39 protein-coding genes, 3 tRNA genes and 3 riboswitches (2 of these 45 cut by a window edge) are annotated in these 57671 nt (G+C 58.1%); of the genes, 14 read left to right on the top strand and 28 right to left on the bottom strand.

Annotated features, from left to right (window positions below; all coding sequences use genetic code 11):
- The 4 genes from ACP3RB_RS07210 to ACP3RB_RS07225 form a co-directional block, all read left to right on the top strand.
- Positions 1–180: the final stretch of a heme ABC transporter ATP-binding protein gene (locus tag ACP3RB_RS07210; protein ID WP_426698911.1), read on the top strand. Its footprint begins 591 nt before the window's first position; the window shows 180 of its 771 coding nt (coding positions 592–771); its start codon lies off the left edge, out of view; the stop codon is at positions 178–180.
- A gap of 240 nt (positions 181–420) precedes the next feature.
- Positions 421–2982 (top strand): HAD-IC family P-type ATPase, encoded by a 2562-nt coding sequence (locus ACP3RB_RS07215; RefSeq protein WP_426698912.1) that lies wholly within the window; start codon positions 421–423, stop codon positions 2980–2982.
- Positions 2983–3553: 571 nt separating this feature from the next.
- Positions 3554–5644: a glucose PTS transporter subunit IIA gene (locus ACP3RB_RS07220; protein WP_426698913.1), complete on the top strand. Its 2091-nt coding sequence runs from the start codon at positions 3554–3556 to the stop codon at positions 5642–5644.
- A gap of 180 nt (positions 5645–5824) precedes the next feature.
- Complete coding sequence (locus ACP3RB_RS07225; RefSeq protein WP_426698914.1) at positions 5825–6859, top strand: dihydrodipicolinate synthase; 1035 nt, start codon at positions 5825–5827, stop codon at positions 6857–6859.
- A gap of 230 nt (positions 6860–7089) precedes the next feature.
- Here the strand turns inward: ACP3RB_RS07225 and ACP3RB_RS07230 are convergent, their stop codons facing one another.
- The 11 genes from ACP3RB_RS07230 to ACP3RB_RS07280 all read right to left on the bottom strand — a co-directional run bounded on the left by ACP3RB_RS07230 (position 7090) and on the right by ACP3RB_RS07280 (position 26758).
- Entirely contained in the window at positions 7090–8793 is a 1704-nt protein-coding gene (locus ACP3RB_RS07230) for an ABC transporter family substrate-binding protein (RefSeq protein WP_060823969.1), read from the bottom strand.
- Between the two features lie 255 nt (positions 8794–9048).
- Positions 9049–10749, bottom strand: a complete 1701-nt coding sequence (locus ACP3RB_RS07235; protein WP_303979597.1) for an ABC transporter family substrate-binding protein — start codon at positions 10747–10749, stop codon at positions 9049–9051.
- Between the two features lie 332 nt (positions 10750–11081).
- Entirely contained in the window at positions 11082–12791 is a 1710-nt protein-coding gene (locus ACP3RB_RS07240; protein ID WP_315428266.1) for an ABC transporter family substrate-binding protein, read from the bottom strand.
- 443 nt (positions 12792–13234) lie between these two features.
- On the bottom strand, positions 13235–14935 hold the full coding sequence (locus ACP3RB_RS07245; RefSeq protein ID WP_426698915.1) for an ABC transporter family substrate-binding protein: 1701 nt from the start codon (positions 14933–14935) through the stop codon (positions 13235–13237).
- 437 nt (positions 14936–15372) lie between these two features.
- Positions 15373–17106, bottom strand: a complete 1734-nt coding sequence (locus tag ACP3RB_RS07250; RefSeq protein ID WP_426698916.1) for an ABC transporter family substrate-binding protein — start codon at positions 17104–17106, stop codon at positions 15373–15375.
- A gap of 368 nt (positions 17107–17474) precedes the next feature.
- Positions 17475–19172, bottom strand: a complete 1698-nt coding sequence (locus ACP3RB_RS07255; RefSeq protein ID WP_426698917.1) for an ABC transporter family substrate-binding protein — start codon at positions 19170–19172, stop codon at positions 17475–17477.
- A gap of 429 nt (positions 19173–19601) precedes the next feature.
- Positions 19602–21695, bottom strand: a complete 2094-nt coding sequence (locus ACP3RB_RS07260; RefSeq protein ID WP_303979609.1) for an ABC transporter ATP-binding protein — start codon at positions 21693–21695, stop codon at positions 19602–19604.
- Positions 21695–22696, bottom strand: a complete 1002-nt coding sequence (locus ACP3RB_RS07265; RefSeq protein WP_424827106.1) for an ABC transporter permease — start codon at positions 22694–22696, stop codon at positions 21695–21697. The genes ACP3RB_RS07260 and ACP3RB_RS07265 overlap by 1 nt, the downstream gene beginning before the upstream one ends.
- Entirely contained in the window at positions 22693–23688 is a 996-nt protein-coding gene (locus ACP3RB_RS07270) for an ABC transporter permease (RefSeq protein ID WP_070629231.1), read from the bottom strand. The genes ACP3RB_RS07265 and ACP3RB_RS07270 overlap by 4 nt, the downstream gene beginning before the upstream one ends.
- A gap of 526 nt (positions 23689–24214) precedes the next feature.
- The gene (locus tag ACP3RB_RS07275) at positions 24215–25957 is read right to left on the bottom strand and encodes an MDR family MFS transporter (RefSeq protein WP_311448506.1); all 1743 of its coding nucleotides are present in this window, start codon (positions 25955–25957) and stop codon (positions 24215–24217) included.
- A 129-nt stretch (positions 25958–26086) separates the two neighbouring features.
- Positions 26087–26758, bottom strand: a complete 672-nt coding sequence (locus tag ACP3RB_RS07280) for a TetR/AcrR family transcriptional regulator (protein WP_298458669.1) — start codon at positions 26756–26758, stop codon at positions 26087–26089.
- Positions 26759–26872: 114 nt separating this feature from the next.
- On the opposite strand from ACP3RB_RS07280, the gene cls reads away from it, so the two are divergent.
- Positions 26873–28351, top strand: a complete 1479-nt coding sequence (gene cls, locus ACP3RB_RS07285; protein ID WP_311448505.1) for a cardiolipin synthase — start codon at positions 26873–26875, stop codon at positions 28349–28351.
- A gap of 291 nt (positions 28352–28642) precedes the next feature.
- Here the strand turns inward: cls and ACP3RB_RS07290 are convergent, their stop codons facing one another.
- Positions 28643–29839, bottom strand: a complete 1197-nt coding sequence (locus ACP3RB_RS07290) for an RNase H family protein (protein ID WP_311446645.1) — start codon at positions 29837–29839, stop codon at positions 28643–28645.
- A gap of 317 nt (positions 29840–30156) precedes the next feature.
- On the opposite strand from ACP3RB_RS07290, the gene ACP3RB_RS07295 reads away from it, so the two are divergent.
- Positions 30157–30435 carry a putative quinol monooxygenase gene (locus ACP3RB_RS07295; RefSeq protein WP_311448504.1) on the top strand — a complete coding sequence of 93 codons (279 nt, stop codon included), beginning with the start codon at positions 30157–30159 and terminating at the stop codon, positions 30433–30435.
- Positions 30436–30552: 117 nt separating this feature from the next.
- Here the strand turns inward: ACP3RB_RS07295 and ACP3RB_RS07300 are convergent, their stop codons facing one another.
- Both ACP3RB_RS07300 and ilvD read right to left on the bottom strand, forming a co-directional pair.
- The gene (locus ACP3RB_RS07300) at positions 30553–31587 is read right to left on the bottom strand and encodes a 2-oxoglutarate dehydrogenase (protein WP_311448503.1); all 1035 of its coding nucleotides are present in this window, start codon (positions 31585–31587) and stop codon (positions 30553–30555) included.
- Positions 31588–31837: 250 nt separating this feature from the next.
- Positions 31838–33682, bottom strand: coding sequence for a dihydroxy-acid dehydratase (gene ilvD / locus ACP3RB_RS07305; protein WP_311448502.1), 1845 nt, complete (start codon positions 33680–33682; stop codon positions 31838–31840).
- A 415-nt stretch (positions 33683–34097) separates the two neighbouring features.
- Here ilvD and ACP3RB_RS07310 point away from each other — a divergent pair, with 415 nt between their 5' ends.
- A complete protein-coding gene (locus tag ACP3RB_RS07310; protein WP_426698918.1) occupies positions 34098–35936 on the top strand; it encodes an alpha,alpha-phosphotrehalase in 1839 nt (612 codons plus the stop codon).
- Between the two features lie 156 nt (positions 35937–36092).
- On the opposite strand, the gene ACP3RB_RS07315 is transcribed toward ACP3RB_RS07310, so the two are convergent.
- The 7 genes from ACP3RB_RS07315 to ACP3RB_RS07345 all read right to left on the bottom strand — a co-directional run bounded on the left by ACP3RB_RS07315 (position 36093) and on the right by ACP3RB_RS07345 (position 40022).
- On the bottom strand, positions 36093–37058 hold the full coding sequence (locus ACP3RB_RS07315) for an ABC transporter substrate-binding protein (RefSeq protein WP_311448500.1): 966 nt from the start codon (positions 37056–37058) through the stop codon (positions 36093–36095).
- A gap of 5 nt (positions 37059–37063) precedes the next feature.
- Entirely contained in the window at positions 37064–37762 is a 699-nt protein-coding gene (locus ACP3RB_RS07320) for an ABC transporter permease (RefSeq protein ID WP_311448499.1), read from the bottom strand.
- A 3-nt stretch (positions 37763–37765) separates the two neighbouring features.
- Positions 37766–38530 carry an ABC transporter permease gene (locus tag ACP3RB_RS07325; RefSeq protein WP_311448498.1) on the bottom strand — a complete coding sequence of 255 codons (765 nt, stop codon included), beginning with the start codon at positions 38528–38530 and terminating at the stop codon, positions 37766–37768.
- A complete protein-coding gene (locus ACP3RB_RS07330) occupies positions 38527–39489 on the bottom strand; it encodes an ABC transporter ATP-binding protein (RefSeq protein ID WP_311448497.1) in 963 nt (320 codons plus the stop codon). The genes ACP3RB_RS07325 and ACP3RB_RS07330 overlap by 4 nt, the downstream gene beginning before the upstream one ends.
- A 172-nt stretch (positions 39490–39661) precedes the next feature.
- A tRNA-Phe gene (locus ACP3RB_RS07335) sits at positions 39662–39734 on the bottom strand.
- Between the two features lie 73 nt (positions 39735–39807).
- Positions 39808–39881 (bottom strand) — tRNA-Asp (locus ACP3RB_RS07340).
- 68 nt (positions 39882–39949) lie between these two features.
- A tRNA-Glu gene (locus ACP3RB_RS07345) sits at positions 39950–40022 on the bottom strand.
- A gap of 949 nt (positions 40023–40971) precedes the next feature.
- On the opposite strand from ACP3RB_RS07345, the gene ACP3RB_RS07350 reads away from it, so the two are divergent.
- Positions 40972–41553 (top strand): hypothetical protein, encoded by a 582-nt coding sequence (locus tag ACP3RB_RS07350; RefSeq protein WP_060823986.1) that lies wholly within the window; start codon positions 40972–40974, stop codon positions 41551–41553.
- A 361-nt stretch (positions 41554–41914) separates the two neighbouring features.
- Here the strand turns inward: ACP3RB_RS07350 and ACP3RB_RS07355 are convergent, their stop codons facing one another.
- The 5 genes from ACP3RB_RS07355 to ACP3RB_RS07375 form a co-directional block, all read right to left on the bottom strand.
- Positions 41915–43318 (bottom strand): FAD-dependent oxidoreductase, encoded by a 1404-nt coding sequence (locus tag ACP3RB_RS07355; RefSeq protein ID WP_426698919.1) that lies wholly within the window; start codon positions 43316–43318, stop codon positions 41915–41917.
- Positions 43319–43733: 415 nt separating this feature from the next.
- Entirely contained in the window at positions 43734–44108 is a 375-nt protein-coding gene (locus ACP3RB_RS07360) for a DUF2218 domain-containing protein (RefSeq protein ID WP_426698920.1), read from the bottom strand.
- A gap of 161 nt (positions 44109–44269) precedes the next feature.
- Positions 44270–44719 carry a hypothetical protein gene (locus tag ACP3RB_RS07365; protein WP_278860145.1) on the bottom strand — a complete coding sequence of 150 codons (450 nt, stop codon included), beginning with the start codon at positions 44717–44719 and terminating at the stop codon, positions 44270–44272.
- Positions 44716–45465, bottom strand: a complete 750-nt coding sequence (locus ACP3RB_RS07370; protein WP_311452393.1) for an ABC transporter ATP-binding protein — start codon at positions 45463–45465, stop codon at positions 44716–44718. The genes ACP3RB_RS07365 and ACP3RB_RS07370 overlap by 4 nt, the downstream gene beginning before the upstream one ends.
- Positions 45466–45471: 6 nt before the next feature.
- Entirely contained in the window at positions 45472–47442 is a 1971-nt protein-coding gene (locus ACP3RB_RS07375; protein ID WP_426698921.1) for a hypothetical protein, read from the bottom strand.
- Positions 47443–47789: 347 nt separating this feature from the next.
- On the opposite strand from ACP3RB_RS07375, the gene ACP3RB_RS07380 reads away from it, so the two are divergent.
- Entirely contained in the window at positions 47790–49256 is a 1467-nt protein-coding gene (locus ACP3RB_RS07380) for an NCS2 family permease (protein WP_426698922.1), read from the top strand.
- Positions 49257–49557: 301 nt separating this feature from the next.
- Positions 49558–51006: an NCS2 family permease gene (locus ACP3RB_RS07385; protein ID WP_426698923.1), complete on the top strand. Its 1449-nt coding sequence runs from the start codon at positions 49558–49560 to the stop codon at positions 51004–51006.
- Between the two features lie 156 nt (positions 51007–51162).
- Here the strand turns inward: ACP3RB_RS07385 and ACP3RB_RS07390 are convergent, their stop codons facing one another.
- Both ACP3RB_RS07390 and ACP3RB_RS07395 read right to left on the bottom strand, forming a co-directional pair.
- Complete coding sequence (locus ACP3RB_RS07390; RefSeq protein ID WP_426698924.1) at positions 51163–51606, bottom strand: YchJ family protein; 444 nt, start codon at positions 51604–51606, stop codon at positions 51163–51165.
- A gap of 198 nt (positions 51607–51804) precedes the next feature.
- A complete protein-coding gene (locus ACP3RB_RS07395; protein ID WP_426698925.1) occupies positions 51805–53232 on the bottom strand; it encodes an LLM class flavin-dependent oxidoreductase in 1428 nt (475 codons plus the stop codon).
- A 113-nt stretch (positions 53233–53345) separates the two neighbouring features.
- Positions 53346–53454: riboswitch (SAM riboswitch) on the bottom strand.
- A 176-nt stretch (positions 53455–53630) separates the two neighbouring features.
- Positions 53631–53728: riboswitch (SAM riboswitch) on the top strand.
- Between the two features lie 4 nt (positions 53729–53732).
- Here ACP3RB_RS07395 and ACP3RB_RS07400 point away from each other — a divergent pair.
- From ACP3RB_RS07400 to ACP3RB_RS07415, 4 genes are all read left to right on the top strand, one after another.
- Positions 53733–54569, top strand: a complete 837-nt coding sequence (locus ACP3RB_RS07400) for an ABC transporter ATP-binding protein (protein ID WP_314682130.1) — start codon at positions 53733–53735, stop codon at positions 54567–54569.
- Between the two features lie 64 nt (positions 54570–54633).
- Positions 54634–55698 (top strand): aliphatic sulfonate ABC transporter substrate-binding protein, encoded by a 1065-nt coding sequence (locus ACP3RB_RS07405; RefSeq protein ID WP_304191154.1) that lies wholly within the window; start codon positions 54634–54636, stop codon positions 55696–55698.
- Complete coding sequence (locus ACP3RB_RS07410; protein ID WP_314682137.1) at positions 55698–56540, top strand: ABC transporter permease; 843 nt, start codon at positions 55698–55700, stop codon at positions 56538–56540. Before ACP3RB_RS07405 ends, ACP3RB_RS07410 begins: the two co-directional genes overlap by 1 nt.
- Positions 56541–56816: 276 nt before the next feature.
- Positions 56817–56951: riboswitch (SAM riboswitch) on the top strand.
- Positions 56952–56955: 4 nt separating this feature from the next.
- Positions 56956–57671, top strand: the 5' end (the start) of a protein-coding gene (locus ACP3RB_RS07415; RefSeq protein WP_426698926.1) for an AMP-binding protein. Its footprint extends 1408 nt past the window's final position; only the first 716 of its 2124 coding nucleotides appear in the window; the start codon lies at positions 56956–56958; its stop codon lies off the right edge, out of view.

Raw genomic sequence — 57671 nt, forward strand, 5'->3', positions numbered from 1 at the left:
CTGGATGTGGCGGCTGCGTATTCTGACCGTATGGTGTTGTTGCGTGGTGGTGAGGTGGTTGCTTCGGGCGCCCCTGAGCAGGTGTGTTCGGCGGAGTTGTTGTCTGAGGTGTATCAGCATCCGATTGAGGTGTTGAGGCATCCGGTGACGAATCGTTTGTTGATTCTGCCCGAGCGCTAACTCTGCTAGCGCACTGATTTTACGGGGCGTTAGCGAACTGTCCCGCATACACTTTCTACCTCAAAATATGCCATTATTCGCATATATAAAATCTCCGCTCTGGAATGACTGAAATATCAGCTCATTCCAGGGCGGAGATTATCTTTATCCCCTTCTACACGGATACACTGAAAGGTAGTGTCCGCAATACTGAACTCTATTCAGTTCAGTATTCCATCCATTCGAGAAAGAGACCCCTGCATGGATCCTCAGCAGAAAACGGCAGCGTCTGCCGTTGCCGGCTACATTCCCGAATATTCTGAAACACCGCACAGCGGATCTTTCGATATTGCCCAGCACGGTTTGAGCAGCAATGATGTTGCTCGCCTGACTGCTGAGGGTAAGGTCAATACCCAGAACAATAAGTCTTCTCGCACGTTGTGGAGCATTATGCGTGCGCACCTGTTCACGGTCTTCAACTTTGTGTTGGGTGCCTGTGGCGCTGTGGTGATTATGTACCAGCGTTGGGCTGATTTGCTCTTCCTGGGAGCCGTGATTGCTAACGTGGTGATTGGTTTTGTGCAGGAGTACAAGGCGAAGCTTGAGCTGGACCGCATCTCCCTGCTGGACCGCTCCCCCGCTACTGCCGTGCGTGACGGTAAGAGCGTTGAGGTTCCGATGGAGCAGCTGGTTGAGGGTGACGTTGTCATTCTCAAGCGCGGCGATCAGGTTCCCGCGGACGCTATTGTGCTCACCTCCGATTCTTTGGAGCTGGATGAGTCCCTGCTGACCGGTGAGAACGACCCGATTGCTAAGCGCCCCGGCGATATGGTGTTGTCGGCGTCGAGTGTGCTGGGTGGTACCGGCCGCGTCCTGCTGTCTCATGTGGGTGCGAATTCTCGTGCAAGCAAGATTTCTGATGAGGCGCGCCAGTTCTCGCGTATTCAGTCTGAGCTGCGTGATGCGCTGAACCGTGTGGTCCGCTGGATTACGGTGGGTCTTGCGGTCATTATTCCTGTGGTGTCGTGGGGTCAGATTCAGGCGGCTGGTGGCCTGGAGACCGTGCAGCAGAACCACCTGTGGGAGCAGGTTTCTATTGCTGTGGTGTCCTCGGTTGCTTCGATGATTCCGCAGGGTCTGGCGCTGATGACTACCCTGGCGTTTGCGGCGGCGGCTGTGGCGCTGGGTCGTAAGCACAACATCCTGGTGCAGGAGCAGCCTGCGGTTGAGGTTCTGGCTCGTGTGGATGTGGTCTGCTTCGATAAGACCGGCACCCTGACTGAAGGTGGCGTAATTTTTGATTCGGTGCGCCCGCTGGACACCGTTGCTGAGGCCGAGGGCCCCGATGCTGACTCTGCCGAGCATACTTCCTGGCGTGCTTCTCTGCCTGCCGGCTGGGATGAGGCACTGGCGTGGTTTGGTCACGATGAGAACGCGAACCCGACCGCTGCGGCTCTGACCGGTGGTTTCCCGGATAATTCCTCGGCGTCGGTGAGCGGTATTGTGCCGTTCTCCTCGGCTCTGCGTTTTAGCGCGATTGAGTTTAAGGATTCGGGTGCGTGGCTTCTGGGTGCCCCGGAGGCGCTTCTCGCCAAGGGTACCGCCGAGCGTGAGCGTGCCGCTGAGCTGGCGGCGCTGGGTCTGCGCACGATGGTTTTGGCGCATGCTTCTGCGGTGGTTCGTAATGAGAAGGATGAGCCGGTCCAGAAGATCCCGTCGGATGCTACCCCGGTTCTGTTCGTGATTTTCCGTGAGAATGTGCGTGCGGATGCGCCTCAGATTGTGGAGTATTTCCACCGTCAGGGCGTGACTTTGAAGGTCTTCTCGGGTGATAACCCGTTCACTGTGGCTGCGGCTGCGAAGACTGCGGGTATGGATACTTCTGCGGGCGCGGTTGATGCGTCGACTCTGCCTGAGGACGGTCCGGAGCTCGCTGAGGCTGCGGCTACTCACAATATTTTCGGTCGTGTGTCGCCCGAGCAGAAGAAGAACATGGTGATTGCTCTGAAGGAGCGCGGCCATGTGGTGGCGATGACCGGTGACGGCATTAATGACGCTCTGGCGCTCAAGCATGCAAGCTTGGGCATTGCGATGGGTAACGCTGCTCCGGCGACGAAGGCTGTTTCTCGCCTGGTTCTGCTGGATGGTAAGTTCTCGTCTCTGCCGGCTGCGCTGGAGCAGGGCCGTCAGGTCATTACGAACATTGAGATGGTGGCGAACCTGTTCTTGACGAAGACTGGTTTCGCGATTCTTCTGGGTGTTCTGTTCAGTCTTTTTGGTTTGACCTTTCCGTTCTTGCCGCGTCAGTACTCGACTGCGGACTTCTTGATTGTGGGTGCGTCGTCCTTCGCGTTGACCCTGTTGCCGAATTCGCGCCGTTACGTGCCGGGCTTCTTGCGCCGCGTGCTGAATTACACGGTTCCGAACTCGATTATTGTGGTTGCGATGCTGTTGGCGGTGACGTTCACGGCTCGCGGCATGGGCGTTGAGGATATCCGTCAGATTCAGACGGCTTCGTTCATTACTTTGGTGATGATGGGTCTGTGGAATTTGGCTGCGGTGGCTCGTCCGTTCAACCGTGCTCGTGTTCTGCTGTTTGGTGCGTTGCTGGCGGTGTTCTTCGCGGCGCTGTTCGTGCCGGTTCTGGTGGAGTACCACCAGTTCGTTACTGTGCTTCCGCACCTGCTGTGGACGGCTCTGGGTGCTGGTGCTCTGGGTGCCGCGCTGATTGAGGTGAATGCGCATCGTAACCGCCGCTGGCAGAAGCGTCATTACCCTGAGCTGGAGGTTGCTCCGCTGAATTTCTTCCCGGCTAAGAAGTAGTTAGTCGGAGGGTAGCTGCTTCGGTAGCGTGTGGGCCCCGTATCCTGTGGATGCGGGGCCCTTTCGCGTCTTCGGAAGGCGCCCCGTCCGGTGCGTGTCAGGGTGTTTCAGGGCGTGTCGGAGCGTACCGGGGTACGCCGAAGTCCTACCGGGAGGCTCCCTACACGCGGTGCCTGGGAGCGTGTCTCAGCTACCACTTGAGTGAAACTTTTAACAGCTTCTGATAGCCTCCTGTTCACACCTTGCTCTTAACCTGGGAAAACCCTTAGAGTTACAGGGAACTATTTGAGAAGGGAAACCTTCTTCAGGGTTGTTACTGGTTTGGCAGGCAAGACCTGAGTTACTCAACACCGTATGGGACGGCAGTATGTACCTGCCGAGAATCCCCTCTATTTGCTGTACCGAAGCTCCATAGTGGGCACGAGTGTAGTGCTTCCGGTGGTCGAGAGACTCGGGTCTTTTGTGTTTTTCTGGACGCGTTTTCCGGGGCTTTTCGGCTACCGCAGCGTCAGGTAGGCACAGCCTCCGGCAACAACCGTATAGACATTGACCGCATATCTAAGGAAGTATCGTGAATAACCGCGAACTTGGCGAGAAGATTCTTGACGGCCTGGGTGGCCCCGAGAACATCGCGCACATTACTCACTGTGCAACCCGCCTTCGTGTCACTCCTGTGTCCAACGATGCAGTGCAGAACAAGAAGATTGAGGCTCTGCCCGGCGTTCTCTCTGTGATTGAGCAGTCCGGCCAGACTCAGGTGGTGCTGGGCGAGCGCGTTGAGGCTGTGTACAACGAGATCAACGCTCTGCCTTCTATGTCCGGACACGCTGAGGGTGACACCAAGGTTGAGGCTGAGGGTAAGAAGTCCGGCTGGCTTACCAACGTCTTCGACGTTCTGTCTGACTCCTTCCGTCCTCTGCTGTGGGCGCTTCTGGGTACCTCGATGATTCTGACCCTGATTGTGTTCCTGCAGCAGCTGGGCTTCTTCGGCCAGTACACTGACTTGACCGGTCAGAGCGTGAACATCGACATCATTAACGGTGCTCGTGTGGCTGACCCGGAGGCAGCTAAGGCGCTGAACACCCAGTGGATGCAGCAGTTCGCTTTCTGGTACATCCTGAAGGCTGCTTCACTGTCGGTTCTGAACTTCATGCCCATCATGCTGGGCGCTACCGCTGCTAAGCGTCTGGGCGCGAACATGTGGGTTGGTGCGGCTATCCCCGCTGCGCTGATGACCGGTACCTTCACCGATCTGACCGCTCTGGCTGACCCCGCCACCAAGATTCTGAATGTTCCGTTCTTCGGTCTGGATCTGCCGCTGTACGCATTCAGCTACACCGGCCAGGTCTTCCCCCCGCTGCTGGCTGTTGCTCTGCTGGCTCCGTTTGAGCGCTTCCTGAAGAAGGTTATTCCTTCGATGCTGCAGATGGTGTTCGTGCCGATGATTTCGGTCATCGTTCTGGTTCCGGTGACCGCGTTCCTGGTTGGCCCCATCGGTATCGGTGTTGCTATGGGCATCTCTGACTTCCTGAAGATGGTTAACGACCAGGCTCCGGCTCTGGTTGGTGCTCTGATTGCTGGCCTGTACCTGTTCATGGTTCCGCTGGGTCTGCACTGGCCGCTGAACGCTGTCATGATTAACAACCTGCAGACCATGGGTACTGACTTCATTCAGTCCCCGATGGGTGCTTACAACTTCGCTGTGTTCGGTGTTGTGACCGGTGTGGCTATTAAGGCTAAGCACGACCGCGAGCTGCGCCAGACCGCTGTTGGTGCGTCGATGTCCGGTCTGCTCGGTGGTATTTCTGAGCCGTCCCTGTACGGTGTTGTGCTGCGTTACAAGCGCGTGATTCCGATTATTCTGGTTCCCGCTGTTATTGGTGGCGCTACCATTTCCTTCCTGGGCGTTAAGTCCTACGCGTTCGCGTTCACTTCGCTGCTGTCGATTCCGGCTATGCAGCCTTCCTACCTGTACGTGATTGGTCTGGCTATTGCGTTCTTCGGCGCTATGACCGGTATTCTGCTGTTCGGTTACGAGTCGAAGGCTGATGCTGCGAAGCATGCTGCTCAGCGCGCGGCTGAGGCTACTGAGGAGTCCGCTCCCAAGGCTGAGGCTGTTGCTGCTAAGGCTGCTCCGGCTGCTGCCGCTACTGCGACCACCACCGCCGCTGCTGAGTCTACTGAGGCTGCTGCTTCCGCTGGTGAGGTCATTGAGCTGCACTCCCCGATCGAGGGTACTGCCGTGGCTCTGTCTGATGTTCCGGACCCGATTTTCGCTGCAGGTAAGCTGGGCGAGGGTGTGGCTATTGAGCCGACCGGTACCACTGTGGTTGCTCCCGCTGCCGGTAAGGTTGCTGCAACCTATCCCTCGGGCCACGCTGTTGGTCTGAAGCTGGAGAACGGTATTGAGTTGCTGATTCACGTTGGTCTGGATACCGTGAACCTGGATGGTAAGGGCTTCAGCGTGAAGGTTGCTAAGGGCGACGTTGTTGCTGCTGGCGACGCTCTGATTGAGTTCGATCCTGAGGTTATCAAGGAGGCGGGTTACCCGCTGATTACCCCGGTTATCGTGACCAACACCCGCAAGTTTGCTGAGGTTAAGGGTCTGCCGGGCGTTGCTCACCAGAACCTGAGCACTGTCCTGAAGGTGACCACTAAGTAGTTTGCTTTCTAGGCTCTAAGGGGCCCCACCATTGTGGTGGGGCCCCTTTCCTTATGCGCTGTTCTCTTTTGTGCTGATTCTTTGGGCAGGGTTTGCTTGAGCGTATCCACTAGCCGGGGGGTATTTCTGCTAATGTGATAATAAGCTCAACAAGGAAGTTCTCAAGTGATAGGGAGTACAATGATGTCCTCTGATGCCAGGATGATGTCTTCTGATACTAGTGTGTGGGAAGAGCAGCAAGAAGAGCTACGCGCTCTTTCTCCTGTTCGGCGGCTGATGCGCCGGCTCAATCTTGAGGCGCTCGTCTACGAGTCCGCGCCGTTCCCGGTTCTGTTGCGTAAGCTCTCCGCCCTGATTCCAGCGTGCCTTCTGTGGTGGGTTATCTACGAGCCGCACCGGTTTGCTTCCTCCACCCACCTCCCCGAAGGAACCCACGCCATTACACTGCTCCCCGGAGCGTGGGGTGACCCCGCTACGGGGGCTTATGGGGGTCTTCCTGAGTTGCCGGGGGTCCTCTTGCGCTGGGTGCTGTGCATCGCGGCAATGGTGGCTGTCGTTCACCTCTGCGGCGTCAAGGCGAAGGGCCAGAGCTTCACGATTCCTCACGATGCGCGTTCACGGTTGATTGCGCTCATGCAAACTCTCGGTATTTTCGGTGCCTTTGCGCTGGTCGTCTGGATCGAGTACATGATGACTCCGCTGACCCTCATGTTTGAAACCGTGTACGCGGGCCCAACCGCAGCCTATAGCGGCGACGGCATGATTCCCCTGCACCTGTTCCTGTCCTCGTCGTTGAGCGCTATTTTCTTGGGCTATTTTTGCGTGAACATTCTTGCCTCGCTGAATATCCCCGGGTACCTGGGCATCCCCGCAATTATTTATGTGGGGGCGCTTCCTTGGGCTCAGGCGGAGCGGCACCAGTTCACGTTGGCACTGGCGTGGGTTATTGCGGTGACGCTGGTGAGTTGGCTCGTGCGCGGCATGTGGGGTACCGTGCTGGCCTGCGTGGGCTATTCTCTGTGGATTGTGTTGGTGGCGACCGGCGGCGATCCTTTTGATTTGTCCGCCAATATGAGCCGTGTGCTCGTGATTTTGGGTTTCCCGCTGGCTTTTATCGTCGCTGGAGGCGGCATTTACCGTATCTTCTACCTGCGGCAGAACCCGAACCTGTTGAGGTACCTGCAGGAGCGCGCCCTGTACCTGGGTGAGTGGTAGCAGGGGCGAATGGTAGCAGTCGGTCACGGCGGTGCTCCCCTCCCCCACAGTTTTTGTAATTACATATCCTTTAGAGGACACAGAACCTTAGAGGGAACAGCAACTTAGAGGGCACAAAAATTTAGAGGACACAGCAAAATCCCGGGCACTCTCGTATGAGAGTACCCGGGATTTTATTGTCCTATAGGACGGCTAAAGCATTACCGAAAGCGGTATTACTTTCGCCTACTCTATTCCTGCCAGCCAACGTTGACCCAGTAGTCAGCGCTGGTGTAGCTCTGCTTGAACAGGGACGGACCGTAGTTCGCGACCTTTGCCTTCACAGCGGCGTACATCGGGCCGTTTGCGTAGGGCAGGTACACTGCGACCTTCTCGTAGTAGAGCTTCTCCGCCTCGTTAGCGATCTTGATGCGCTCGTCTTCCTTCTCGGTGTTCTGCAGCTTCTCGATGAGCTTATCAACTTCGGGGTCACCGACTCCGAACACCTCGGTGGTGAAGAAGTAGGGTGCCGAGGAAGCCAGGTCGGGCAGAACGCCCCAACCGGTGAAGATTGCTTCGTAGCTCTTCTGGCCGAGCACGGAGTTGGAGTTCGACTGCGGCTGGTTGTCAGCGCTCAGGCGGATACCTGCGGACTTCAGCTGCTGCTCCAGAATCTGGTAGACCGCCTGGTAGACAGCCTCGGAACCGAAGGAGGTCAGGGCGAAGCCAGCAACCTTGCCGTCCTTAGCGTAGTAGTCGCCGGACTTGGAGTAGCCTGCGGCCTCCAGAATCTTGCCAGCTGCCTGTGCACCGGTGTCACCAGCGTAGTTGTTCTGGTAACCCTTCTGGAACGGCATTGCGATGATGGAGCCGGGCAGCGGCTCGGTCCAGCCGAGCTGCGAGAAGTATGCCTTAGCGATCTGCTCGCGGTCCACAGAAGCAAGGATTGCGCGGCGCAGTGCCAGGTCCTCGATGCGCTTGGGGTTCAGCTGAATGATGTTAACGTTGGTGTTCTGGCTCTGGCGAATCTCGGTGCCTGCCTGGCCCTTCACAGCGTTGTAGCTGGTTGCACCCACAAAGGTGAAGGCATCCAGTTCGCCGTTCTTGAAGCTTGCACGGATTGCTTCGGAGTCCATCTGACGCCAGATGATGCGGTCCAGCACCGGCTTCTCGCCCCACCACTTGTCGTTCTTGACCAGGGTGAGAACCTTCTGGGAGGAGTTCCACTCGCCAACCTTGAAGGGACCTGCCCAGTACTGGTCGAGGGGCTTGTCAACGAAGCCTTCGTTGAAGAGGTTGACGTCTTCCAGTGCGGGGTGGATTGCGAAGGCGCACAGACCTTCGGAGGGGTAATACGGAGCCTTCATGGTGACCTTGACGTGGAAGTTGTCGCCGTCCACAGCCTCGATGCTCTCAACCTGCTGCCACATGGTGTTGTCGGTGATGTGGTAGGGGTTGTCGGTGGTTGCGCGGTAGACCTTCCACACGGCGCGAACAGCGTTCACGTCCATGGGGGTGCCGTCATTGAAGGCAGCCTTGGGGTTGATCTTGAAGGTCGCGGTCTGCACGCCATCGACGGTCTCGGTCTTGTGCTCGGTGCAGAACTCGGGGTTGAGGGTACCTTCGCCTTCGGGGCTCATGGTGTAGAAACCCATGACTGCGGGGATGTTGCAGGGTGCCAGTGCGTCCAGGTTGCTGGAGGTGTAGCCGCTCTGGGTCTGCAGGTTGAAGTTCGGGCCCAGGGCGGTAGCCGCGAGGGTCAGGGTGCCGCCCTGCTTGAGGGAGGAACGGTCCTGCTTGTTGACCTGAAGGTTCTTCAGAATATCTTCAGCATTGTTAGCGGCGCTACCGCCAACCTTTTCCTTCGAGCTGCCGCAGGCAGCCAGCAGACCAACGGTGCCGAGGGCAACGGTGCCGGTCAGGAGGGTACGGCGAGAGACAGACATGCTCTTCATGGAATTTCTCCTAGAGTATTCGCAGTGTTGTGGAGGCAGTACGCGAACGGTGCGTAGTCAGCGCTCCAACCCGGCGGGAGGACAGTCTCTGCCGGGGTGGGCAGAATGCCCACATTTGTTTTTAAGTATATCCTTGCTGCTCTCTAGGGCATGGAAAAGCGGCGTGCTACAGAAGGTTTTAATCCTTTTGTAACACGCCGCAGTAGCGCTTTTGCCCTTATGGGGCGTGTGAGCTGTGCTCAGCGCTTAAGATTTTTACTTTTCCCAACCGACGTTGATCCATACGTTCGGGTTGTAGTAGGGCAGGCCGAAGAGCATGGGGCCGTAGTTCGCCAGACCCTTACGGCATGCCTTGAAGTTGGGACCGTTGTTGGTCGGGACGTAGATTGCGACCTCGTCCAGGTGGCGCTTCTCCAGCTCGTTCATGATCTTGAGCTGTTCCTTCGGGTCCTCGGTGGACATCATGGTTGCTGCCAGCGAGTCCAGTTCCTTACCGTGACCGTTGTTGGTCTCGGAGATGTAGAAGTAGTTCGCTGCATCCACCGGGGAGGTGGTGATGCCGTAGCCGCCGCTCTTGATGGTGAAGTTCTTCGCGGAGATGATGCTTGCCATTTCGGATGCACCGTGGTTGTCGATACTCAGCTCGATACCGATTTCCTTCATCTGCTGGGTGAGGAACTGTGCGGTGGAGCTGACGACCGGGTCGGTACCGAAGGTGGTCACCGGGTAGGAAGCCTTAACGCCGTCCTTCTCGTAGTAGTCGCCGTTCTTGGTGTAGCCTGCATCTTCGAGGATCTTGGTGGCGACGTCCTTGCCGAGCTTGGTCGGGTAGTTGTCCTGGTAGCCTTCCTGCATGGGCAGCATGCACATGGAGCCGGGCAGGTTTTCCTTCCAGCCGAGCTTCTCGTAGCGCAGCTTGAGCAGCTGGTCACGGTTCAGGGCTGCAACGAACGCGCGGCGTACGGGCAGGGGCATCTTTTCGGGGTTGATTTCGTAGTTGCCCACGGCCAGTGCGCTACCCTTGCGGATGTCGACGTTGGCGACGGTGGAGAGCTCGTTGTAGGAGCTGAGGGTGCTTGCGTCAGCGTAGTCGATTTCGTTGTTCTTGAATGCTGCCTGCTCTGCCTGGGAGCTCATTTCACGCCAGGTGATGCGCTCGAGCAGAGGCTTGGTGCCCCACCACTTCTCGTTGCGGACAACGGTGAGGACCTTGCCGGAGGCATCCCATTCGCTGACCTTGAAGGGTCCTGCCCAGTACTTGTCCAGGGGCTTGCCGTTCATGCCGTCGTTGAAGAATGCGACGTCGACGAATGCCGGGTGCAGGAAGGAGGTGAAGCTACCTTCGATGGGGTACCAGGGCTTGGACATCGTGACCTTCACGTGGCGGGTATCGCCGTCCACTGCCTCGACGCTTGCGACCTGTTCCCAGATGGGTGAAGGGGTAATCTGGTAGTCCGAACCGGATGCCGCGGCAGTGTAGATGGTCTGGTAGCTCTTGACGGCGTTCACATCGATGGGAGTGCCGTCGTTGAAGACTGCCTTCGGGTTGATCTTGAAGGTGACGGTCTGCACGCCGTCAACGGTCTGCGCCTTGTATTCGGTGACGTAGTCCTCGTTCATGTGGCCTTCGCCGCGGAAGTCAGCGTAGTAGCCGCCGGTGAATGAGGAGTTAATTGCCGCCTGAATGTTCAGGTTACCTGCGGTGTAGCCGTTGGTGTTGAGGATGTTGAAGTTCGGGCCGATGCCGTCTGCGCTCAGTCGCAGCTCGCCGCCGTCCTTGAGGGCGGAGCGGTCCTTCTCGTTGTAGGAGACTGCCTTGGACAGGTCGTCACCAGCGGAGAGAGCGCTGTTCTCGTTCTTGGAGGAGTTACCGCCGCAGGCTGCGAGCAGGCCGACGGTGCCCAGGGCGACGGTGCCGGTGAGCAGGGTACGACGGTTGAGAGTGAAAGTGGTCATTAGTTTTCCTCAGTTAGGTGGGATGCTGCTTTGCTGTACGCGGGGGAACACAACCCGCACACCTTTGTGACAGCACGCACATTTTGCATTGGCAATAGTATACACACATTTCCCACGCACTATGACCCAGTTCACCGTTTCAGGGAAAATATTTCAGTTAATTCCCGAAACCACCCCGTCACAGAACCATCCACCAAAAACACAGAAAAGTCCCACGGCACCCCGCCTCTGAGGCGGAATACCGCGGGACTTTACCCTTCCGGAGCCTTATACCGGCGCCTCCGAAAATTCAGAAACTACCGAATGGGAATCCAGAAAATTAACCTGTGGCTTTAGTTCTGCCAACCCACATTGACCCAGCGCTTGGGGTCGGTGTAGCTGGTTGCGAAGAGGGAAGGACCGTAGTTAGCCAGCTTCTCCTTCACAGCTACGTAGCTGGGGCCGTTAGCGTAGGGGAAGTAAATAGCGACCTTCTCCATGTGCTGCTTCTCAGCCTCAGCAGCCATCTTCAGCTGCTCCTCGTGGGATTCCTTCTCGTAAATGGACGCAATGTACTTATCCAGTTCAGGATCGCCCACACCCTCGTTGATTTCGCTGGTGTAGAAGTACTGAACACTGTCGGCGGGGTCAGCACCAATGCCCCAACCGGAGAAGGCGCAGTCGTACTGCTTGGAGCCCATCACGGAGTTGAACTGGGACTGCGGCTGGTTGTCCTGCTCGAGCTTAATACCTGCTGCCTTGAGCTGCTGCTCGAGGTTCTGGAACTGAGCCAGGGAGGTTGCATCCGAACCGAAGTAGGTGATGGAGAAGCCTGCAGTCTTGCCGTCCTTGGCGTAGTAGTCGCCGGACTTGGAGTAGCCCGCTGCTTCCAGGATCTTTGCAGCAGCCTCGGCGCCGGGGTTAGAGGGCATAGCGTCCTGGTAGCCCTTCTGGAAGGGCATAGCAATCAGGGAGCCGGTCAGGGGCTCTTCCCAGTTGATCTGGCCGAACTTGACCTTAGCCAGCTGGGAGCGGTCAACCGCGGCGAAGACTGCACGGCGCAGGGCGGTGTCGGTCACGCGGGTCGGGTTGAACTGCAGGTTAATCACGCCAACGCTCTGGCCGGAGCGAATCTGAACACCGGGCTGACCCTTGACAGCGTTGTAGGTTGCCAGGCCAGCAAAGCCGATGCTGTCCAGCTCGCCATTCTTGAACGCTGCACGCTCTGCTTCGTCGCCCATTTCGCGCCAGATGATGCGGTCCAGCAGCGGCTTCTCGCCCCACCACTTGTCGTTGGGCACGAGGGTGAGGGTCTTAGCCGAAGAGTTCCACTCGCCGATCTTGAAGGGGCCGGACCAGTACTGATCCATAGGCTTGTTCACGAAGCCGTTGTTGAAGAGCTCCTTGTCGGTCAGTGCGGGGTGCACACCGAGCAGGCCGAGGGTCTCCGCGGGGTAGATCGGCTTGGTCATCACGATCTTGACGCGAGTCTTGTCGCCATCCACGGGGTCAATGGATGCTACCTGCTGCCAGAAGGGAGCGGCGATAACGTTATAGCCATCATCGGGGCTGCGGTAGACGGTCCACGCGGCGCGGATTGCCTCAATGTCAACCGGGGTGCCGTCATTGAAGACAGCCTTAGAGTTGAGCTTGAAGGTAATGGTCTGAACGCCGTCAACAGTCTCAGCCTTGTAGTCGCTGACGTAGTCGCCATTGAGGCTGTATTCGCCAGCGGGGCTCAGGGAGGTGAAGCCGATAGCGGAGGGGATGTTGCAGGCGCCACCGAAAGCGGTGAGATTCTCGGTGGTGTAGCCGCTCTGGGTCAGAATGTTGAAGTTCGGGCCGATTGCGGAGACACTAGCACGGAACTCGCCACCCTGCTTGAGGGAGGAGCGGTCCTGCTTGTTAATTTCGAGGTTCTTGACGATTTCCTCGGTGCTTGATGCGGCCTTGCCGCTAATCTTCTTGTCCGAGCCGCCGCCGCAGGCAGCAAGCAGGCCGACGGTACCCAGGGCAACGGTGCCGGTCAGCAGGGTACGGCGGTTAATACGTAGATGAGTCATGTGTTCTCCTCATACCGGAGGGCTTGGGTGCGTATCGCGTGGCGCACGGTGTTGTGCACCAACTTATCCAGTGGCAACGAAGCCCCTGCCGACAACCCTTGTGAGAGCCCCCACATTTTTCGTGATTGAAACACAGTATACCCCCAAAAGAAGCGATGCAGACCACAGTCCAGACTCTGGAAGAACTATACACCGTCTAAAAATCACAGGTTCAGCACCTAAACCCGCATCATCACGCGGAAGCTGCGTGTGAAAACTAAAAAATGAAATATTATGTCGCATTGGCGTGCGAGCGCGTCACATCCGATGCTTTGAGAATCGTTACAGGTTAAAAGCACGCTGACGGGCAGCTAAGGCACACTGCTGTCTCTAAAAGAAAAAAGTTCCCCACCCCCATACGACACTGCGAAAACGTATAGGGGCGGGGAACTTAAAACTGCGGCTTATGCCATCCAGCCAACCGAAGACCAGTCGTAGCTCTTGAAGAGGAACGCACCGTAGTTGGCGAGCTTCGGGCGGCATGCCTTGAAGTCCGGGCCATTGAGGAAGGGAATGAAGAGACAGACCTCGCTCATGTGCTTCTTCTCAATTTCGTTGCACTTCTCGGCGCGCTTAGCGTCGTCGAGGATGGTGACCATCTCGTCGATCATAGCGTCAATTTCGGGGGTGCCGACGCCGTTCCAGTTCTTGGAGTGGTAGAAGTACTCGGCAGCGCTGGTCGGCTCGGAGGTCACACCGAAGCCCGAAATGCTCACGTCGTACTCTCGGTTACCAACAACCTTCGAGAATTCGGACTGCGCACGCGAGTCGAGCTCGAAGTTAATGCCGATTTCCTTCATGCTCTGAATGAAGGTCTGTGCCTGGCCCTTGGTGGTGGCGTCATCACCGAAGGTGGTCAGCTTCAGGGTGATGGTCTTGCCGTCCTTCGCGTAGAAGTCGCCAGACTTGGTGTAGCCTGCCTTCTCCAGGACCTTGCGCGCTTCCTCCGGGTTACGTGCCGGGTAGTTGTCACGGTAGTACTGGGAGGAGCTCAACAGCAGCATCGAGCCGGGAACTTCTTCTTCGTAGGGCAGACCCTGGAAGCGAATCTTTGCCAGAGCACCACGGTCGATACCCAGGAAGATTGCCTTACGCACGGCAGCATCGGTAATGTGCTCTGCGTTCAGGTTCATGCCGCCGGCGAAGAGGCGGCGACCGCGGCGAATCTCGGAATTCGCAACATCCTTCATCTCGTTGTAGGCACTGAGGGTACGTGCTTCCACTGCGTCCAGCTCGCCGTTCTTGTATGCGGCGCGAGCTGCAGGGTCTGCCATTTCACGCACGACGATGCGGTCCAGCTTGGGCTTGTCACCCCACCACTTGTCGTTGGGCACAGCAGTGAAGGTCTTCTCGGAGGAGTTCCAGCCGTTGGGTGCCAGGGTGAAGGGGCCGCAACCGAGCTCGGGGTGGGGGTTGTCCACGAAACCTTCATTGAAGAGGTTTATGTCAAGCATTGCCGGGTGCAGGATTCCGCCGAAGAGCAGACCCTTGACGGGGTTGTGTGCGGTCTTGAAGACAACGCGTGCGTGGTAGCGGTCGCCGTCGATAGCTTCAACGCTTTCGATGAACTCGTAGATACCTGCAGCGGCAATCTTGTACGCGCCCTCGGGGTCACGCTGAATCTGCCAGGTTGCCTTGAGGGCGTCGATGTCGATGGGGGTGCCGTCATTGAAGACTCCCTTAGGGTTCAGGCGTACTTCGGCGGTGATCTTGCCGTCTACTTCCTTAGCTTCGAAGCCGAGGCAGTAGTTGGGGTCGAGCTCATCTTCGCCCTTGTAGGTGCTGCGCCAGATGCCGGCACCGGCGATAATGCCCATAGTTTCGGAGACGGAGACGCTGGAGCCGTTCTGGGAGAAACGGTTGAAGTCCGGGCCAAGGGAGTAGGTGCTCAGGTTTAGGGTACCGCCCTGCTTGAGCTTCGAGGGGTCCTGCTCGTTGATTTCATAGAACGGGGTTTCGCTTGCCTTGTGCTCGGTCTTGGAGGATGAGGAGCCACAAGCGCTCAGTACGCCGGCAGCAGCGACGGCGGTTGCGCCGCCGAACAGTACGCGGCGGCTCATGATCGGGTTGAATCCGGAGAGGGAGGGGATGGGGTGAGGGCTCATGATGGGCTCCTTGTGGGTGTGGACTGCGCTGATGCAGTGTTTGCAGTGTAGAGTGGGTGGCTCGCATGCTCTGGAGGCGGGGTTTCCGTCTACAGGAGCACCTGCCATCTGCGGTGATGGGCGGGCAGGTCAAGCCATGCAAAATAATGTGACCTAAAGCTATGTTCTAAGCCACATTTAATATTTTTAGTAGTGTACACCACACACATCACTACAAGTGCGCAACACGATAAATATTTCTTAATTATTACGACAGAACCTAAGGCATCGGGCCTAAATACATATCGACATCCCCCACATCCCGTCGCGCAGCGTCCCTCCCCCGCCTCCCACAACCCCGCTTCTCACAACCCCGCTTCCCAAAATAGCTAACGGGCACAGCAAAGCGGGCCGAACGCGCACATACGCATTCGACCCGCTCACACAACAGGCGTCTTTTAGGAGTTCATCCAGCCCACAGCAGTCCAGTCCATCGACTTGTACAGGCGCGGACCGTAGTTAGCCAGAGTCTTCTTGACCATCACAAAGTCAGGACCGTTCGTAATGGTGCCCAGGAAGGCGAACTCCGCCATGTGCTTCTTCTCAATCTCGTTGCAGGCAAGGTTACGTTCCTTGTCATCTTCCATGAGAGTCATGGCATCAATCAGGGCGTCAATTTCCTTGCTGCCGATACCTTCGTTGTTCTCGGAGTAGTAGAACTGCTTGGTACCCGCGGTTGCATCCGGCGTAGAGACAGAATAACCACTGAAGGAAATATCGTAGTCCCAGTTACCCAAAATGGTGGCGAACTCACTATCGGCGTGCTGATCGATCCGGATTTCAATGCCGACATCCTTCATCTGCTGAGTGAAGGTCTGAGCCTTACCCTTGTTGGTCGGATCGTCACCGAAGACCACCACAGCGCAGCCAGCCTTCGTACCATCCTTCTCGTAGTAGTCGCCATTCTTGGTGTAGCCGGCGGCCTCCAGAATCTTCTGCGCCTCCGAAACATTATTATTCGGGGTCGGGTAAGAATCCTGATAGTAGGGCGAGAAGGGCATGTGAATCATCGAACCGGGGATAGTCTCCTCGTAGGGCAGACCCTGGAACTGAATCTTTGCGAGTGCTTCACGGTTGGTGCCAACGAAGATTGCCTTACGCAGGGCAGCATCCTTCACGCGGCGGGGATTGATATCCAGACCGCCAGCGTAGAGGCGGGTACCCTTACGCAATTCGGTACCGGCAATGTTCTTCACCTCGGCATAGGTGGAGGAGGTGCTTGCACCGATAGCGTCGATTTCATCATTCTTGAACGCGGCACGTGCAGCGCTGGACTCCATCTGGGTAAAGACGATCTTGTCCAGCAGGGGCTTGGCACCCCACCACTTGTCGTTGGGCACGACACTGAAGGTCTTTGCGGTGGAGTCCCAACCCTTATCCGCCAGAGTAAAGGGGCCAGCCCAGTACTCGGGGTGAGGCGCATCCACAAAGCCATTATTGAAGAGCTCGACATCTTCCAGGGCGGGGTGCAGAATCTCGGAGAAGAGGCTCTGTAGCGGGTAGTAGGGCTTGGAGAAAGTGACGATTGCACTGTAGTCATCGTCGCCCTTTTCTACAGATTCAACGAATTCGTAGATGCCGCTGGTGACAATGTTGTAGCCATTATCCAGGCTCTTGAAGATGTTCCAGGTAGACTGAAGAGCCTTGTAGGTGATGGGGGTGCCATCGTTGAAGACAGCCTTGGGGTTGAGCTTGACGGCAACCTGAATCTTGTCGTCCTTCTTGCTGTGCTCGAAGGAGACACCGAAGTTGGTGTTCAGCTTGTAGGTACCGTCAAAGTCGAGGTTCCACAGGCCAGCCTGGCTGATGGTGCTCATAACGTTGACGTTATCGGTGGTGTTACCGCTCTGGGTGTAGTAGTTGAAGTTCGGGCCGATGGATCCGGCGGGCAGGCGCAGGGTGCCGCCCTTCTTCAGGCTGTTTACATCCTGAGCGTTGATGTTGTAGAGGTCTTCGATATTGGCACCGGCGCCGGCTGCTTTGGTCTTTTCAGAGCTTGCGCTGCCGTTGCCGCAGGCGCTGAGCAGACCTACAGCTCCCAGAGCCGCGGTGCCGCCAATGAGGGCGCGGCGGCTGAAGCTGTTCTTGGTCGCTTCGTGGCTACTCGCGGTGTATGCGGTGTTGGCGGTCATGGGAGTGGTTTCCTTCTGTCTTGTGCGGGCGGGTGTATCCCGTATCCCCAAAGTAATGATTATTTATGCAGAGCACTGCATAACTTTGTATGACTCCACTGTAGCGCGCCTCCGGAACAAAAACCAAGCATTTTCACAATATTTCTTAATATTTATCGTGTTTTTTGAATATTCATACTATGTATACGCTGTTTTTGTGCGAATTTTTCAGATTTTGCCGGATAGCTATACCACCGCTCCCCTACATCGGTATACAAAAGCACCCAAAGCCCCCCCTCCAGAAATACAAAAAGTGTCCACCCGGATGATCCGGGTGGACACTTTCAATAGCTCCAGGCTATTCACCTAGTAGGTGAAGGGAAGAGGACTTACTTAGCCCAACCGACCTTCTCCCAGTGAATACCATTGCCCTGGTAGAGGGAAACGCCGTAGTTGCGCAGACCCTTCTTGACGAACTTGTACTCGGGACCATTGAAGAGCGGAACCAGCACAGCAATCTCAGAGAGGTGCTTCTTCTCAATCTCGTTACATGCCAGGTTGCGTTCCTTGTCGTCAGCAATGAGCTTCATCTTCTCGATCATCTCATTGATTTCGTCGGTGCCAGCGTCCTCGGGCTTCTCACGCAGGTAGAACTGCTGGGTAGCCTGGGTAGCATCCGGGTCGCTCAGAGCGTAGCCCGATGCAGTTGCGTCGTAGTCCTTAGCCTGCATTGCCTTACCGAATTCGCTTGCAGCACGGGATTCGAGCTCAACATTAATGCCGACAGCCTTGAGCTGCTGAACAACGGTCTGAGCAACAGCCTTGGAGGTGGGGTCCTCGCCGAAGACGGAGTACTTGAAGGCAGCCTGTTTGCCGTCCTTCTCGTAGAACTCGCCGTTCTTGGTGTAGCCTGCCTCTTCCAGAATCTTCGATGCAGCAGCTGCATCGTTGTTCGGGGTCGGGTAGACATCCTGGTAGTACTCGGAGAAGGGCATGTGAATCATCGAACCGGGCTGCTTCTCTTCGTAATCCAGACCCTGGAAACGAACCTTGGCAATTGCCTCACGGTTCATGCCAGCGACCACAGCGCGGCGCAGAGCAACGTCCTGCATGCGGGCGGGGTTCATGACCATGCCGCCGGAGAAGAGGCGAACACCGCGACGCATCTCGGTGTTAGCAATTTCCTTCAGCTCCTTGTAGCTTGCAGCAGCGGTAGCGGGAGCAGCGTCGATTTCATCGTTCTTGAATGCTGCGCGCTCAGCAGCAGCATCCATCTGGCGGAAGACAATGCGCTCCAGAACAGGCTTCTCGCCCCACCACTTGTCATTGCGGGTCAGGGTCAGGGTCTTCTCGGAGGAGTTCCAGCCGCCCTCAGCTACGGTGAACGGACCAGCAGCGTATTCGGGGTGCGGGTTGTCCACGAAGCCTTCGTTGAAGAGGTTCTTATCCAGCAGAGCCGGGTGCAGAATTTCACCGAAGAGGATGTTCAGGGGGTAGTAGGGCTTTGCGAAAGTGACCTTGACCTTGAAGTCATCACCGTCGCGCTCAACGGAGCCAACGCTGCTGTAGATACCGCTGGTCTCAATCTTGTAGTCGCCATCGACGCTCTTGAGGATGTTCCAGGTAGCCTGCAGCGCCTTGCAATCGATGGGGGTACCGTCGTTGAACTTAGCCTGGGGGTTCAGCTCAATGGAGACAACGGGCAGACCGTTTTCCTCAGCGATTTCGAAGCTCTTTGCAAAATCGGTAGACAGGGTGCGCTTACCCTTGGGGTCTGCCTGCCAGATGCCGCTGTAGTACATGGGGCTCAGAGCAGCCTGGGTGTAGGAGGTAACACCGGTGCCGAAGAGGTTGAAGCCCGGACCCAGTGCAGTCACAGACAGGCGCAGGGTACCGCCCTGCTTCAGGTCCGAAACAGCGGTCTCAGCGATGTCGTACAGTTCCTTGGAATCGGTACCTGCGGTTGCGCCCTTGGTGGTCGCCTTGGAGTCCTTGGACGAGCCGCACGCAGCCAGTACGCCCACGGTACCCAGTGCTGCAGCGCCACCGAGAACGGTACGACGGTTCAGGATGAAATTCTTCTCCATGAGAGTGTCCTCTTATACGTTTGACCCTCAATAATCCCGCAGGAAAGCGTCAAGGATTCCCTGCTCATGCGCCGCAATAGGGTGCGGTGAGCGATGAATTAGTGCCGGTCTATGAATGTGTTCCTTGAGGTACGCCCCTAGCGGCGCACCCACAGGCTTAATTATGGCTTACAGCCAGCAGGAAAGCTCTTCCATAAATATTCATATCTTGAATGGTGAGAAAGGTTACGCCTAGTCAGTGCAGTTTTTCCTGTTTTCTTGGTGGTTTCAGTGCCTAGCGCCACATTTTGCGGCTCGCACCGTCTCACTAGGTGACAATCTCGAACAACGTACAGCCCACCAATACCGGGCATAAAAAACCCGAGGGGCGAATATTCAACGAATATTCGCCCCTCGGCACACATGCGACTTATTCAGCCGACTCTAGAGCTACACCGTAGCGGCCTCAGCCTCAGGGTAGTAGCAAGCATAACCGTGATCCTCACCCTCAACGTGGGTCAGTTCCGGCATCTCCTCCAGGCAACGACGCTTCTTGTCTTCAGGCAGCAGCTTGAAGACCGGGCAACGGCTCGAGAAGCCACAGCCCTTAGGCGCGTTCACCGGAGTGGGTAGATCGCCCTCAAGCATGATGCGGTGGCGCTTAGCCTCAACCTCGGGATCCGGAACCGGAATCGCCGAGAGCAGTGCACGGGTGTACGGGTGAATCGGGTTGTCGAACACCTGGTCGACGTCACCAATCTCAACAATACGACCCAGGTACATCACTGCAACGCGGTCGGATGCGTGGCGAATCACCGCGAGGTCGTGAGCAACCATCAGGTAGCTCAGGCCCAGGTTTGCACGCAGCTCTTCCAGCAGGTTGATCACGCCAGCCTGGACGGACACGTCCAGTGCGGACACCGGCTCATCCAGAACCACGAGCTTGGGGTTCACAGCAAGCGCACGAGCAATACCGATACGCTGACGCTGACCGCCAGAGAACTGGTTCGGGAAGCGGTTCACGTGGTCAGGCTGCAGACCCACAATGTGCATCAGTTCGATAACGCGCTTCTTGATGTCTGCCTTGTTCATGCCCTGGTTTTCCAGGGGCTCAGCAAGCACCTCGTAAACGGTGAAGCGCGGATCCAGAGCACCGGTGGGGTCCTGGAACACCATCTGCTGGTTCTTACGCAGCTCAAGAATCTCACCTGCGGACTTGCCGTCCTTGGTGGAGGTTCCGTTAATCAGAATCTCACCGTCGGTGTTCTTGTTGAACTCCATGATTTCCAGCAGGGTGGTGGTCTTACCACAACCAGACTCACCCACGATGGAGAAGCACTCGCCCTCGCGAATGTCGAAAGACAGGCCGTTCACAGCCTTCACAGTGCCCACGCGGCGCTTAATCAGCGCACCCTTCATGAGCGGGAAGTGCTTCTTGACGTTGCGGACCTCCAGGACGGGGGCACGCTCCTCACGCGGGATACCGTCGTACTTCGATACCGGGGGTTCCGGAACCGGGTACAGCTCGTCAGCGGTCTTACCGACCAGCTCCTGAGAGATGGTGCAGGAGGAGTAGTGACCCTCGCCAACGCCTTCCAGCAGCTGCAGATCGGGCTCGCCGTTGGAGTCCTGGCAGCACTGGCCACCGCTCTTAGCGATGGGGCAACGCGGGCGGAAGGAGCACGCGGTCACCGGGTTGATCAGGTTCGGAGGGGTACCCTCAATCGGAACCAGGGAGACCTTCTCGGAACGGTCCACACGCGGGACCGCACCCAGCAGACCGATGGTATACGGGTGGGAGGGATGCTTGTACAGGTCCTCTGCCTTCGCAATCTCCACCGGCTTACCGGCGTACATCACCAGAATGTCGTCAGCCATACCAGCCACAACACCAAGGTCGTGGGTAATCATAATGGTCGCAGCGCCGGTCTCTTCCTGAGCCTTCTGCATAACCTCCAGCACCTGCGCCTGAATGGTCACATCCAGTGCGGTGGTGGGCTCATCAGCGATGAGCACGCGGGGGTCATTCGCAATCGCCATAGCGATCATGATGCGCTGACGCATACCACCGGAGAACTCGTGCGGGAAGGAACGCAGGCGGTCAGCCGGCGAGGGAATACCCACCATACGCATCAGTTCGATGGAACGGTCCTTGATAGCCTGCTTGCTCATGCCCTTGTTGTGGACCTTGAGCACCTCAGCAATCTGATCACCAATGGTGTACACGGGGGTCAGGGAGGACAGCGGATCCTGGAAGATCATGGAGATCTCCTTGCCGCGGTATGCGCACATTTCCTTATCGCTCAAGCCCAGCAGCTCAGTGCCGTTGTACTTGACCGAACCGGTGATGTCAGCAGTAGTCGGGTGCAGACCCATAATCGCCATGGAGGCAACGGACTTACCGGAACCGGACTCACCCACAATACCCAGGGTCTTACCGGGGTACAGGTCAAAGTTCACACCGCGAACAGCATGCACGATGCCATTCTCAGTGTTGAAGCGGACGTTGAGGTCCTTAACGCTCAGAACGGGAGAGGTACTCATTAGTTCTTCGCCTCCTTTGCAGCGGCAGCGGGTGCCTCTGCCTTCTCGTTCTTCTTGGACTTCTTGATCTTACCGACAGACATGGAGGTCGGGTCGAATGCGTCACGCAGACCGTCGTTCATGAGGGCCAGCGGACCAACCAGCAGGAAGAAGAACAGAACCGGGAACCAGAACATGTGCGGCAGGGTGTTAATCTGCTGCGAAGCATCCGAAATCAGCGAGCCCAGCGAGTAGTTGGGGTACTTAATACCGATGCCGATGAAGGAGTAGGCAACCTCAGAGAGCACAGCGCTCATGATGCCGCTGGTGAAGTTCAGAACCAGCAGGGAGCCGATGTTCGGAACCAGGTGGCGCATCACAATCTTGAAGGGGTGCACACCCATGTAGCGTGCAGCCTTCACGAAGTCGCGGTTGATGAGGGACTGCGCCATTGCACGAATAACACGGGCGCTACCCATCCAGCCGAAGGTAATCAGCACTGCAGAGAGCAGGATCCAGGTGGGGACGCTCTTCTGAATCTGCTTACCAACCTGACCGTTAATCAGAATTGCCAGAATCAGCAGCGAAGGAACCATAATCAGGGTCTCGAGGATGAACAGCATGATCTTGTCGATCCAGCCGCCAAAGTACGCCATCACACAGCCGTAGACTGCGGAGATGAACACGGTGACCAAACCAACGATCACACCAATTTCGAGAGAGGTCCAGACGGCCTCAACCATCATGGCGAACACATCGTTACCCGCAATGGTGGTACCGAACCAGTGCTCGGCCGAGGGGCCTTCACCCAGCGCCATGTAGTCAATGTCGTTGGGCTTGTACTTGGTCAGATACTTACCGAACAGGCCGAACAGACCCATGCCGATGAACACGGACAGGCCGAAGACTGCAGCCTTGTTACGCAGGAAGCGGCGCAGAATAATAACGCTCTTGTTGATGACCTTGAAGTCACCGTTCTCCTGTACCACCGGTACGGAGGAAGTTGCAGTTACCTGGCTCATGAGATCCTCACTCGGGGGTCGACGATGGTGGTAGCGATATCAGCGATGATCGCACCGACAGCAAACAGTGCAGAACCGTACGCGAGGGTCACGGTCGCAGCGTTCACGTCCTGCGAGGAAATGGAGTCAATCGACCACTTACCGATACCGGGCCATGCAAAGACGGTCTCGGCGAAGAATGCACCCGCAAAAATCAGCGGAATCTGGTACGCGATGGACTGTGCCACGGGGATGAAGGAGACGCGCAGTGCGTGGCGAGTAATCGCCTGGTTGCGGGTCAGGCCCTTAGCACGAGCGGTACGCACGAAGTCAGCGTTCACGTTATCGAGCAGGTACTGACGCTGTGCAATCTGGTAACCAGCCCAACCGAAGATGGTCATACAGAAGGTCGGCACGATGTAGTGCGCCGCCATATCGATGGTGATTTCCCAGAATCCGGTCAGACCCGGAGTCGAAATACCGGTCACAAAGAAGATCTTCTCTCCACCATTAGCAACGGCGATGTTGTTGATAGTGGTCGCGCCCTGCTGCACCACGAAGTACGCAACGGGGGCGGGGATGATGTAGACCAGGTAGGAGTAACCGGTGATAACACGGTCAGAGAACTTGTACTGGCGAGCAGCCGAGTACACACCCAGGGCAATACCAATCACAATCGAGAGAATGGTAGCCACCAGCAGCAGGCGGGTAGAAACCCACACGCGCTGGCCAAATTCCTGGTTAATGTACGCGCCGTTGGGGCTACGGCCCCAATCGAACTTGGTGACCACATTGGTCAGCCACTGAACGTAGCGATCCCAGGGGTTCATTTCGGGATCAAGACCCAGGGACGCGAAGTTACGGTTCACCTGCTCGGGGCTAGGCTTCGGAACCTTTTCCTGCTCCAAGAGGGCAGGCTTCAGAGCAGTAACCGCAGCAAAGTAACCCATCGTGGTCGTAATAAAGACCATGACGAGGTACGTCAGCGATCGCTGGAGGATGTACCTAAACATGGGACGGTTCCCCTCCTTGTGTAGATGTCGGTGTTAAGGCATGTGTGTCATGCTGTCCCAGTGCACTGCTTCGTGATGACTGTCACTAGGAGCATAGTTACTTTATCTTATATAGCCTGTAACACTTCCACCAAACCCACATTGGGTACTTTCACCCCTTAGAACAGCCTGTACGCAAGCTAAAAAAGTGCTGAATAAAAAAATGCCCCGGAATACCGGGGAAAAGGGGCGGATTAACAATTTTTACGAAAATTTTACATCCGAACCATTTAAACCCAGATAGGGACGTAATAACCTTTTCGATAAGCGATTTAACAGGGCAAAACACCACGTAAACCCACCATTTAGGGGACTAAACCAACAGTTCAAACCCCTAAACCAAGCACTAAGGCACACCTCTTAAGCGCACCGTTGAAGGCAACGCAGCCAAAAGCGGCGCCCCGGCACGAGCACACAACTCGCGCCGGGGCGCCGCTTATATAGGAAGGCAACGCCTCCGTCGCGCACCTTTTCGTTATCCCTCGTTCTAGGAACGCGGGGAGTTGCCATCCTCCGAAGAGCCCGCCTCAGGCGAAACGTCCGAGCTCAATGACTCGGCAATCGTCCTACGGTTAGGGCCCTGCATGCTCTTCAGAGCCTGCGCATCCTTCGCCGCCATCTCCGGAGTAATCACCGGAATCGCGCCGGTCGCCGCACGAGCAATATCAACAGCCGGCTCAGTCTCCAGGGTCGTCGCCAGCGCATCCTCACGGATGAAGAACAGAAGCAGCGTAGACACCAGACCCAGCGGCACCAGGTACAGAAACAGCGGAATCAGCGCATCGTTATACGCATTCACAATGATGCCGTGCACCGGCTCCGGCAAAGACGCCACCAACTCAGGAGTCAGAGACGAAGACGCATGACTACCCGAAGACTGCAGCGCCTGCTGCGGCATACGCTCAGAAATTAGCGACGTCAGACGCGAAGTAAACAGACCACCCACCAGCGAGGCACCCACAGTAGCGCCCACCTGACGGAAGAAGTTATTCGACGCCGTCGCGGTACCAACCACGCTCACCGGGAACGCATTCTGAACAATCAGAGTCAAGAACTGCATGGACATACCCAGACCGGCACCCATCACCGCAAGGTACATACAGAACAGCCAAGTCGGGGTCTCAACATTCACGGTCGACAGCAGGAACAGGCCCAGCGCCACAATCGCGGTACCGGTCGTCACGTAACTCTTATAGCGACCGGTCTTCGACACCACGCGGCCCGTCACAATCGACACCACCAGCATGACACCCATCATCGGGATCATCAGCAGACCAGCCACCGTAGCACTCACGCCCAGCGCCATCTGCAGATAGGTCGGGATGTACTCCACCGCACCGAACATCGCCACGCCCAGCGCCAGCGAAGCGCCCAGAGTCAGCAGGAAGTTACGGTTCTTGAACAGGTACATGGGCATAACCGGCTCAGCCGCACGGTTCTCCACCGGGATGAACACCAGCGCAGCAACCACCGAGAAAATCAGCAGACCAATAATCTGCGGCGACGTCCACTCGTACTGGTTACCGCCCCAAATCGTAGCAAGCACGAGCGCGCTCGTACCCGCCATTAGAATCAGCGAACCAAGGTAGTCGATGCTGTGCTTCTCACGCTCACGGAACGGGCGGTGCGGCAGCAAGAAAATCACCGCAAGAATCGACATAATAGCCAGCGGCAGGTTCAGCCAAAACGCCCAACGCCAACCAGGGCCCTCAGTAATCCAGCCGCCAATCAGCGGACCAGCCACCGACGAGAATGCAAAAACGCCACCGATAATACCCATGTAGCGGCCTCGGTCGCGGGGAGGAATCACGTCAGCAATCACCGCCTGAGAAAGAATCATCAGGCCACCACCGCCCAGGCCCTGCAGGGCGCGAGCAAAAATCAGCCAGTTCATGTTCTGCGCGAGCGCACCAACAATCGAACCCGCCATAAAAGCAACAATCGCAAAAAGCAGGAAGGGCTTGCGTCCGAACTGGTCAGAAAGCTTACCGTAGACCGGCATCGTAACCGTCGACAGCAGGATGAAAATGGTAATCACCCAGCTCATGTGCTCCACGCCGTGAAGCTCACCGACGATCGTGGGCAGCGACGGCGCCAGAATCGTCTGGTTCAGCGAGGACATGAGCATCACGATGACCAGGCCAAGGAACATGGCGCGGATGCGGTTCTTACTTTCCTGCTTAACCTCACCGGCTGGCGGCTGAGGTAACTTCTTTTCCTCTGTACTCATCGTTTAATCCTTTAGTTACGTTCAATATGTGTCTGCTGTGTGTCCGCCAGGTTCTTGATTCGGTTGCCCCGATTTGGTTGTTCCGTTTCAGGTCCGGCGGGCTTTGTCGTTTGCAGTAGTAAACCGCCGCTAGATTGCAGGTCGACTCTGCTCAAAAAGCAGGAACTGGAAGGTCTTCACCGTCTGGCGGATACCGCGGGCGATATCCTCTTTGTCCTCCAGGTTGCGGGCAAACTCCAGCTGGCGAAGCACAGCGGAGGCAAGCTGGACCTTTGCGCGCGATCGCTCGCGGAAGTGATCGGTCAGCGGGTCAGCGGGGGTTCGGCGCGGGAAGGGGCCGCGGCGACCGGCAGCATCAAAAGCCACCCAGTCGATGGTGTTCAGGTACTCGGTGAGCACCTGTTCGCACTTCATGTAGTGCATCTTCATTCGTTTCGCGGATTCGGGGAACTCCTGATAGGGAGCTCGGGGGTCCTTGCCCTTGGCGTAGTGGAAGCTCTGGAAAATGACCTCCCAGAGAAGGTGGGTTACACGAATGATCGTGTTGTCATCCTCGTGGGCGCGGTCTGTTTCGAGGATTTCCTCGCTGACCACCGGTTCGCGCAGACCCAGGACGGCATCCTCTTTGGAGGGGAAGTAGTTGAAGAAGGTGCGCGGGGAGACGCCCGCCTCCTGGGCGATTTCTTCAACGGTGGTTCCGCGCATCCCGTGTTCGCGGACGCGTTTGAGGGCTGCTTCGTGGATTGCCGTCCAAGTTTGTTCGCGGCGGCGTTCGCGAAGGCTCTGTTCCTTTTTCTGCATAACTGCAATTATTTCACCACTGCACACAATGCTCAAGTGCATTTTTGGCGTTAAGGCCCACAGTATAGCCAGCTAAGCTCCAGCCCCACCACGAAACATCGGCATAATAGAGAGGTGAACTCCTTTACCCCCACCTACCTTGACTTCCTACCCGACTGGCTGCGCCTCGCACTCGGCATCGCCGATATCCTCATCCGACTCACAGCCCTCTTCTGGCTCCCCTACAACCGCAAACCCGTGGTTGCACTGGGCTGGCTCATGGCCATCTTCTTCATCCCCTTCGTAGGGTTCATCGCATTCCTCGTCTTCGGTTCCTCTCGCCTGCCCGCCTACCGCCGCGCACGCCAACACGCCATGAACGACATAATCCGCGAAACCACCGAGAACAAGCCCTTCCTCGCCCGCACCAACGACCTCTCCGACCCAGCCAAGGTAGCCAGCCAACTCAACTACACCCTCGGCTCGCTCCCCCTGGTCGGAGGCAACCAATTCACCCTCCACCCCGACAACCACGAAGCGATGGTCGCCATGGCGGAAGAAGTCGACCGCGCCACCAAATACGTGCACTTCGAGTTCTACATCACCGCCTACGACGAGGCGAGCGCAGTCCTCTGGGACGCCCTCTTCGCCGCCCACGAACGCGGTGTACAGGTGCGCGTACTCATCGACCACATCGGCTCCCGCAAATACCCGTCCTATAAGAAGCTCGTGAAAATGCTCAACGACTCGGGTATGCAGTGGCGCCTCATGCTGCCGCTCAAACCGTGGAAACTCAAGTGGCAGCGCCCTGACCTGCGTAACCACCGCAAGGTCCTCGTCGTGGACGGCCGCGTCGCGTTCTCCGGTTCGCAGAACGCTATTCACCGCTCCTACGACATGCCCGAAAACATTAAGAAGGGCTTGGAGTGGAAGGACCTGACCTTCTCCTGCACCGGCCCCATCGTTGAAGAGCTCAATGCCGTTTTCGTCTCCGACTGGTACTCCGAAACGAACCAGCTGATTCTGGCAGAGATTAACACCTCTATCCCCTACTCCGAGGATGGGATGCGCGCCCAGGTTGTTCCCTCCGGCCCCGGTTTTGAAACCGAAAACAACCTGCGCCTCATTAACTACCTGATCTACAATGCCGAGCGGCGTATCACCATCTGTTCGCCATACTTCGTGCCCGAAGAGACCCTGCTGCAGGCGCTCACGAACGCCGCATACTCCGGTATTGAAACCACCGTGATTGTGTGCGAGAAGGGCGACCAGTTCCTGCCGAACATGGCGCAGCGTTCCTACTACGAGCAGCTGCTGCAGGCGGGTGTGCGTATTCTGCAGTACCCCAGCCCGACCGTGTTGCACTCCAAGTTCATGATGGTCGACGACGAAATTGCGTTCATTGGCTCGTCCAATATGGACCCGCGTTCTTTCTCGCTGAACATGGAAGTGTCAACGTTCGTCATTGACCGCGGCATGGTCGCGATGCTGGATGAAGTATGCACCGAATATGAGCAGGTCTGCACCGAGCTGCTGTACACCCAGTGGGCGGAGCGCCCGCGCCGCATCAAGATAGCGGAGAACCTCTGCCGACTGTGGTCATCGCTCCTCTAAACTATTTTTCACGCACTAGCTTCACCCGCTAAGGCGCACAAGATAAAAGCTCCCCCTGAGTTCGATTGAATCAACACTCAGGGGGAGCTTTTGTATGCCTCGCGCCATCTCAGGATGCACCAGGCAACAAGCTAGAGTAGCGCCACACGCCAAAGCGGCGCTACACGCCAGCCGCACACAAGCGCAGGCAGAAACAGCAAAAAGGGCAAAAAGAAACACGCGACACCTCCGACATCGCATACCCTCGTATGCGGCGAATGTATCGCGCGTTCATTTCTACCCTGCACTAGTTTAGCGCCATAAACGGTTTCCCGTGTGGATTGAAGAAGGTTTAATCTGCAACCACTCCGGCGCAAGCAGGCGAACAGCCTTCGCACAACCCGACAAAGCAGTAATAATCGACTCGCAACGCTGATTAAACTCGCTCTGATGACGCTTATCCACAATCTGCCCCGGAAAATGGCGATGCATCTTCGACACAGAATCGCTGCTCTCCTGCAAACCGTGGCCCGTATGGCCCGGAACATGCTTCACCAGCACACGCTTCTCGCGGATAGCCTCCGTCAAAGCACTCATCTGAGCCACCACACGCTCATCCTGAATACCCTCAGAAACCCACGCCTCAAAAGCCCAACGGCTATGCGCCAAACGCAACACAAACGTCAACGCACCCAAAGAATCCGTATGAATAATCAGGCGGCGCGAACCACTATGGAACACCGTATAAGCCGCCAACATCGCAGACAGCTCACCGGTCATAATATTCACGCCATCATAGTGGGAGTGAAAATAGAAACCGTCCTCACTCACGCCGGCGATACCCATACGGCCACCACGCTGATACTTCTTATTGTGAGTCGAACGGAACGAACAATCCGTGAAAACGCTATAGTCCTGCAGCTGATCCAGCGGTCGAGGAGTCAGCGCTTCCTCCACCATCTCATCCACAGCGGTACGTGCCGCGCAGACCTCAGCCTGCATCCGCTCATACGCGGGCGTGCCAGCCAGCTTCACATGAACTTCACCCAAAGAATGGTTATCGTACGGGTCCAGCACCTTCTCAAAGGCGCGGTACTCCATAATCCCCTTCAACTGGTCGCAATCACGGAAAAGCTGCTTCAAATTCTTGCGGTCAGCAGCAATCGTCACCAGGTTCTGGCGGTACTGCTCCGGAACCACATCCCACGCCGAAAGCACGGCACGACCCAGCAGGCAAGGATGCACCTCATCGCAACACTCCATGAGGGAATGAACGTGAGTGAAAAGCATCGGCTCCTCATTCACCACGGTGCGGGTACCGTCCTGCTTAGAAATAAAAACCACCGTCGACAACGCCGAATAACAAAAACCCTGCGCCGTGCGATGCTCCTGAGCTACCGCAATCACAGCAACACCCTGATCCGTGTACCCGGCAGGGTATGAGGCGCTATAGTCGGGCGCCTCCCAGGTCAGGGTGCATCGTTTGATATGCGCCGGTGAAAATCCCATGAGTGTCACCCCCCATGCGTGCCATACCGCTTCTCCTTCCATTTATGCGGTGTATCGTCCTCATTCTTTTATAGGTCGAAAAGAAAGGGGCACGCAAATATAAAACACCTTTTTTACAGATAGCGAATGGGTCAGCCGAAAATCCTCCCACCCGCCACCACACCACAAAACCCAGCGTAAAACCCAGCACAAAACACGGCGCAGAACACAGCGCGAGAAACCCCCGCGCATACCTCCCCGCCGCGGGGGTGAAGGTGTACGGTAAAAGAGTCATATACGACGCGGCAACCGCCGCACCACCCCACAAGGAGAGCCCCATGATTGGTGTCTACGCCGGAGTATCCGTCAAGCCCGAGCACGTCGAAGAATTCCTCAAGACCATCGAACCGCTCGTGACCGCAAGCCGCCAGGACGAAGGCAACGTCAGCTACGACTTCGGTGCCGTCTCCGACACCGACTTCGCATTCATCGAGCGTTGGGAATCCCAGGAACTGCTCGAGCAGCACATGGGCACCGAGCACTTCCAGAAGGCTGTCGCCGCATGGGAGCCGCTGCTCTCCTCCGAGCTGGACGTTAGCATCGTCAACTTCCGCTAAGCGACGTTAAAACCGAAGGTGCCCGGCACCCCTATGAGAGGGGTACCGGGCACCTTCATATTGAAAATCCTGGAGGTGAGCGCGGCTACTCACGGTGCGCCTTCATGCTCGCCAGGTTTATCGGCGTTCTACGCCAACCTCCACCGAATCAAGCGTGAAACCATTCGTCGCGCTCACGCAATGCACCTTACCGCTATTCACCGACTTGCAGGTGTAACCATACGCAGTCACCACCTGACCGGTCGGCAACGCAGTAATACCCTCGGTATTCACCGGCTCCGGAGTGGCGGTCTGACCGACCAGGCTCACCGCAGGAGCCTGGTCCTGCACCATGTGCACGCGCTGCTGCGCCTTACCGGAGGCGGCATCCCAACCCTCCAGGGTCACACCCACCAGCGCCTGGCAATCCACACCCGACGGGGTCACCGAGCACGCGACCTTAGAGTCCGGGCTGGTGAAACGCAGCGCCTCAACAGTCTTCGCCGAATCGCCCTGACCGAAAGTGCCGCCGCCGTAAGCTTCAGCGAAAGTCAGCGTACCCGACAGCATGCGGGTCTGCGCCGGAATCAACGCCAGGCGAGGCTTCTCAACGCTACCGCCCTGCGTGAAGCAGGCACCCGTAATGTAGTCGCGGCCCTGCACCTTCGTGGCACACTGATACCACTCAACACTCGCCGAACCGTCCTGGTTCTTGCGGCTGTTGAAGAGACGCACCGCCTCCTGAGCCTTCGCACAATCCGAACCGTCATACACGTAAATACCGGCAGAACCACCCAGCAGACTCGTCACACCGCAGCGGGTACCCGCATCAATAATGTTCGCGGATCCGCTCGCCGTAGCGTATGCCGCCGCGTACTCAGCGTCCGTGCTCGGCGCATCGGTCGGGGTTGCTACAGCATCAAAAGTTGCCGGCGCATCCAGACCAGCAGAAATCTGCACAGTATTCGGCTTCCAGGAGCCGTCCGCCGCCGTAAACAGCGCCTTCACATCAACGGATGCCGAGGAAGTCGCGACCTTCATCGGAGTGGTTTCAGAATCATCAGCCTGCGGCTGAGCAGAGCAAGAACTCAAAGCGAGCGCGCCAATGCAGGCAAGAGCCGTCAGGGCACGACGAGTAAAGGCACGCTGTGCGCGTGCGGGCAGGGTAATCATGAGTGCGTCCTCGTGAGGGTTGCGAATTACGTTGTGTTTGAGTGGTTGTGCTGAGTCGGTGAATAAGTATAAAAATACCTCCTTACACCCTACTGCACCGCAACTGACAAGGCAATACGCCGCACCGGGTATCCCACGACGGCAGACAAAGAAGCGGGCAAAGAACAGCGCCCCGCCCGCAGAAAAACCGCGGAACGGGGCGCCAGCCCATCAGGGCAAGTATTAAATTCTCACACGATACGTGAGGGGCTTATGCGTCCTCGGGCAGGATGCGCACGCCACCCTTATCAGCCGAAGCAGCCAGCATGCCGTACACCTTCAGGGCGTTCGACACCTGACGCTCACGCGGCTTCGTCGGACGCCACGGTGCAGCGCCCTTCGCCTCGCGGCGAGCAGCCAGCTCCTCATCCGAAACGTTCACACGCAGGATGCGGTTGTTCACGTCAATCTCAATCTCGTCACCGGTCTGCACCAGGCCGATCGCACCGCCAGCGGCAGCCTCCGGGGAAACGTGACCAATCGAAATACCGGACGTACCGCCGGAGAAACGACCGTCAGTAATCAGTGCACACTTCTTACCCAGGCCCAGACCCTTCAGGTAAGAGGTCGGGTACAGCATCTCCTGCATGCCCGGGCCGCCCTTCGGGCCCTCGTACTGGATGACGACAACGTCGCCTTCCTTCACGTTCTTCGACAGGATCTCGTACACAGCCTCGTCCTGAGACTCAACCACGAACGCGCGACCCTTGAAGTGGAACAGCTCCTCATCAATACCAGCGGACTTGATGATTGCACCGTTCTGGGCGATGTTGCCGTACAGGACCGCCAGACCGCCGTCCTTGGTGTACGCGTGCTCCACGGAGCGGATGCAACCGTTCTCAGCGTCAGTCTCGTGGGACTCGTACTTGTTCGCGGTGGAGAACGCCTGAGTGGTGCGCACGCCGCCGGGAGCAGCGAGGAACAGTTCCTTCGCCTTCTCGCTCGCCTTGCCGCTGCGGATATCCCACTCGTCCAGCCACTCGTCCAGCGAGTCAGCGTGAACAGAATGAACGTTCTTGTGCAGCAGGCCGGCACGGTTCAGCTCACCCAGCAGGGCGGGGATACCGCCGGCACGGTGCACGTGCTCAATGTGGTACTTGGTGGAGTTCGGGGCGACCTTCGCCAGGCAGGGAACCTGACGGGAAATGCGGTCAATATCCTTCAGGGTGAAGTCAGCGCCCGCCTCGTGAGCAATCGCCAGGGTGTGCAGCACGGTATTGGTCGAACCGCCCATCGCCACATCCAGCGCCATAGCGTTCTCGAACGCCTCCTTGGTCGCAATGGAGCGGGGCAGAACCGACTCGTCATCCTGCTCGTAGTAGCGCTTAGCCAGCTCAACAATGCGGCGGCCAGCATCCAGGAACAGTTCCTTACGAGCAACCTGAGTAGCCAGGGTGGTGCCGTTACCGGGCAGTGCCAGACCAATCGCCTCATTCAGGCAGTTCATGGAGTTCGCGGTAAACATACCCGCGCACGAACCGCAGGTCGGGCACGCATTCTTCTCAACCTGAGCAAGAGCCTCATCGCTGACGCTATCGTTAACAGCCATCACCATGGCGTCAATCAGGTCGAGGCGGTGCTCAACAATACCCTCAATGCCCTCGCCGGACTCCATGGGGCCACCGGACACAAAGATAGTGGGGATGTTCAGGCGCATAGCCGCCAGAAGCATACCGGGGGTGATCTTGTCACAGTTAGAGATGCAGACCAGCGCGTCAGCACGGTGCGCGTTGACCATGTACTCCACCGAGTCAGCAATCAAATCGCGGGAAGGCAGTGAGTAGAGCATACCATCGTGGCCCATCGCGATACCGTCATCAACGGCGATGGTGTTAAATTCCTTGGCAACGCCGCCAGCCTCTCGAATCGCGCCGGCGACCAGTTCACCCATATTCTTCAGATGCACGTGGCCGGGCACGAACTGGGTGAAAGAGTTCGCGATAGCAATAATGGGCTTGCCGAAATCATCATCGCCCATGCCGGTGGCACGCCACAGGGCGCGGGCACCAGCCATGTTACGGCCGTGAGTTGAAGTACGTGAACGCAGTTCTGGCATTGTTTTACCTTCCGTAGTGATGCAAGTACTGATTTTACGCGCGGCGTCCAACGCTTCTCAGCTCAGGGTCACTTTGGTTTCATGCATCGAAACGCGCACGAGCCTGCAACCGCCTATCGGTGGGAGGGTTGAGGCCACGGGGATTGTGCCGGATCTGCGGCAGAATTGCCCCCTTTGGGGTAGACGGGGGACATCACCCCATTATGCCCCCTAATCTGGAATGAGCCCAGGTTGCGGGCGGCGATATTCAGTCGGCGAACGCGCCGGGAGGCGGCGGGCTGCTGCGTCCGCCGCGTACGGGCTTCGCTGTGCACACGTAGCAGCATACATAGCACTGGCGCGGTTCGTTTCCAACACACTGATTTATACGCAGATTTATACGCACTGAACCCTGCTCACATTTCAGAAGGTTTCCATGACACAGGCACCCACCGCATCGCTCACCCTCACCCCGGCAACCACACCGGCAACCACCCCGGCAGGCGGCAAGGACTTTGCGTCCTCCGTCATCTACCAGGTGTACCCCAAGTCCTTCTACTCCTCGGCCGGTGGCGCCTACGGCGATTTGCGCGGCATCATCGAGAAGGTGCCCTACATTGCCTCCCTGGGCGTGGACATGGTGTGGTTCAACCCGTTCTTCGCCTCCCCGCAGAACGACAACGGCTACGACATTTCCGACTACTACGCCATCAATCCCGACCTGGGCACCATGGAGGACGTCGAAGAGATGATTGCCGCCCTCGCCGAGCACGGTGTGGGCGTCATGTTCGACATGGTCCTCAACCATATTTCGACCGAGCACGAGTGGTTCCAGCGTGCGCTCGCCGGTGAGCGCGAGTACTGGGATTACTTCTACATTCGCCCCGGTAGGTACACCGAGGACGGTCAGCTGCGCGAACCGACCAACTGGGAATCGAAGTTCGGCGGCTCCTGCTGGTCCCGCTTTGGCGAGTACACGGATGAGTACGGCACTCCCCTGTTCTATATGCACCTGTACGACCGCACCCAGGCGGACGTGAACTGGTACAACCCGACTGTGCGCGACGAACTGTTTAAGGTGGTGAACTTCTGGTACGAGAAGGGCGTGCGCGGTTTCCGTTTCGACGTCATTAACGTCATCGGCAAGGGTGAAGAGCTACTCGACGCCCCCGAAGGCACCGTGGACAAGGAACAATACACCGACACCCCGATTGTGCACACCCGCATTCAGCAGCTGAACCGCGCCTCCTTCGGTCAGCATGATGACACCGTGACCGTGGGCGAAATGTCCTCGACCAGCATCGAAAATTGCGTGGGCTACTCCAACCCGGCAAACCACGAGCTGGATATGGTGTTCAGCTTCCACCACCTGAAGGTGGACTACGAGAACGGCGAGAAGTGGTCAAAGGTGCCGTTCCGTTTTACCGAGCTGAAGCAGATTCTGAACGATTGGGCGCTGGGGATGCAGGCCGGCGGCGGCTGGAATGCACTGTTCTGGAATAACCACGATCAGCCGCGCGCGCTGAACCGTTTTGGTGACGTTGAGCGTTACCGTGCCGAGTCGGCGACCATGCTGGCGACCGTAATTCACCTGCTGCGCGGCACCCCGTACGTATACCAGGGCGAGGAAATCGGCATGATTGACCCGGTCTACTCCTCGATCGAGCAGTACGTGGATGTGGAGGCGCACAACGCCTACGCGATGCTGCGTGAGCGCGGTCTGAGCAAGCGGCAGGCCCTGGAGATTGTGGCGTCGAAGGCTCGCGATAATTCGCGTGTGCCGATGCAGTGGACCGCGGATCCGGCGACTGCCGGTTTTGGTTCCACCTCGCCGTGGCTGGCTCCCGCCCCGGTGCGTGATGCGGCGACCGGTGCCGGTATTTCGGTGGAGGATGAGGAACGTGACGGCGTGATTCTGCCTTATTACCGCAACCTGATTGCCCTGCGTAAGCAGTACCCGGTCATCTCTGTGGGTTCGTACGCGCCCTACGCGTTGAATCACGAGCGGGTGTTTGCGTACCTGCGTGAGCTGCCCGCTGTAGCTGAAAACGGTAGCCCGGCGCAGCGTCTGCTGGTGCTGACGAACTTCTACGGTGAGCCGACCGAGGTTGAGGTTCCGGCTGAATTCGTTCGTTCCGGTCGCGTGCTGGTGTGTAATTACAAGAATTCTGCTGTCGATTCCGCTGCGGCGGATTCTGCTGTATCTGATTCAACTGAGACAGTGACGCTGAGCCTGCGCCCCTACGAGGCTCTGGCGCTGCTGATTGAGGGCTAAAAGCTACTGTATGCCCCTCCCCTAACTTGTGGGAGAGGTGTGGGAGATGGGCGACATAAACCGACCTGGCAATATTCTATTTCTAGAATATTACCAGGTCGATTTTGTTTATAGACATTCCTATAGAGGAATTTATGTGGAATATCAGGCAGAGTCTTAGAAGCCGTGCTCGTTCAGCCAGGCAACCGCCGCCTGCGCGGGCTCCTGCTTAGAGGTACCTGAAACACGGTCATTGAGAGTGCGCAAATCAGCGGTGGTGAGCTTCGCCGAGACACGATTCAGAACCTCCGCCGCAGAGTCGGGAACTCGCGATGTATTGATAATGGGCAGCACCTGCTGAGCCAGAATCATGTTCTTCGGATCCTCCAGCACCACCAGCTGATTCTGCTCAATCGCGGGCGTGGTCGAGTAGAGGTCAACCACCTGCACGGTGTCATCCAGCAGGGCCTTGACGGTCAGCGCGCCACCACCATCCGAGAGGGGCACAAACTCGGCGGGGACGCATCCGTACTTCTCTTTCAGACCCGGGATGCCATAGGCGCGCTCGGCAAACTCCGGGGCGGCGCCGAGCTTCAGATTCGTACAGCGGGAGGCGAGGTCTTCAAGGCTTCGCAGACCGTATTTCTGGGCGGTCTGCGCGGTAACGACGAGCGAGTCCTTATCCTCCGCCTCGGAGGCGTTCAGGGCGCGGATTTCAGCCCCGGAGCCACCCGTGGTAAGGGTGCCGAGGGCGGCGGGTAGCGCTTGCAGAATCTCCTGCGCAGTGTTAGCTGTAGCCTTCGGGTCGAGGTAAAGCAGCAGGTTGCCGGAGTAGTCCGGAATAACGTCCACCGCACCGGAGGCAAGTGCCCCCAGGTACGCCTCGCGGGCGCCGATGCTCAGCTGGGTGCGGGCATTGAATCCCGCCCGGGCGAGGGCTCCGGCGTAGATTTCGGCAAGGATTTGGGATTCGGCGAAGGCCGCTGAGCCGACGATGATTCCTTCGTGCTCGCCGCTGAAGACTTTATCGCCGCTGAGCCCGCAGGCACTGAGAATACCCGCCATGCCGAGCGCTCCGGCGGCGGTGAGGGCAGTGCGACGAGATACGGTACGGCGTGTGAAGGTTTGATGTGTCTGATTCATCGGGCTCATGCCTTCTTCCGGTTGATGGTGAGCCCCGCGGGGGTGAGCACACGCTGCACGAGGCCCATGAGCGCGTCCACGGCGAAGGCGAGAAGCGCCACGAGCAGGGTTGCGACAAGCATACGCGGGTAATCGCGCACGGCGAGCCCGTCGAAGAGGTACCTGCCGAGGGTTCCGCCGCTCAGGTAGGCGACGATGGTCGCGGTTGCGATGACCTGCACGAGTGCGGAGCGGAGCCCGCCGAGCATCATGTTGGCGGCGAGCGGGATTTCGAGGCGGGTCAGAATCTGCCATTCGGTCAGGCCTTGAGCGCGGGCTGCGTCCACGAGGTCTTCCGGCACGGCGGCAAGGCCTTCAAGAACTCCGGCGAGCAGGGGTGCCGCCGCAATAATAATGAGCACGATGAGGGCGGGCAGGGTTGAGACGCCCAGCCAGAGCGCCAGGATGGTGAGCAGACCGAGCGCGGGCAGCGCGCGGGTGGCGGCTACGGCGCTCATGAGCAGGTTGCTGCGGCGGCGGTTAGTGCCGTCAGAGGGTCGGTGGTGTCCAGCCCAGAGGCCGAGGGGCACGACGATGAGTGCCGCGCAGGCGGTGGCGAGGGCGGTGACGCTCAGGTGTTCGAGCAGGCGCACGAGGATTCCACCGCTTCCCTGCCAGTTGGCGCCGTCCATGAGGTAGGCGAAGGTTCGTTCTATGACGTTCACGGGTTACGCCCTCCTTTCGAGGCGGCGGCGATTCGCAACCGTAGCCACCTGCCAGGGCGTAAGTGCCCTCGTCAGAAGGATAAGGAGCAGATCCAGGACCAGTGCCAGCAACAGGCTAAGAATCACGCCAGCCAGGATCTCCGAAGGGATATTGCGCGCAAGACCGTCGGTAAAGAGCGTGCCGAGCGAGGGCACACCGATGAGGGCGCCCACGGACACCATCGCAATATTTGCCACGGTTGCCACACGGATTCCCGCCATGATGACGGGCACGGCGAGAGGCAGGTAGAGCTCCATCAGCGCCTGTCGGGGCGTGTATCCGAGGGCGCGGGCAGATTCGTGCACGCTATCGGGTACGGAGTCGAAGGCATCCACACCGGAGCGCACCATGAGCGAGAAGGAGTAGATGCTCAGGGCGACGAGCACGTTCAGCGGGGAAATAATGGAGGTTCCCAGAATGAGCGGCATCAGCACAAACAGTGCAATCGAGGGGATGGTGTACAGCAGTGAGGAGAGGTGCATGAGGGTTCGCGCACCAATGCGGCGTTCGGAACCGCGGTCACGGCGACGGCTCGCGTAGTAGGCGACCGGCAGTGCAATGAGAGTGCCAATCGCGACGGGCACGACGCCCTGGTAGAGGTGGCTGAGGGTCAGTTCGAGGATGCGCTGGCTATTGGTTGCGACCCATTCCCAGTGCATATCGCTTGCGGCGAGGGGTTGCGCGGCGTGCGGTGGCGCCGCGAGCACACTATTTTCCAGAAAGCTCATTCGCTTTTCTCACCTTCTACCGCGCTATCCTGTGCTTCTCGGGAGGCAGCAAGTCGGCGTGCACGCGCCTGGCGCACCGTCTGTTCATCCAGCAGACCGGCAACAGATCGGCTCACGAAAGAGCGCACAAAATCATCAGCAGGGCTGTACAGAATCTCTTCGGGAGTGCCGAACTGGGCGAGGCGACCGCCCTCCGCAAAGACGGCGATTGTATCGCCGAGCAGGAGCGCCTCATCAATGTCGTGGGTAACGAACACAATCGTCTTGGCGAGTCGATCCTGCAGGCGCAGCAGCTCTTTCTGCAGGTCGGTACGCACCACCGGATCCACCGCGGAGAACGGCTCATCCATGAGCAGGACGGGCGCATCAGCGGCGAGAGCACGCGCCACACCGACGCGCTGCACCTGACCGCCCGACAGCTGGGAGGGGTAGCGCTTCGCATACGAAGAATCCAGACCGACCACTTCAAGCAGTTCGAGGGCGCGCGCCTGCGCCTGCCTGCGGGAGGTACCGAGCAGGCGCGGCACGGTAGCAATATTCTGCACGACGGTACGGTGCGGCATGAGCCCGCCCTGCTGCATCACGTAGCCAATACCACGGCGCAGCTCGTAGGGGTTCTTCTCGTGCACGTTCACGCCGTCAATGGTGATGGTGCCGCTATCGGGCTCCACCATGCGGTTAATCATGCGTAGACTAGTAGTTTTACCGCATCCGGAGGGGCCGACAAACACGGTAATCTGCCCGGCGGGGATGTGCAGGTTCAGGTTCTGCAACACCGTGGTGGGTTCACCGGTTCGGCTCGGGTAGCTCTTGGTGATGCTATCGAAGCGGATTCCGTCTGCCTGAGCGCCGACAGCAGCATTTTTTGCCCAGGGAATTTGGGGTGAGCTCGGAATCTGAGGTGAGCTCTGTGGAGGCTGTGCATTGGGAGGCTGTGTACTGGAATTCTGAGCAGTCATGGGTGCGGGATGCTTTCTAGAGTGAGCGGGCATTGTTTCCGTATACAAAAAGGCGGCACCTCGGGGTTTTATTCCCAAGATGCCGCCTTTTCGACGGGTTGCAGTATCTGCAGCCCTCAAGTTTTTTAAAAACAAAACCCGCCCCACTGTAGAAGCCTGGAGGCGGATTTCGTGGCTCCGACCGGCGTCGATCCGGTGACCTTACGATTTTCAGTCGTACGCTCTACCAACTGAGCTACAGAGCCTTGCGTATTTACTTATAGATACGCAATGACCGCGTCTTCGGATGAATAATCATCTGAACTTACGCGGCCAGAGCGACCCCGACGGGACTTGAACCCGCGACCTCCGCCGTGACAGGGCGGCGCGCTAACCAACTGCGCTACGGGGCCTTGTTGGAATCAACAGAAGTAAATTCTATATCATCAAACTTGGCTTTGCAAATCGTGAGATTTGCAAGTACCCCCAACGGGATTTGAACCCGTGCTACCGCCGTGAAAGGGCGGCGTCCTAGGCCGCTAGACGATGGGGGCCTAGTCGATCGAACAGGTTCAGTTTTCTTCATCCCGTCGTTCGAACCTCCACTAGTCTATGTCAGGTTTGCGGAGGCGCGCAAACCGTTTTGTTCGATTTCGCCCGATTTTGACCCCCATTTTCGACCGTTTATAGCCTGGCCCATATACGTTTAAGCTTGTCAATGAGGATTCAGAAAAACTTCAAAAAATTTTAAAATTTCTTCACAACGCCCCATATCAGGGGCTTTTGGAGGGGTTTTAGCAGCTTTTGGGTGCCCGCAGAGGCTTCGAGGAAGCCCTATTTTCCACTCTGATTTCCACAGATTTTCTTCAGAATCTTCCAAAATTTTGTTCCGAAGATGCCCGAAGAGAGTCCGAAGGTCCTTGAACAGCCCTTCGCAAGAGTTCCAAAAATCCGCCACCCCCTCTCACTCACCTCACGGCAGCCTAAACGCGCGCAAAATATCTCCAAAAATTTTCAGTAATTTCTACAGCGCCTATATAAGGTGCACAAGCAAGCACCATCCAGCAAGCACTGCCCCGCCCATCTAGCACCACCCAGCAGGCACAGCCCAGCTTCACCCCCCCCCCGGGGGGAGCCCAAAAAAACGTGCCGTGCAAAGCAACTACCCGTCAAGATGCACCAAAATGAAAATATTCACTCCGGGGAATACAATAAAACGGCTTGTCAGATGCGTATTTTTCACTTTATGCAAGTAAATACAGAATTATGACAACACAGAAATATAAAGATTTGATAAACCTCTAGCGATTGACAAGGAGAGATGAAAGCCCGCTGAAAATACCCCCTGAACTGGCTTGAAGCCCCCTCTTTGAGCACCGTACTATAGAGGGCGTGAGGTCACTTCCGAACCTTGCAGCACGGGGCCACTTCCGGAGCCCCAGACGTAAAGTCACCGCACATTACAGCACCGATAAACCGAATAGAGATCCGAAGGGGGATCCAGTGTCCGCAACGATGAACCGTCGCACGGCATTCCGCGCGCTTGGCGTAGGCACCGCAACCATCGCTCTCGGCTGTGCAGCTGCACCCGCAGCGCAGGCACAGCAGATGGCGCACCCGCAGAAGGCAATGACTGCCGACCAGCAGCTCAAGCTGATTCTGCGCCGCCTCGAGCAGGTACCTGCCCGTTTGAAGTATGCGAAGCCTGGATCCTCCAACCGCGTTAATAGCGGCATTGAGAGCGCACTGGGCAACCTGACCACCGTCCAGGGCACTGACGCAGGCCGTCAGATTGCAAGCGCGAAGGCCGCTGTCCGCAAGTCTGATGGACGCGCCCACGCAGCGCTCTCCCCCGTTGGTGTTATTGCCTGCGTTGTCAGTATTGCAAAGTTTGTCATTCAGCTGGGCATCGCCATTTACAAGCTTATTAAGGCACTCGTTAACGCCTTCAAGCAGTGGAAGACCTTCAAGAACATCGTGAAGGCCGTCATTTCTGGTGAAGTCCGCAAGAAGCTGGGTACTGAAACTGAAACCGTACTCAAGGCCATTTTGGGCATTGAAGACGTCCTCAAAAAGTGTGCATAGCCTACACACCGTACGGCTATGCGCTTGTTTAGAGAGCTAATCTTGGTGTTTCTTTAGCTTTCTAGACCCCGTTAAGGGATGCGCCGCACGTGAAGCCACTGCATGGGCTTGCTGCGCGTCCGGGTAGCCGGAGGGTATGTCCTCGAGTGTCTTCGGCACCTACCCAACCCACCCCGCATGACCTCATGGTGCGGGGTGGGTTTCTTTAACCGCTCTTTCGATAGCTCTTCGGGGCGGGCGCTTCTCGAGCTTGGCCCCTGACGCTCCCCTCCCCCGCTTCCTTATATATAGACAAAAATCGACCCCGCACCGGCTCACGGTATGGGGTCGATTTCTATGCTCTACGTACTACACGTAAGGATTACTCGCCGCGGGAGATGTTAATCATCTCGTCGCGGTCCACAACCTTCACGCGGGCGCGAGGCTCACCGGCTGCATCCTTAGATGCTGCGCCCAGTGCCTTCTCGTGATCGTCCAGGCGGTGCCAGCCTTCCCAGGTGGTGTACTTGATGCCCTTGGAGTCCAGGTATGCGCTGAATGCCTCTGCGTCCGGCTCGGTTGCTGTGTAGAGGTTCTCGCGGTCCTCGAGCAGGTGGGTGATGGTCTCGAGTGCGTCAGACTTGGTGGAGCCAATCAGGCCGACGGGGCCGCGCTTGATCCAACCGGATGCGTACAGGCCGGGAACGACCTCGCCATTCTCGTCCACGACGCGACCCTCAACGTTGGTGATGACACCGCGCTTGTCGTCGTAACCGATTTCGGGCAGTTCGGAACCGAAGTAACCGATTGCACGGTAGACAGCCTGTACGGGGTAGTCCACGTACTCGCCGGTGCCGATGATGCCGCCCTTGCCGTCGAGCTTGTTGCGCTCCATGCGCAGGCCCACGACCTTGCCGTCTTCGCCGAGGATCTCGTGCGGGGACTGCAGGAAGTGCAGGTGCAGGCGGCGGGATGCGGTCTGTTCCTTGGTCTTCTGGTCTTCCAGCCAGCCGCGCAGGGTCTTCATCATGACCTTGGTCTGTGCGTTCTTCTCCATTGCTTCCTCGGAAGCCTCGTCGAACTGGAAGTCCTCTTCGTACAGGACGATGTCCACGTCGCGGGAGTGTGCGAGTTCGCGCAGCTCGAGCGGGGTGAACTTCATCTGTGCGGGGCCGCGGCGACCGAAGACGTGCACGTCGGTCACGGGGGAAGCCTTCAGGCCCTGGTAGACGTTGTCGGGGATTTCGGTGACGAGCAGGTCGTCAGCGTGCTTGGAGAGGATGCGGGAGACGTCCAGGGCGACGTTGCCGTTACCGAGCACTGCAACCTGCTCAGCTTCGAGCGGCCAGGTGCGGGGGTAGTCGGGGTGGCCGTCGTACCAGGAGACGAAGTCTGCTGCGCCGTAGGAGCCGTCCAGGTCGATGCCCTTAATGTTCAGGGGTGCATCGAAAATCGCGCCGGTTGCGAAGATGATGGCGTCGTAGTGTTCGCGCAGGTCGGCGAGGGTCAGGTCCTTGCCGTATTCGACGTTGCCGAAGAAACGGATGTCGCCGCGGTCCAGGACCTTGTGCAGTGCGGTGATGATGCCCTTGATGCGGGGGTGATCCGGTGCCACACCGTAGCGGATCAGGCCGAAGGGGGCGGGGTAGCGGTCGAAGATGTCGATAGCGACCTCGACGGCGCCGGTGCGGACCTCTTCAGACTTGGTGAGGATGTCGGCGGTGTAAATACCGGCGGGACCTGCACCAATAACGGCGACGCGCAGGGGGCGTGCTGCTTCAGACACGAAAATCTTCCTTTCGAAGTTCACCGGCCGGCGCCCGGTGCGGCGCGAACAGGCGGTGAGCTTAGTGTTCACTTCCTGCCTATTTTACCGGGGATTGACGGGTGTTCGGGGGCTTATATGTCTTCGCCCACTAAATAGGACAATTTTCTGTCACCTAATCCTGCTGGGATCATCTAGTCCGGGCAAGCTCACCTAGTCCGGGTGCCTCCGCACGCAGTGGGCATAAAAGCGGGCATAAAAACTGCCCCGCCCTCCGAGGTGCAGGAGGACGGGGCAGGGTGTGGAACACGCATCCGCGTGGATCTTGGGTACCTCAACCGCAAGCTAAAAGCCCCCGGCGCGGCGAGAAAAACTCACTGCACCGGGGGCTACGTATATAAGGCCTGAACGTACGACCCGCACCGGGCTGCGCATGCTAGGAGGCGGGTACCGCCTCGAAGGTCACGACCAGTTCGTCGCGCTCACCGAAGCGGGCCAGGTGACGGTTCAGCACATCCGCCAAGTGGGCTGCCTGCTCGTCGCTTTCGGCGCGCACCTCCATAATGAGGGCGCCTTCGGTTTCGCGCAGGTCACCGTAGCCGCGGAAAATGCCCTCGCGGTTGAAGGTGAGGCGCAGGCCGTCGGGCAGTTCTGCGGTGCCGAGCTTGCGGCCCATGTGTGAGCCGAGCTGCTTGATGTATCGGGCGGGGCGGTCGGTTGCTACGATGGCGCGCTGGCGTACCGGCAGGGATTCTGCGGCGGGGTAGTTTTCGGTGGGAATGGCGGTGTTTTCCTGCGGGGTTTCAGTCACGGTGGACTCCTTCTTATCGGTGCCGAAAAAGGCTCACCACACGGAACCCTGCATCCGGCGACGCATTGTTTCACCTCGAATATAGCAGAGACTTAGGGTCCACTAACCTAACAAACTATCGTTGTTCGCGCAGGGGCGATAAACAACCGTTCTTTACACGCCTACCTCTTGAGCTTAATCTCAGCGGCAGCACCCAACTGTGCCGAAGTCACCGCATCGTCCAAATGTTTAAAATCCGACCGGTCAGTATACGTAATCGTCAAAACAGCCTTCTGCCCATCGCACAGAAGCGTCTGGGAGAATTCAACATTCTTCGCAGCCGAACGAATAGCATTAAGCTCTTCGGTCCGCGCAAGAGCTTGCTGCACATCCTCCGGTGAAGAAGCTGTTGCACAAGCTGGTGTAGTGGTCGAATACTCATTCAGCCATGGCTCAAAAGCTCCACCCCAGTACAGGCCCAGAAGAGCACCAACGAACACCACGCAAGATACTAGAACGCCCACCACTTTTCGCGGCAGATGCCGCAATCCGTTTTTTCGAGGGGTGTCACCTCCTGAATTTTCCGGTACACGATCATACTCATCACGAGCTAGAGGGCTCCTGGTCGTCATGATTCATTCTCCTTCCGAAGAGAATTTACGTTTACATCCGCCAATCCCGAATCGGGAATTCTGGTAGGGCTTTCAAGACGGCATAGCCTATCGCAGGCGGCCATCATATCCGCGTCATGAGTCGCCACGATAACTGTGGCTCCACGCCGAGCAGCAGAGCTCAAAAGCTCAATAACCAATGCCCGGTTCTCAGCATCGAGACTTGCCGTCGGCTCATCCGCAAAAATGTAGCGCACACCCTTGTGGATTGCCCGAGCAATGCCCACTCTCTGCTTCTCACCACCACTCAGCAGGGCAGCCGAAGTACGCTCCTTCCCTTCAAGACCAATGATGCTCAGAAGCTCGCGGCTCTCATCCGTAATTCGAGCACGACCAAAGGTCCTACGGTCAAGCAGAATATTCTCGATAACGCTCCATTCCTCAATAATTCCGTAATCCTGAAAAACGAAGGAAGCTTCATCAGCCCAGAACGCAAGACGCTCCTTCTCACGAGCACGTTCCATATGGCGACCCCCGATAACCACCTCACCCGCATGAGGCGGCATCAGCAGACCCAACACATTCAGAAGCGTCGTTTTACCGCATCCGCTCGGACCCACAATGCCAGTTAATTCCCCCGCATATGCCTCAAAGTGGGGACTCTGGAGAATGGGCTGCCCCTGCGCATACACCACAATGTTGCGGGAGGCGATAGTTACCTCAGGATGTTCCGCATTGCTAGAGGGATAAACAGTATTCCTCATCATTCACTCCTATACGTGACGACGGTGAACCGTCGCGGTGAAGATACGGCTAAAACTCAGTCTCAGCACCAGTGCCAGAATAGTGCCGTACAACAGCGGTGCCGCCAACGCTGAAAAAGCGTACTCTGCTCCCTGCACCAGAAGAAGTACCAACGCCGCAGCAGAGCAAAGGCACACAATGCAGGTTTCTTTCAGAAGGTAGCCGCTAAAAATTGTTCTGAGAGGCAGACCAGCAGTGCGCAAAACAAAATCATTACGGGCACGAGCCGCAAGGGTAATGTACGTATTAATTGCTGTACCAATAACGAGTGCCGCACAGAGAATTGCTAGGCCCACAAGATGCGCAACATACCGGTTACGTTCCAGCTGCGCGATGTAAAGGTGTTCTTCTCCCGCGCGGTCCACAGAAAGTAGAGTCTGCCCAATTTCCTCAGCGTTGTAGGCAGCCCGTACAGACGCAGGCTGAGAGACCATGATGTTACCGGTAGTCAAGGCCGCAGAAATAAAGGAAGGTTGTAGATTCTGAGTCGCCGATTCGGTCACCACAAGAACAGGCTTTTTATAGTTCAGAAGCCGTGAATCCTGAGAGCTCAAAGCAGGCACCTTTACCCCCGACGAGTTGGTTTTATCCTCCACAGTGAGCAGAGTAAATCCGCGATCCTCCCGGTCCTTCTGATGGAAAGAATACTCTGCACGCAAAGACTGAGATCCAGGGAAGCTGCTATCCTCAACCTTCTTGAACGACAAGCCAAGACGCTGCTGAAGAAGGTCCACATAGGCACGGTTCACCATAAGAGCGCCATCGTATCCGCTACCCTCCAAACCCTTAACGTTTTCCAACGCATAGGACAGGAGGACACCGTTCCGCGATTCAAGAGAACCTAAAGCACGCACTGTGGCCTGGTCGTAGGAGGCGAGCGCTTGTTCATCCCGTATCGTCGCTTCAGGCACGTTCACCCGTAAGGTGTACTGGTCAGAAAGAAGAGACCAACCAGCCGCCGAATCGCTCCTACCCAAACTCACTTGAGCGCTTGAGACCAGACCCGGAATAGTACACGCCACTAAAACCACCACAGCATACTTAGCGATTGCACTCGGAACTGTAAAACGTCGATACGCCGGTTCCCTACGTCCAACGGCACTAATGCTTGGCCATGTCATGAGGTTGATCAGCAGTAGAGCAACCAGCATGAGAACGGTAAACACGGCAAAAATCAGCGCCGTAACCCCCATCAGTTGAGGAAGATGCGCCACGCCGTACACGTACCCCTCTACGCATCCCATGCACAATGCTGTTACCGCTGCAGGAGGTAGCGCCAGGAGCAGGAGATCTTGTGCATCCCTCAGCTGCAGACGCTGCGGGGAGTATCCGTTCAGAAGCAGAATATTCTGAGTTCGCGAACGGACCGACAACCACCCCATGATTGCGGTACAGAAGAGCACAGCCAGGCAGATAAGGCTCGTCAGAGAACCCGAAGAAGTAACAGCCCCGTAGACAACACGCACCGGGTTAACGGAGGTAACTTTAACATCCATGCCTTGTTCACGGGCAAGGTTTTCAAAAGCACGCACAAATTCTTGGCTACCCGCTAACGCATATTGGCCGTCAAGCGAGGAATCCCCCAGTGCTCGTGCCGGATATTTTTTCCCGTGCTTATCCGGGTCGAACCAATCGATAGTTTCACCGTCAGAGCTCAGTGAATTCGCCCCAAACACGTAGACGGATTTTCCGTGCCAGAAATCTTCGGGGTCGGCGACCACCTTGAGTAGCTGGGCACCATCGGCAGCGTAGCGATCCACCAGAGCATCAAAGTTCTGAATCAGCTCAGACTTAGACTGTTGCGAAGCACGGAGAGAAAGCTGTGCCTGCACATTGGTACCCAGAGGGGTCTGCGTCTCCAGGACAGAGATGAGGGCGCTACCCAGCAGAAAGGTCAGAACCGTACACAATACTGCGCACACTCTCAGAGCATTTTTCATCGTTGAATCCCCGTCTGTAGCGGGTGGGTCTAAACTTCACCACCGCAGGCCTGGTGCTAGAAGACTACCACCTTCACAACCTAAATGGTATAGATTTTCGAATTATTTAGATTCAAAACATATATTTTTTTGCTAGTCAGCGGATTTTATAGTTTCTACAGTGCCTTTTCAGGCTTTCTGAACGAAAGCTGGGAGTTTCCTGGATTAACGCTTAGAGAAACTTTAACCGTAGAATATTTCGGTAACAACAGTGTCACCTCCCCAACACACCGGGAAGTGGCACTTTTTTATGCGGGCTCGGAACCCCGGTGCCCGCCCCGACTATGAGTATCTACGGATTTTCACGAATGTCTTCTGAGAACACCGCGGCTCCCCAGACCCCCAAGGCAGAAGCCAAGGGCGCACTGGACCGTTACTTCAAAATCACTGAGCGAGGCTCCACCATCGCCGCCGAATTCCGCGGCGGCCTCGCCACCTTCTTCGCGATGAGCTACATCGTCGTGCTGAACCCCCTCATCATCGGCCTCGGCAAGGACGCATCCGGCAACGACCTCGGCGTACCGCAGGTCGCAGCAATGACCGCACTGGTCGCAGGCGTCATGACCATCCTCATGGGTGTTGTCGCCAAGCAGCCCTTCGCCATGGCGGCAGGCCTCGGCGTGAACGCGCTACTGGCAACCACCATCGCCTCCACCCCCGGCCTGACCTGGCCCGCCATCATGGGTCTCGTCGTCTGGGCTGGTGTGCTGATGACCATCCTCGTGCTGACCGGTTTCCGCACCGCAGTGTTCAACGCGGTCCCCGAATCGCTCAAGGTCGCAATCGTCGTCGGTATCGGCTTCTTCATCGCCTTCATCGGCCTCGTCAACGCAGGTATCATCCGCCGTATGCCCGACGCAGCCGGCACCACCGTGCCCGTCTCCTTCGGCGTGAGCGGCCACCTGCTCGGCTGGCCCACCCTCGTCTTCCTCTTCGGCCTGTTCCTCACCATTGCGCTGTTCATCCGCAACGTGAAGGGCGCCATCCTCTACGGCGTGCTCGCCTCCACCGCCCTCTCCATCATCCTGGAGAAGATCGTGCCCTCCGGCAGCTCGCTTCAGTCCCCGACCGGCTGGTCCCTGAACGTCCCCGTCTGGGACTCCAACACCAGCAAGCTGCCCGACTTCTCCCTGTTCGGCTCCGCTGACCTGTTCGGTGCCTTCGGCACCCTCGGCGGCATGGCTGCAGTTCTGCTGATCTTCACCATCCTCATCTCCGCGTTCTTCGACGCAATGGGCACCTCCGTCGGTCTCGCAACCGAAGCAGGCACCATCAAGGACGGCCAGATCGAGAACGTCGACAAGGTCCTGCTCGTGGACGCCCTCGGCTCCGTAGTCGGCGGTGGCACTTCCTCCTCCTCCAGCCAGATTTTCGTGGAGTCCGCAACCGGTATCGGCGCGGGTGCACGCACCGGCTTCGCGAACGTCGTCACCGGCGCACTGTTCCTCGTCGCAATCTTCCTGTCCCCGCTGGTCACCATCGTGCCCTTCGAAGCTGTTGCACCCGCAATGGTGTTCGTTGGCTTCCTGATGATCCGCCAGGCAGTGAACATCGACTGGAACGATTGGGGTCTGGGTATCCCCGCGTTCATGACCATCATCTTCATGCCCCTGTCCTACTCCATCGCGGACGGTATCGGCGCAGGCTTCCTGTCCTACGTCTTCATCCGCCTGGTGCAGGGCCGCGGCAAGGACGTGCACTGGCTCATGTACGTGGTTTCCGCAGTGTTCCTCATCTTCTTCGCTAACGGCCTGATTACCGGCTGGATGCACTAAATACATCGGGTGCCGAACCCTCCACACGTGGAGGTGCAGGCACCAGCTGGGCGGGGTATCGGCACCTTTGGTGTACCGGTACCCCGCCCTGCGCTATTCTTTCCCCCTACTGCCGACCTAACTATAGGAGCGGGGAAACACCACGTCACCGACTGAACCGCCGCACACAACGCGTTTGAACGGCACAAGCTACGCGGCGGCGCCTACAATGGTTGAACCATTGTGGCGCCCCACCCGCGAAATTTACCCGCGAAACCGGCGGTACACCAGTACACACCGAACAACATCAACGGATCCTCACATGTCTGAACCCCAGAAGGCGGCAGCACCCACCAGTGCGCTCGACCGCTACTTCAAGATTTCCGAACGCGGCTCCTCCATCGCCGCAGAATTCCGCGGCGGCCTCGCCGCATTCTTCGCCATGAGCTACATCGTGGTGCTGAACCCCCTCATCATCGGTACCGGTGCTGACGCGTCCGAACGCACCCTCGGTATCGCACCCGTCGCGGCTGTGACCGCGCTGGTTGCAGGCGTGATGACCATCCTCATGGGTGTTATCGCCAAGCAGCCCTTCGCGATGGCGGCTGGCCTGGGCGTGAATGCGCTGCTCGCCTCCACCATTGCCACCACCCCGAACCTGACCTGGGCAGACATCATGGGCCTGGTCGTTCTTGCCGGTCTGATCATGACCGTTCTGGTGCTCACCGGCTTCCGTACCGCGGTGTTTGAGGCGGTTCCCGAGTCGCTCAAGACCGCGATTGTGGTCGGTATCGGCTTCTTCATTTCCTTTATCGGTCTGGTCGACTCCGGCATTATCCGCCGTATGCCTGACGCTGCCGGCTCCACCGTGCCAGTGACCCTCGGCGCGGGCGGTCACCTGCTCGGCTGGCCCACTCTCGTCTTCCTCTTCGGCCTGTTCTTCACCATCGCCCTGTTTATCCGTAACGTGAAGGGCGCGATTCTGTGGGGCGTGCTCGCCTCCACCGCGCTGTCCCTGATTCTGGAGGCGGTTGTCCCCTCCGGTTCCGTGACGAAGGCGGCAACCGGCTGGTCCCTGAACGTGCCCTCCTTGGATGACATGAAGTTCACCACCCCGAACTTCTCCCTCATCGGTTCGGCTGACCTGTTCGGCGCGTTCACCCACATTGGCCCGCTGGCTGCCTCGCTGCTGGTGTTCACCATTCTGCTGTCCGTCTTCTTTGACGCGATGGGCGTTTCGGTCGGTCTTGCCGCCGAGGCTGGCACCATGAAGGACGGCAAGGTTGAGGACATCGACAAGGTCCTGCTCGTGGACGCTTTTGGTTCCGTTGTTGGTGGTGGCGCGTCCGGTTCGGCGAACCAGATTTTCGTGGAGTCCGCTACCGGTATTGGTGCGGGTGCACGCACCGGTTTTGCGAACATTGTGACCGGTGTGCTGTTCCTGCTGGCGATTTTCATCTCGCCGCTGGTCACCATCGTGCCCTTCGAGGCGGTTGCTCCGGCGCTGGTCGTGGTCGGCTTCCTGATGATTCGCCAGGCTGTGAACATTGACTGGACTGACTGGGGTCTGGGTATTCCGGCGTTCTTGACCATTATTTTCATGCCGCTGTCGTACTCGATTGCGAACGGTATTGGTGCCGGTTTCGTGGCTTACACCTTTATTCGTCTGGTGCAGGGCCGCGGTAAGGATGTGCACTGGCTGATGTACCTGGTCTCCGCGGTGTTCGTGATCTACTTCGGTATGGGCATCATTAACGGCTGGACCCACTAGACCCGCTGGCCCACGATCACGATAGTTTGCCTCGTTGAGATGCTTCGTTGAGATGTCTCATCGAGAGGCAAGAACGAAGAATGGCAGAATCGTTCTGGTTTCGGAATGATTCTGCCATTTCTTTTATGCCCGCACTATGCATGCGTATAAGGGGCGTTAGCGGACGTCACCATCCACGTAGAACCAGGCGCCGCCCACCTTCTCAAAGCGCGACAGCTCATGCATGCTGCCCTTCACCCGCTCCTCCGCAGGAACACCCGGCACCGAACGGTAATACGCAACGAACTCCACCGTACCGGACGCATCAAACGGGCCACCCGAAGCGCCCAGAATATCCAGGCGATACCAGCGGATATCATCCTCCAACTCCAGGGTGCCCGGACGAGTACTCGGATGCCAGCTCGCCAGCAGGTACGCCGCATCCCCGGTCGCAAACGCGGTAAAACGCGAGCGCATCAGCTGCTCCGGGGCGGAAGCAGTCAGCATGCCGGAGGCGGCAAACTCGCCCAGGAACCTGCCGCAGCAGGCACCGTACACCTCGCCGCTCGAGCAGGGGCAGCGGTCATCATGGTTCAGTTCAACCTGGTTCAGTTCAGTCATGCCAACCAGTATAAAGAACGCGCCGCATCAAGAAAGCCCGCATCAAAAAGCACTACATCAAAAACCACAGCATCAAGAAAGCACAGCGCAAAGAAACGCCCGCTCCGCCGGGAATACACATCCTCCAGCAGAACGGGCGTTCTTGTTTTCAATCGTTAAGTTTGAGCGAACCTACACGGTACGCATCAGCGGCAACGCTTATTCAGCAATTGCGCGAGCCGGGGTGTCAGCCGCCGAAGGCTTACCCACGTATGCGCCGCGGTACTTAGCAGCCGGGTGGCTGTCAGCAACCTTGGTGTGGCCCTTACCGAAGATATTCTCACGCAGGGTGTTGCCCTCGTACTCGGTGCGGTAGCGGCCGCGCTTCTGCAGCTCGGGAACAACGTACTCGATGAAGTCCTCGAAGGAACCCGGGGAGACGTGGTACGCCAGGTTGATGCCGTCCAGGCCACCCTCGTCGATCCAACGCTCCAGCTCGTCAGCAACCTGAACCGGGTCACCAACAATGACATCGCCCATGCCGCCGAGGGTGGTGTGCTCAGCGATGGCCTTGCGGGTCCACTTCTTGTCCTTCGCCTGCAGGGTGAAGGGGGTCAGGAAGGACTGAATCGACTCGGTCTGCACGTAGTTCAGGACCTCGTCCTCGTCGAACTGGGACAGGTCAACACCGGACCAGCCGCCGATGATAGCCTGTGCAGAGTCGAGGTTGATGTACTTCTTGTACTCCTCGTACTTTGCCTTTGCCTTCTCCTCGGTCTCATCCACGATGACCGAGAGCATTGCGAGGATCTTCACGTCGTCGCGGCTACGGCCCTGCTCCTCGGCAGCGGCACGAATACGGTCGGTCACGACGCGGGTCAGGTCCGGGCGCAGGGCGCTAATGAACACAGCCTCAGCGTGCTTACCGGAGAACTTCTGGCCGCGGCTGGATGCGCCAGCCTGGAAGATCACGGGGGTGCGCTGCGGGCTCGGCTCGGTCAGGGAGATACCGGGCACGGAGAAGTACTTGCCCTTGTGGCCAATCGGGTGGACCTTGGAGGGGTCAGCGTAGATGCCGCGCTCGCGGTCCTTGATGACTGCGCCGTCTTCCCAGGAGCCTTCCCACAGCTTGTAGCAGACGTCCAGGAACTCGTCAGCGATGTCGTAGCGCTCGTCGTGCGGGATCTGGGTGGGCAGGCCCTGGTTCTCAGCAGCCGAAGGCAGGTAAGAAGTCACAACGTTGAAGCCGACGCGGCCATCGGTCAGGTGGTCGAGGGAGGCGTAGCGGCGAGCCAGGGTGTAGGGCTGCTCGAAAGTAGCGGCAGCAGTCACGCCGAAGCCGAGGTGCTCGGTCACTGCAGCCATCGCAGAAATCTGGGTTGCGGGGTCATTCACGGGAACCTGAGCGGCACCCTCAATGGCGGGAGCGGCAGAGTTCTTGTACACGTCGTAGATGCCGACCACGTCAGCGATGAACACGGCGTCAAACAGGCCGCGCTCAAGGGTCTTAGCCAGGTCAGTCCAGTACTTGATGGTGTTGTACTCGGTTGCGCGGGAGCGCGGGTGACGCCAGAGGTCGAAGCTCTGGTGACCGATGCAGGTCATCTCGAATGCGTTAACTACGATGCGCTTCTTCTGCTCAGCCATCGATTTTCCTTTCGCGAATGATCGGGGACGATCGGGTTTGTACCCTGCACCCCGCGCGCCGCCTCCTGACACCTTCTGCGTTCGGTGGTGACCTTCGTGCAGGTGGCGCGTTCGCGCCGTACTTGCCTCATTCCGTTGAGGCCAGATCATCATCTGGGGCACCCCGCTACGGGAGAGGGTTGCCGCCCGGCTAGCCAGAGCTTAGCGCCGGGACTCATGATCTCGTGGTTTGAGTGTACGGGGCGCGCGGGAGGGAGGTCACGTTTGTGACGAAAAAATCTTTTTGTGACGGGGGGACCGAAATATTTCGTGACAAATGCGAAATAAAGAGTCATAGAAATTCATACGCGCCCGTTAGGTTGATTGAGGCGTGGCACAGCCCATAGGGTTGAAGGAGCAAACCATCCAGAGCGACTGAGAGACCTGGCTCCACGACGTCGCAGCAACCGGCGCGGATTCTTCCGCCTCCCGGTGCTAACGCCAGGAACGATGGAAGTGACATGACACTCAACAGTGCAGTAACTGACGTACCCACCAGTGAAAACACCGGCCGACACGCCGTATCCACCGCCGCAGTCCCCTTGAGCTTTGAAGACGTCGGACAATCTTTCCCCGTGCCCGGCGGAACCCACGAAGTTCTTCGCGGAGTCTCCTTCACCGCAGCCCCCGGCGAGATTATCTCCGTCATCGGCTCCTCCGGATGCGGCAAATCCACCCTCCTGCGTGCAGCAGCAGGTCTGAACCGCATCACCGCAGGTACCGTGCGTATTGGCGAGAAGGCAGTGACCGGCCTCGACCCCCGCGTCGCTATCGGTTTTCAGGAACCGCGCCTGCTCCCCTGGCGCACCGTCGCCGACAACGTGGCGCTTGGACTGCCGCAGGGCACCAAAAAATCTGAAGGCGCAGCATCCGTAGCGCGCCTGCTCGACCTGGTCGGCCTGGGCGAATACGCAACCCACCGTCCCAAGGAAATTTCAGGCGGTATGGCTCAGCGCGTGTCCCTGGCGCGAGCACTCGCACGCAACCCCGGCGTGTTGCTGCTCGACGAGCCCTTCGGTGCTCTGGACGCGCTGACCCGCATCAACATGCAGGATTTGCTGTTGGCTGTGCACCGTCAAGATCCGACCACGATTCTGCTGGTCACCCACGATGTGGAAGAGGCGCTGTACCTCTCTGATCGGGTTATCGTCCTCGGTAAGGACACCCCGGAGGCGCCCGCCACCATCCAGCGCATTGTGACCGTTGACCGCTCTCACCCGCGTGACCGCGCCGATGCAGAGATCACGGCGCTGCGTAGCGAACTGTTGGCTGAGCTCGGCGTGGAAGATAACGCCTAAAGCCGCCACGCAACACATTTCTCACACATCACATCATCATCTTCAGAAGCGAAAAGATTTCATCATGACTTACTCCCCGTCTCGCCGTACCGCCCTCAAGTCCCTTGCCGCAGCCGCCGCTTTTGCTACTCTGCTCAGCGCCTGCGCCGGTGAAGGTTCCGGTTCCGCTAACGCCTCCGGTGCTGCCGGTGGTGGCGACCAGAACACCGTGACCATTGACTACGCGACCTATAACCCGCTGTCCCTGATTATCCGCAAGAAGGGTTGGCTTGAGACCGCCCTCGCTGCCGAGGGTAAGAAGGTTGAGTGGGTCAAGTCGGCTGGCTCGAACAAGGCGAATGAGGCGCTGCGTAGCGGCAATATTGATGTCGGCTCGACCGCCGGTTCGGCGGCGCTGCTGGCACGCGCTAATGGCTCCCCCATCAAGGTCATTAGCCTGTACTCGCAGCCGGAGTGGTCGGCTCTGGTGACCCGCAAGGATTCGGGCATCACCAAGGTTGCGGACCTGAAGGGTAAGACCGTTGCTGTGACCAAGGGTACCGACCCGTACTTCCTGCTCCTGCAGGCACTCAAGCAGGAGGGTATTTCTGCGTCGGAGCTGACCATTCAGAACCTGCAGCACGCCGACGGCCGCACCGCCCTGGATAACGGTCAGGTCAACGCGTGGAGCGGTCTGGACCCGATCATGGCTGCCGCCGAGGTGGAAAGCGGTGACGTGCTCTTCTACCGCAACCTGAACTTCAACACCTACGGCTTCCTGAACGCGACCGAGAAGTTCATTCAGTCCAACCCGACCGCCGCACAGACCGTCGTGGACGTGTACGAGTACGCTCGCGCCTGGGCTAAGAAGAACCCCGAAGAGGCTGTGAAGATCGTCGAGGAGGAGTCCGGCATTAAGCACGAGACCGCCCAGGTCGTCATGGAGCGCACCCACCTGGATATTGATCCGGTTCCGGGCGCTAAGCAGGTTGAGGTTCTGAAGGGCGTCGGCCCGATTCTGGTGGAGTCCGGTGACGTTCCCTCCCAGTCTGACGTGGACAAGGCACTGAACAGCATTGTGGACGACCAGTTCGCGAAGAAGGCTAACAGCGCAGCCGTCGAGAAGATCGCAAAGGTGGTTGAGAAGTAATGACCGCCCCAACGGTTACCGCCGCCTCCGGCGCTCGCGCTGAGCGTGCCGAGAAGCGTGCCTCTTCCGTGAAGCTGCCGTCGAACCCGTTCGCCGGTAAGCAGTACCTGGGTCTGATTCTTCCTCTGGCGCTGATTGCCCTCTGGTACATCCTGAGCACCAACGGCGTGTTCACCCAGGTTCAGCTGCCCTCCCCCGACCGTGTGGTCAGCGCCGGTGTTGAGCTGGCGCAGCGCGGCGAACTGGGCCGACACGTGGCGATTTCTACCCAGCGTGTGCTGATTGGTTTCAGTATTGGTGCCGTGCTCGGCCTGGTGCTGGGTGCGCTGATTGGCTTGTCTGCGCCGGTGCGTCTGATTGCCGCGCCGACCATTGGTGCACTGCGCGCGGTGCCGTCCCTGGCGTGGGTTCCGCTGCTTCTGCTGTGGATCGGTATTGGTGAGAATTCCAAGGTGACCCTGGTTGCTATTGGTGCGTTCTTCCCGGTGTACACCACGGTTTCTGCGGCTCTGGCGCACGTTGACCCCAAGCTCGTGGAGGCGGCACGCGCCTTCGGTCTGAAGGGTCTGCGCCTGTTCACCACGGTTCAGCTTCCTGCGGTTCTGCCGTCGGTGGTTTCAGGTCTGCGTCTGGCGCTGGCTCAGGCGTGGCTGTTCCTGGTCGCCGCTGAGCTGCTGGGTGCGTCCATGGGTCTGGGTTACCTGCTGACCGACTCGCAGAATAACGGCCGCACCGACCGCCTGCTGCTGGCTATTGTGGCGCTGGCGGTGCTCGGTAAGATTACCGACGCGCTGGTGGGCGTGTTCGAGCGCTGGGTGAAAGCGAAGTACCCCAGCAACTAGACACAACGCTCAGCACGCGCTGAGTTTTAGGAGAGATGTCCGCCGCGTGGTTGCTCCCGGAAGGTGAGCTAATCATCGCTACGCGTCGGAGAAAGAAGTCGGCGGGGAAACCTGTCGCCTACTGAATGATGATGATGAATCCCGCCCCGCGCCCCACAGCAGTGAGCGCGGGGCGGGGTCTTTAAATATGTCGGAATATTACGAACCGATACGCAGCATGCCGAATATGACGGTCCCCTTTGCGTCCGAGCCCGGAGCGCGCTTTACTAAGAAGGCAAACCATCCAGAGCGACCGAGAGACCTGGCTCAATGACGTCGCAGCAACCCCCTCGCCAACGCACACACAGACCCCCCGGTCACACAGACAGCGGCACGGCGAGCAAGGGTGCTAATGCCAGCAACCGATGGGAGAATAATGGGACTGCCCACCCCCTACTCGTTCACCGACCCGCTGAACCCCACCCCGAACCCCGCCCACGAATCTGACGAGGCACGCGTCGCATTCTGGGAGAAGCAGGCGCAGCGCCTCACCTGGGCTGAGCCCTGGCACACCGCGCACCGCTTCGAGAAGCCGAAGTCCCTCGGCTTCGATGAGGACGGCATCGAACAGTTCAGCATCCCCGAAATTAAGTGGTTCGAGGGCGGTAAGCTCAACGTCGCCTACAACTGCGTAGACCGCCACGTGGAGGCGGGCCGCGGCGACAAGGTCGCTCTCTACTTTGAGGGTGAACCCGGCGACCGTGAGGCCATCACCTACGCCGAGCTACAGCGCCGCATCGCGAAGGCAGCGAACGGTCTGCTGTCCCTGGGCGTGCGCAAGGGTGACCGCGTGGTCATCTACCTGCCCGTCATCCCCGAAACCATTATTTTCACCCTCGCCTGCGCGCGTATTGGCGCGATTCACTCCCTCGTCTTCGGTGGTTTCTCCGCCGAGGCGCTGAAGTTCCGTGTGGAAGACACCGGCGCGAAGGTCCTCATCACCACCGACGGCCAGAACCGCCGCGGCAAGGTCGTTCCCGTGAAGGTAAACGCTGATGAGGCATGCTCGGGTGAGAACAACATTGAGCATGTGATCGTGGTGGACCGCACCAGCGCATCCGACCCGGTTGCGCACGCCGCTGTGCCGTGGAC

The sequence above is a fragment of the Rothia mucilaginosa genome (assembly GCF_049990865.1).
GTDB lineage: Bacteria > Actinomycetota > Actinomycetes > Actinomycetales > Micrococcaceae > Rothia > Rothia mucilaginosa_I.

Coding starts and splice junctions, on each gene's coding strand:
- ACP3RB_RS07370 (WP_311452393.1), bottom strand. CDS start 45,465: ATGATGAGGAATACTGTTTATCCCTCTAGCAATGCGGAACATCCTGAG.
- ACP3RB_RS07280 (WP_298458669.1), bottom strand. CDS start 26,758: ATGCAGAAAAAGGAACAGAGCCTTCGCGAACGCCGCCGCGAACAAACT.
- ACP3RB_RS07405 (WP_304191154.1), top strand. CDS start 54,634: ATGACTTACTCCCCGTCTCGCCGTACCGCCCTCAAGTCCCTTGCCGCA.
- ACP3RB_RS07365 (WP_278860145.1), bottom strand. CDS start 44,719: ATGACGACCAGGAGCCCTCTAGCTCGTGATGAGTATGATCGTGTACCG.
- ACP3RB_RS07215 (WP_426698912.1), top strand. CDS start 421: ATGGATCCTCAGCAGAAAACGGCAGCGTCTGCCGTTGCCGGCTACATT.
- ACP3RB_RS07240 (WP_315428266.1), bottom strand. CDS start 12,791: ATGACTCATCTACGTATTAACCGCCGTACCCTGCTGACCGGCACCGTT.
- ACP3RB_RS07235 (WP_303979597.1), bottom strand. CDS start 10,749: ATGACCACTTTCACTCTCAACCGTCGTACCCTGCTCACCGGCACCGTC.
- ilvD (WP_311448502.1), bottom strand. CDS start 33,682: ATGCCAGAACTGCGTTCACGTACTTCAACTCACGGCCGTAACATGGCT.
- ACP3RB_RS07310 (WP_426698918.1), top strand. CDS start 34,098: ATGACACAGGCACCCACCGCATCGCTCACCCTCACCCCGGCAACCACA.
- ACP3RB_RS07275 (WP_311448506.1), bottom strand. CDS start 25,957: ATGAGTACAGAGGAAAAGAAGTTACCTCAGCCGCCAGCCGGTGAGGTT.
- ACP3RB_RS07380 (WP_426698922.1), top strand. CDS start 47,790: ATGTCTTCTGAGAACACCGCGGCTCCCCAGACCCCCAAGGCAGAAGCC.
- ACP3RB_RS07265 (WP_424827106.1), bottom strand. CDS start 22,696: ATGAGCCAGGTAACTGCAACTTCCTCCGTACCGGTGGTACAGGAGAAC.
- ACP3RB_RS07255 (WP_426698917.1), bottom strand. CDS start 19,172: ATGGAGAAGAATTTCATCCTGAACCGTCGTACCGTTCTCGGTGGCGCT.
- ACP3RB_RS07375 (WP_426698921.1), bottom strand. CDS start 47,442: ATGAAAAATGCTCTGAGAGTGTGCGCAGTATTGTGTACGGTTCTGACC.
- ACP3RB_RS07325 (WP_311448498.1), bottom strand. CDS start 38,530: ATGAGCTTTCTGGAAAATAGTGTGCTCGCGGCGCCACCGCACGCCGCG.
- ACP3RB_RS07245 (WP_426698915.1), bottom strand. CDS start 14,935: ATGAGCCCTCACCCCATCCCCTCCCTCTCCGGATTCAACCCGATCATG.
- ACP3RB_RS07390 (WP_426698924.1), bottom strand. CDS start 51,606: ATGACTGAACTGAACCAGGTTGAACTGAACCATGATGACCGCTGCCCC.
- ACP3RB_RS07395 (WP_426698925.1), bottom strand. CDS start 53,232: ATGGCTGAGCAGAAGAAGCGCATCGTAGTTAACGCATTCGAGATGACC.
- ACP3RB_RS07300 (WP_311448503.1), bottom strand. CDS start 31,587: ATGATTACCCTGCCCGCACGCGCACAGCGTGCCTTTACTCGTCGTGCC.
- ACP3RB_RS07295 (WP_311448504.1), top strand. CDS start 30,157: ATGATTGGTGTCTACGCCGGAGTATCCGTCAAGCCCGAGCACGTCGAA.
- ACP3RB_RS07400 (WP_314682130.1), top strand. CDS start 53,733: ATGACACTCAACAGTGCAGTAACTGACGTACCCACCAGTGAAAACACC.
- ACP3RB_RS07290 (WP_311446645.1), bottom strand. CDS start 29,839: ATGGGATTTTCACCGGCGCATATCAAACGATGCACCCTGACCTGGGAG.
- ACP3RB_RS07225 (WP_426698914.1), top strand. CDS start 5,825: ATGATGTCCTCTGATGCCAGGATGATGTCTTCTGATACTAGTGTGTGG.
- ACP3RB_RS07270 (WP_070629231.1), bottom strand. CDS start 23,688: ATGTTTAGGTACATCCTCCAGCGATCGCTGACGTACCTCGTCATGGTC.
- ACP3RB_RS07230 (WP_060823969.1), bottom strand. CDS start 8,793: ATGAAGAGCATGTCTGTCTCTCGCCGTACCCTCCTGACCGGCACCGTT.
- ACP3RB_RS07315 (WP_311448500.1), bottom strand. CDS start 37,058: ATGAATCAGACACATCAAACCTTCACACGCCGTACCGTATCTCGTCGC.
- ACP3RB_RS07260 (WP_303979609.1), bottom strand. CDS start 21,695: ATGAGTACCTCTCCCGTTCTGAGCGTTAAGGACCTCAACGTCCGCTTC.
- ACP3RB_RS07410 (WP_314682137.1), top strand. CDS start 55,698: ATGACCGCCCCAACGGTTACCGCCGCCTCCGGCGCTCGCGCTGAGCGT.
- ACP3RB_RS07330 (WP_311448497.1), bottom strand. CDS start 39,489: ATGACTGCTCAGAATTCCAGTACACAGCCTCCCAATGCACAGCCTCCA.
- ACP3RB_RS07385 (WP_426698923.1), top strand. CDS start 49,558: ATGTCTGAACCCCAGAAGGCGGCAGCACCCACCAGTGCGCTCGACCGC.
- ACP3RB_RS07250 (WP_426698916.1), bottom strand. CDS start 17,106: ATGACCGCCAACACCGCATACACCGCGAGTAGCCACGAAGCGACCAAG.